The sequence below is a fragment of the Methermicoccus shengliensis DSM 18856 genome (genome assembly GCF_000711905.1).
GTDB classification, from domain to species: domain Archaea; phylum Halobacteriota; class Methanosarcinia; order DSM-18856; family Methermicoccaceae; genus Methermicoccus; species Methermicoccus shengliensis.
In genome coordinates, this window is the sequence record NZ_KL543983.1 from 142,707 (window position 1) to 198,975 (window position 56,269).

Below are 56,269 nucleotides of genomic sequence, written 5' to 3' on the forward strand. Positions count from 1 at the left end.
TAGGTGGCGTGTCCCGTGGACATCGCCTGAAACAGCGTGATGGCCTCCACCCCCCTGACCTCCCCCACCAGAATGTATTCCGGGCGCTGTCTTAAGGCTGCCTTTAAGAGGTCGAACATCGTCACCGTGCCTTCTCCCTTTATACCCTCCTTAGTAACGCTCGCTATCCAGTTGGGATGGTGGAGCCTCACCTCACGCGTATCCTCTATGGACACTATCTTGGCAGTGGGTGGGATGAAGAGCGAGACCGCGTTCAATATGGAGGTCTTTCCAGTGGCAGTTCCCCCGAGAAATATCAGGCTCTTCTTGTTCTCGATGGCGAGCCAGAGATAGACCAGTATGTCCGGGGAGACCGTCCCATATTTCATGAGATGAACGGGAGTGATGGGCTCCTCCCTGAACCGCCGGATTGTGAACGAGCTGCCCCTGCTCGTGACCACTCTGCCAAGCGTCGCCTGCAGGCGAGAGCCGTCTGGCATCGTGGCATCCACCAGCGGCTTTGCGTACGATATGTGCCTGCCAGACCGCTGGCACAGCCTCATCACGAATGCGTCCAGCTCTTCCTCCTCGAAGGAGATGTTGGTCTCTATGCTGTGGTGTACCCGATGGTAAAGGAAGATGGGGCTGTTGGGCGCGGTACACGATATGTCCTCGATGTAGTCGTCCTTCAGAAGCGCCGTGATTTTGCCCTCTCTCAGAAAGTTGCGCTTCAGATAATAGAGCAGCTTGAGCATCCCCCTCTCATCCACGTCCAGACCATACCACCTCAAGAGGTCGCGGACCTTCCTCTCAAGGAATTCCTCCCTCTCCTCAATGCTCTCCCCCACCTCCTCCTTCCCAACCAGCTCCTGGAGGTCGTTGAAAAGCCTCTCTAAGAGTGTGTACTCGAAGGGGGACATCGGAGGCTCCAGGAGGCAGTACTTCTTCACCTTTGTCCGCTCATTGAGAAGTATCTGCACCATGGAGTATGGCTCTTCTATCCAGTATCGCTCTATCTCAACAAACCCCTCTGGCACGCGGGGAGTGAGCAGCCTTATGTCCTCTTCCTTGGATGGCCCTTCATCTCCAGAAGTGCTGCGAACTTGCGTCGCTTCTCGTAGGGCTCGAAGTCGTCGCAGCGGAAGCCTCAAGGCCTGAACACCATAACAAAGGTATAAGTAACATTATAAAAAATAAGGGGATGCTCGTCGAGCCCTGCCTGAGCACTCAAAAATTTTTAACCTATCGGCGGGAAGGGGAAGGGATGAGAGCCAAATGGCTGGGGCTCATCATGCTGCTCGTGACGCCGTGTACCGACTGGTACCTCGTGTTCACGGGGGTGGCTCGGGGCGATGTGCCCTTCTGTCTCACCCTTCTGCCATGGCACTCATCGAGATTCCCGTGCTCAGCCTGATGGCACATGGTCTTGTGCTCGTGCGTCCCCACTGGCATCCCGCGTGAGCCGCTCCACAAGCTCTGCGATGTCCAGCACCTCCATGCCCCTCTCGCCCATGTTGAGCTCACAGAACGGACACGAACTTACGAGCACATCGGCACCCATCCTGCGTGCCTGCTCCACCCTCAGGCTCGCCATCGCACCAGCGAGCTCTGGGAGCGCAGACCTCACCCCACCCCCAGCACCACAGCACCCCTCCTCCATGATGTGCACCTCCACGTTGGGAATGCGGGAGAGCACCTCCTCTATCCTGCGGGCAATCCCCTCACCCTCCCTGAGATGGCACGGAGTGTGGTACGCCACCTTGAGGGGAGCGGGCGAGGAGGGTTTGAGCATTCCCTGCTCCACGAGGTCGAGCACGAGCTCGCTCGCCGAGAGCAGCTCCACGTCCAGCGTGTAATGGTCTTTGAACGTCTTCTCACACCCTGCACACGGGAACACCACCCTTTTCGCACCAGACCTCTCTATCATGCGGATGTTCTCGCTCGCAAGCTGCTCGAACGCGTGTGGGTAGCCCATCTTGAGCATGGGAGAGCCGCAGCATCTCTCGTCTGAGAGGGCACAGAAGGGCACACCCGCCCGCTCGAGCAGTGCCGAGAGAGCCTCTATCCCGCTCTGCCTGCGGGCACTGCTCAGGCACCCCACGAACAGCAGCGTCGAAGCCTCGATGTCGAGGTGCCCCCTGAGGGAGGGTATCCTCGAGGGGGAGGCATCAAAAAACGCCCTTCCCTCGCTTAAGATGCGCTCGTGTATTCGATGATGGGGAAGCAGCTCACCCACACTCCTCACAAAATCGCTTCGAAGCTGGAGCAGGTGCCCGCATGTGCCAATGGACACTGGACAGTGCTCCTCACACCTTTCGCACGTGGTGCAGTAGAACAACCTCTCGTCCATGTGCCCGGCGGCTCCCGCCTTGGCAACGCCAATGCCTCCCATGCCCCTGCAGCTGGAAAACTGCTCTCCCACGACGCCATACACCGAGCAGTGCAGAAGGCACGAGCCGCACCCCACGCACTCGAGAAGCTCGGGCGCCCTGCGTGCGATGGAGCTTCTGCCGTTGTCCACCACGATGAGCACCACCTCCCTTGGGCCATACATGCCGTAAAACAGCCGCTTTTCTATGTCCGCCGTCTTGCTGGGCCCTGATATGACGTCCACGTAGGAGGGCATCGGGCTGCCAGTGGCATAGAACGTCTGGAGCCTCGCCATGCACATCGCATCCTCGAGGCACTCGTACACCTTCTCCATTCCCGTGAGCACGATGTGCTTGTCCACGTGTGCCATGAGCTGCATCACGTTCGCCTCGTTGTGCAGTATCACGATGCAGCCCTCGCTGGCACACACCGCATTGGCACCCGTGATGCCCACCCTCGCCCTGCCCACGGCATCGAGCACCTCCTCCCTCACGAGCATGGTCATCCCCTCTGGCTCTGGCTCCACCTCGTATCCGAGGTGCTCTGAGAGCACCCTTGCCACATCGTGCCTGTCCATGTGGGCGACGGGTCCCGTGGGATGCGTGGCTGTGCTCTCCCCAGAGAGCTGGAGTATGCGGTCGCCAAGGTCGGTCTCCACCACCTCTATGCCCCTGCCAGAGAGCACATCGCCCACGCCCACCTCCCTCGACACGTTGGACTTGGACTTCACCACCAGCCTCTCATCTCCAACCTCCTCGAGCACCATCTGCTGAGCCTGCTCCCGTGTGGATGCGAACCTGACCCGAATGCCATTCTTCTCGAGCCGCTGGGTGGCTCTTTCCCACAGCTCGTCGAGATGCTCTATCACCCGCTCACGGATGCACTTTAGCCGCTCCCGCTCTGCCTCGAGGTCCAAAAGACTGGCATTTTCCATCTGGCGCTCTCGCACATTGGAAAACGTGTTCCTCAGTGCCCTGTACCGCTCCGTATCCACATTCACGCACGCAGTGGCGTGCGTGAAGCTATAAATGTGTTTAGGTGGTGGCACGGCATCACACTTTTATGCTCGCACCGCAACTGCCATTGTGTGGTGAGCGTGGACGAGATAAGAAGGTTGGCAAGGCTGTATGCCCTGCAGAACGCCGTGAGGCACGGTAAGCCCCCGATGGCGGGGGCGGTGATGGGAAAGCTCATGGGCGAGCGTCCGGAGCTCAGGGAGAGGGCAAGGGAGGTAAAGCCCGTGGTGGAAGAGGTGGTGGCAGAGGTCGCCTCCCTTACACCAGAGCGCTGGAGAAGCGAGCTTGAAGAGCTTGCCCCAGAGCTCATCGAGGAGCTCTCTGTGAAAAAGGAGCCAAAGAGGGGGCTAAAGGAGCTTCCCAATGCCACGAGGGGGGAGGTGGTTATGCGCTTTGCCCCCAACCCCAACGGTCCCCCAACGCTTGGAAGCGCCCGGGGCATCGTGGTGAACTCCGAGTATGCGAGGATGTACGAGGGCAAGTTCATCCTGAGGTTTGACGACACCGACCCAGTGCAGAAAAGACCCCTCCTCGATGCCTATCGATGGTATGTGGAGGACTGCAGGTGGCTTGGCGCACAGCCCGATGAGGTGTACTGTGCCTCAGACAGGCTGGAGCTGTACTACGAGGTGGCAGAGCGGCTTATAGAGGGTGGACACGCCTACATGTGCTTTTGCTCCAGGGAGGAGTTCAAGAGGCGTAAAGACGCGTGCCAGCCCTGCCCCCACAGGGACACCCCACCAGAGGAGAGCATGCGAGCATGGCAGGACGCTCTCGATGGTGAGCTTCCAGCTGGCTCTGCAGTCTTACGCATCAAGACCGATATCACCCACAGTGACCCGGCACTTCGCGACTTTGGGGCGTTTCGCATAGTGGACGCAGAGCATCCCCGTGTGGGGGACAAGTACAGGGTATGGCCCCTGCTCGACTTCGAGAGTGCAGTGGAGGACCACCTCCTTGGCATCACCCACATCATCAGGGGCAAGGACCTGATGGACGCAGAGCGCAGGCAGCGGTACATCTACCGCTATCTGGGATGGGAGTATCCCGTGGTGCTGCACTGGGGAAGGGTGAAAATACACGAGTTTGGGAGGCTGTCCACGAGCTCCATTGCGAGGAGCATATCAGAGGGCACGTATGAGGGGTGGGATGATGTTAGGCTTCCCACCATAAGGGCGCTAAGACGCAGGGGCATACAGGCAGAGGCGATACGAAGGCTGTTTTTAGACCTTGGCGTGGGGGAGAACGACATCAGCATCAGCCTCGAGAACCTGTATGCAGAGAACAGAAAGCTGATAGATTCAGAGGCGGCACGGCTGTTCTTTGTGAGAAGACCCGTGCTCGTGAGCGTTCATGGCGCAGTGGACGCCGTGGCACGGCCACCGCTCTATCCAGATGGCAGAGAGCGCCGACGCATACCCGTTCCTGCGAGTGGAGGGGTGGCGAGGGTGTACCTCGAGCAGGACGAGCTCGCGTCGTTCGCAGAGGGCGAGCTCGTGAGACTAAAGGACCTGTACACCGTGCGGGTAGAGGGAGGGGGGCCGGGAGGGAGGCTGGGAGGGAGGCTGCACTTCGTGAGCCATGAGATGCATGGTAAGCCAAAAATAGTGCACTGGGTCCCAGAGGACGGCATTCCGTGTGTGCTGCGCACCCCAGAGGGAGACCTTGAGGGCATTGCCGAGAGAGGTGTGAGGGAGCACGTGGGCGAGGTCGTGCAGTTCGAGAGGGTGGGCTTTGCGAGGATAGATGCCGCCAATGGCAAGGTCATCGCCTACTTCGCGCACAGGTAGTCATCGCATGCCCTCGAGCCCCTTCAGCATCGCCTCGTAGCGCTCCATCACCCTCCTGAGGGCTCCATCGCTCGCATTGGCGTGAGTGGGAATGCGCACCTGTGCATCCCCCTCATAGAGGTCGGTGGCGATTTTTATCCCTCCATCCGATACGTCCAGCCCCAGCTCCTCCACCATCTTCCTTGCCATGGGTGTCAGGGGATTCACCCGCATCCCAAGTCTCAAAGCGCGCCTCCTGTAGTACCCGAGCGCCTCCTCTATCCTGCCCTTTGCCTTCTGGATGTCCCTTCTCGTTCCGTATTCGGCGAGGGCATCCAGTGATGCCGCAAGGCTGGAGAACGTAATGCACGACACCTCTATCACCTTCTTAGCGCTCCATGGGCCCACGTGCCCCTTGAGGCACACCACCGCATCGTACTCCGACAGGTCCATCTCGCCCCGATAGAGGTCGAGCACCTCGAACTCGTGCACCCCCGCCAGCCTGAGGACTGGAGCGCTCATGGAGGTGCACGCGAGCCTTGGGATGTGGAGCATCTCGAGCATCGCCCTCCTCACCGATGCAGCGTCCGCACCCTGAAGCTGGAAGTAGCGCGCGAACAGCGGGGTGGTGGTGAGCACCTTGGTGTGGCCCTGCGGCGTGGCCTCCACGAGCCCCCTCTCCACCAGCATCCTCACATGGGCATACGCACTGTTGCCCCTGCGCTCTGCGAGGTCGCTCTGCCTTATGGGCTGGTGATACGCTATCATGGCGAGCGTGCGAAGGGCAGGGGCGGGCAGCTCAACCTCCGCGATGCCCCTGAGCTTCGGTGCGTATCTGGGGCTCACCTGCATGAGATAGCGCCCTCCCACCAGCACCACCTCTATGCCCCCCTCCCTTCGCTCGTACTCCTCCTTCAGCCTGCTCAGGGCACGCTCGCATGCCTCTGGTGCAAGCCCCACCCGCTCTGCAAGCTCCTCGGGCGAGAGAGGGGTATCGCTCACGAACAGCGCCGCCTCCACTATGCACATCTCCTCGTCCATATTATCTCCCCTCGATGTACAGCTCGCCAAAGAACTCATCCTGATGCAGCCGTATCCTGCGCTCGTTCGCAAGGAACAGCAGCGAGAGATATATGAACACCGCTGGCACGTCTGTAAGCGTGCACAGCAGCTCGCTCAGCGTGAGCCTGCGCTTGGAGCTGAGCAGACCCCTCAGGGACTCCCACACCATCCTTACGGTGTCCTCCATGTTCTCTTCGTGGGACACGTCGACCACCTCGCTCCTCTCGGCCCTCACCTCCCTGCGCTCTTTTCGCCTGCGCTCTACCCTCTCCGCCTTCTTGAGTTCCTCGATGAGCTCGTCGAGCGTTGCAGGTCTCTTCGTCCTTCTTCTCGTGGGGATGTGCAGCTCTGGGTAATTCTCCAGCAGGGCCATTTGCTCCTCTGGCTCCTCCATCGGTGGTGGCTCCTCGGCATGCTCCTCGGTGAGTGCCTCGGACTTCATCCTGAGCAGCACCGAGGCATAGAACAGCGTTCGTGCCGGCAGTGCAAGATTCATTGTCCTCATGTGCTCAATCTGGCGCAAAAAGGCGTCGGTCACCTGCACGATGTCGATGTTCCATGGGTCTATCTCACCCCTCTTGGCAAGCTCCACCAGCATCTCCACGGGGTCCACGTCCATGGCTTTCACCTACAGCAGCTTCAGGTCCCGGGTGAGCACATCTATGCGCTCTGCCTCTGCTGGCCCTATTCCGAGGGCAGTGAGCGTGTTTGGGGGAAGCTGTGTGAGTCCTGCATCGTGCACGAGGGCACAGGGAAGTCCAAGGCGCCTTGCCTCCTCATACAGCTCCAGCAGCTCTTTTTCACCTCTCACCTTCACCACTATCTTCTTCTGCCCCTCTGCGAGCCACCGCCTTCTTGCGGCTGAGGATGCCTGCTCGAATGCGGCAATCGCCGCATGGGCAGCCTGTGCCGCCATCTTTCCCTTGCCCATGTCGAGGTCAGTTCGTATCACGATGCACTGCTTGTACTCCACTCACTCGACCCTCCTGTAGTGCCTCCACTCCCCAGCCATCACCCTCGGGATGCGGGGGAGCAGGTCTGTGGCGAGCAGGCTGTATCCTCCCTCCAGCCTCGCCATGTCCCCAGCGGCCCCGTTGATGAACGCGGCGGCGCACGCAGCCTCGAAGGGCGATGTCCTGCACAGAAGCGCTCCAGTGATGCCCGCGAGCACATCCCCAGTGCCCCCCACCGCCATCGCACCATTGCCAGTGATGTTGAGCCTCGTCCTCCTCCCATCGGACACCACGTCCACCGCCCCCTTGGAGAGCACCACCACTCCAAGGGACGTGCAGAGGTCGCGTATCAGCCCGCAGCGGGCATCGAGGTCGGTGGGCATCTTCCTGCCGACGATGGCAGCCAGCTCCCCCATGTGGGGGGTGAGCACCACATCTCCCTCGAACAGCGTGTCCTCGTGCACCACCTTAAGAGCATCGGCATCGAGCACCGCCCGCCCGCACATCGGCAAGAGCTCCTCCACCGCATCGAGCGTCTCTGCATCCCTTCCGAGCCCGTTGCCCACCACCACCACATCGTGCCGCTCTATCAGCTCCTCTATCTCTGGCAGATGCTCGCAGCAGAGCACATCACCCTCGAGGGGCCGCACGATGAGGTCCGGGCTGAACGACGCTATACTCCCGCTCACAGAGGAGGGCGTGGCGACTGTCACGAGGTCTGCCCCTGCCCGAAGTGCTGCAAGCCCCACGAGTGCTGGCGCCCCCGTATACGGTCCCCCTCCTATCACCAGCACCCTGCCGTTCTGTCCCTTGTGTCCTCTCTTTGCCGAAGGAAGGGCGGCGTGCATGTCCCCGGGCCCTATGAGCTGCTCCATACTGGGAGAGATGCCTATAGGAACGACCACCACCTCTCCAGTGTAGCGCCCGGCATCGGGGTTCGAGAACCCCCTCTTGGGGGCGTGCAGGGTGAGCGTCATGTCTGCCCTCACCGCCACATCTGCCCTTCCGGTGTCGGGGTCGAGCCCGCTGGGGATGTCCACCGCCACCACGAACGCATGACAGGTGTTGATGAGCTCGATGGCACTCCTCACGGGCTCCCTTGGTGCCCCATGGGCACCCGTGCCCAGCATGGCATCCACCACCACCTCGAACTCTTCCATGGATACATCCGAGAGCTGCGAGGAGTCCGTGATGGGTACGATGCTCACCCTTCCCCTCTCTGCCTCGAGGGTGAGCAGCTCGAGGTTGCGCCTTGCGGCATCGCTCGCCATGCTCCTGCCGAGCAGGAACACCGTAATCTCGTGCTCTGTGAGGTGCCTTGCAGCAACGAGCCCGTCCCCACCGTTGTTGCCCGTCCCGGCAAACACGGCAAGCCTTCCCCTCGGAAATCGTCTGGCAATCTCCCTCGCAATACCAGCCCCAGCGTTCTCCATGAGCAGGGGCGTATCCAGCCCGAAGAACGCACAGTTCTCGTCCAGCCTTCTCACATCCTCAGAGGACATATACATGCCTGACCCCATGTGGTATCATCGCCACCTTATTATATAGGTGCACCCCCACTTACTCGGGATGAGCGCCACCAGCATAGCCAGCATGTGCCGCACCGAGCTATGTGCAATAGAGCGCAGGCTCCTCGAGGTGGTGGATGAGCTCGATGCCCCAGGGCTCGTAAAAATAGCCCGCTATGCCATCACATCTGGCGGCAAGCGGACCCGCCCCCTGATGCTCATCCTCACGGGTGAACTATTTGGATGCGAGATGGAGCGCACCCTCGATGCAGCGGTGGCAGTGGAGCTCATGCACACCGCCTCGCTGGTGCACGACGACATCGTGGATGAGGGGGTGTGGCGCAGGGGAAAGCACACCACAAACCACACCTTCGGCACCGATGCGGCGATGCTCTGTGGGGACATGATGATATGTGCGAGCATGGAGCTGTTGAGTGCATACGAGCCCGAGGTGATGCACACCTTCTCGAGGGCCGGGGTGAGCATGGCAGAGGGAGAGCTTCTCGACGTCTCGGGCATCACCTCGGAAGAGGCGTACCTTGAGTGCATACAGAGAAAGACTGCATCACTGTTCTCTGCTGCGTGCACGATGGGAGCGCTGATAGCCCGTGCATCACCACGCTGCGTGGAGGCATGCGAGCGCATGGGATGGCACGTGGGCATGGGCTACCAGATGGTGGACGACCTGAGAGAGCACATGGGTGCACACACCGACAAGCTGTCCTTGAGGCAGCACCCCACGCCGCTCGGAGAAGGAGACAACATCACGCCAGAGGTGGTGCGCTGGCATGAGCAGCGGGCGCTGATGCTGCTGGATGCTCTGGAGTGCTCGAACTCAGATGCCCGCAGCAAGCTCACCCACCTGATACACGGGCTCACCACCGAGATGATCGAAAAGAGTCAGCAGTGAGACCGAAGAAACACTCTGACAAAAAATCGAGTAAAAAAAGGACTCATTCGAGCCCTTCACTGTGGCTTCTCGTACAGCTTCATCTTGGAGAGCGTCTCTCCGCTCTTGGCATGGGGCATTCTGGAGACTTCATCCAGCGTCTTTTCAATCTCTCTGGATTCCTCGGCGAGCTTGGCTGCGATGCGCATCATCTCATGTCCTGCGGCTGCTGCGAGCACGATGTCCTCGATGTCCTTGTACACAAAGCACGCCTTGAACGTGAGGTCTGGCACCTTGGAGGCGATGTGAGCTGCTGCCATCGCCTTTGCCCTGGCATAGGGATTGGAGAAGTTCATCCTCTCGGTGCACTTCTCTGGCGTCACGAGGATGTGGGGAAGCTCGAGCTCCTTACCGCTCTTGCCGGCGTCCACCTGCGCAATTACCTTGTCCAGCTCCTCCTTCACCAGCCTGGACACCCCTGTGAGGCTGAGCACCTTGAGCACGTCCGAGTTGAACGATATCATCTCGGTGGCATCGAGGAACTGCCGCTTTGCACCAATCAGCGGGTCCATCGGGATGATGATGTACCCAAAGCCAGCCTCCTCTATCGCCTTTCGGTCGTCCTTCTTGGTGGGCCCATCGGATATCACGATTGTGGGTGTGTCGCTCCAAATCTCGCGCGCCTTGGTGGGTCCGGGAGCCATCGCATTCGGGCTTATGATGATGACGAAGTCTGGACCCCACTGCTTGAGCTCGGCAGACTCCTCTGCCTCCTTGGGCGTCATCTTGGCTCCACTTCCGAGCACCCTCACCTCTATGCCCTCTCGCTGGGCAATCTCGTCGAGCAGCAAGTCGATGCCCTGAGAGGTTCCCAGATTTCCGAGCTTTACAAACCCTACCTTGGCCATAGAATCACACACGAGAGTTATCCAGCAGGTTTATAGCTCTTTTGCATCTCCATGGGCAATGCTTATATACTGGAAGGTGCTCTATCGTTGAGTAATACGTATACTATGTTTAATAACATCTGGTGTTATTAAACCACTGTATATGTATTACGTCAGACAAGTCCGCCACTCCTCGGGCGGACACCCCTCCATTTTCAAGGCAGGCACTGGTCGTGCACCCCCGGCAAGGATAAGCTGAAGTTGATTCTTCCCTTATCGGCGGAAATCTCCATGCGAAAGCTGGGAGTGGTTCACTGATCAATAGGGAGTGGCCCAGCTTTCCCCGTCCTTGTAAACTTGTTCGTCTATAATCATTTCCCCCTCAACGAGTGGTTTCGGCTCTTTAACAGCTTCAATTCTGAGGAAGCTGGACTTGTACCAGTTGTAATCTATTCTGGCACCAAGACTTTTCACGATCGGAAGCTTGTGCTGGAATCTGAAGAAGTTCTTCTCCTCTTCGGGATATACACTGAATTTTCTTCTGATGTCCGTTATCACAAACCCCATGTCATGGACCATCCTCTGAATTTCGTACCATTTTCTGCGAGAGGCCTCGAGGGTGGTGAGGCCAAAATAGGCTGAGCAACCCACACCTCTGAGAGTTGAAACGCCCCGCGAAAGGAACAGCCTCAAACCGGGTATGGTCTCAACGGGATCTGTAACAAACACATCAAATTTCTTTTTGAGCTCTTTGGGAAAAGCCGACTGAACGTCGTAGATCATGGCCTCAACGTTGAGCGAGTGTTCATCTGCAACCTTATTTATGAAATCTATCAGCCTGTCGTCGATATCGACCACAAACACCTTTTCCGGCATTCCAGTAAGCGAGGCGGCGATGCTGAACAGGTCGTCATCTCCAACCACAAATATTCTGCCATTAAGGTCCCCCCTTTCGTAAACGAACTCGAGCCTCCTCAACACACCTTCCTGGCCTATGAACCCCTGATCGTATTTTTCCACAGCCTCAGGTCTGTTTTTTGCAATCTTCCCATATTTTTCAAGAATCTGTTTGAAAAACTCTGGAATCGCGTAACCGGTCCCCTCACAGCAACTGCATGTAAGCCCCTCAACATACCTTAACCCCCTGCTAACCTCCTTTCCCCTTTCCGTCAATCCGGCTCTACCGTCCCTGAGGTATATCAGCCCATCATTCCTCAGCCCGCTCACCACCTCAAGGAACTCGTTGAGCGACGCGTCCTGAGAGTCTATGAGCCTGTACACGCTAATCTCCCCGCCCAGAAGAGTTTGTAGAATCTGTCTTTCAATCCTGTCCATTTTTCATCATCCCCTGCTGAGAACATAATCTCTGTACGATTTTGGTTTGAACTTCTGGAGGAATAATTTAAAAGCTTTCTCTGCTTTATCTATATCACCACACGTAAAGACATCAAGGTTTACAAGTTCATATTCGGGCCAGGTGTGGATGGAAACGTGGCTTTCAGAAATTAAAACGATTCCCGTCACGCCATGAGGATTGAATTGCTTGTACACACTGCCAACTTTTGTCAATCCAGCCTCGTCGATCACCTCCTCCACGATCTGGCGTACTCCTTCTTCCTTCGCAATGAGTTCCTTGGGCACTCCATAGAGCTCGGCAATAATGTGCTTCCCCACTATCATTGTCCCCATCCTTTTCACCCCAATCTCAACTCGAATTTTAACCAGTTTTCCTGCTTTCAGATTTGATTTCATATTGTTGCTTACTATTTTTCGCAATCAATGATTTCCACTGGAGTGACTAAGCGGGGTTTTAGGCGAATTAATTTTTAAATTTCTCGCTGGATTTAAAGTTGATTCAGTTATTTAATCTATCGGCGGGAAGCCCCCTTCCGAATAAGGGTAGTTCAGGGAGTAGTTCACTATGATGAGCATCGATAGCGCTTACGCCCTCACGGCCGTGTGCACCGACGAGAGCGGAGGCACCGTGTTCAGCACACACTGATTCCGCCGGGGGTATTATGAGCACGAGGACTTTACCCTGAAGTCGAGTACTCGCCTGAGACCAGAGATGGGGACGACCCCCGTGCTGATTTTGACTCACCACCATAGAAAACCTTTTTTCCCTTGTGTGATGGAGATATATCACTGTGCGGGGAGTGCCGATATGTATCGTGCTCATGGTGGTATTTGCCTCCATGGGCTGCATCCAAGGGGATGATGGTATGAGTGGCGAGGAAAAAAAGGGCAGGGTAGTGATGGTAATCGCACCACAGGATTTTAGAGACGAAGAGCTGCTCGTGCCCAAGCGGGCACTGGAGGCTGCTGGGTTTGACACAGTCGTGGCGAGCACGCGCAAGGGGGAGGCAGTGGGGATGCTGGGTGCGAGGGTGAGCGTTGATGCCACGATAGATGAGCTCGACCCTTCCCAGTATGATGGAATAGTGGTGGTTGGGGGCTCTGGTACCAGAGAATACCTATGGGGGAATGCGCAGCTGCACGAGCTCATCAGGGCATTCTTTGCCCAGAATAAGACAGTTGGAGCGATATGCCTCGCACCCGTGGTGCTGGCAGAAGCTGGGGTGCTCGATGGAAAGAGGGCCACCGTGTTTCCAGATAGCGAGGCGATATCGGAGCTTGAGGAAGGTGGGGCGAGCTATGTGCGAAGTCCTGTGGTGTTGTCTGGGGGCGTAATTACCGCAGAGGGTCCAAAGGCTGCCGAGAGCTTTGCAGCCGAACTCATCCACGACCTCGAGGAGAGAGCATGAAGGTGGGTATCATTGGGGCCTCTGGGTACACGGGAGGAGAGCTGCTGAGACTTCTCCTGATGCATCCGAGGGTGAAGGTGGAGTGTGCCACATCGAGAAGGTTTGAGGAAAAGCCCCTTGCCAGCGTGCACTCCCATCTTTCGGGCTTCACGGATGCTGTGTTCGAAAACCTCACACCTCGGGAGGTGGCAGACAGGTGTGATTTGGTGTTCACGGCAGTGCCCCATGGAGCTGCCATGAAGGTGGTCCCAGAGCTGGTGGAGGCTGGTGTGAAAGTGATAGACCTCAGTGCAGACTATCGGCTTCCAAGGGAGACGTTCGAGAAGGTATATGGCATGGTGCACATTGCCCCCATGGAGGCGGTGTTCGGGCTGTGCGAGCTGCATCCAGAGGTGGCGAGTGCCACGCTGTGTGCCAATCCAGGCTGCTATCCCACCGGCGCGGTGCTGGCAGCGGCGCCTCTCGTGGCACAGGGCGTCGTGGAGAGGGTGGTGTTTGACTCAAAGAGTGGAATAAGCGGGGCTGGGGCAGAGCCCACGAGTGCCACTCACTATCCAAACGTGGCTCAGAATGTGGTTGCATACAGACTCACCACCCACCGCCATCTCGCTGAGATGCGGATGGAGCTTTCAAGGCTGTTCGAGGGAACGAAGGTGAGCTTCACACCGCATGTGATACCCTCGGTCAGGGGCATTCTCACCACTGCCCACGTGTTCGTGAGGGAGTCATTGAGTTCAGAGGACATCCGTGGGTATTACGAGGCTTTCTATGAGGATAAGCCATTCATACGGCTGCTGGACACCATCCCCACCCTCTCGGCTGTGAGGGGCTCCAACTTTTGCGACATTGGCTTTGAGGTCGAAAAGGGCACTGACCGCATAGTGGTGGTCTCTGCCATAGATAACCTCGTGAAGGGGGCCTCTGGTCAGGCTGTGCAGAACATGAACCTCATGAGTGGCTTCGATGAGGTGGAAGGGCTGTGGAACATTCCCGTATCTCCATAGGGAGCGTATCAGGCAGGGGTGTGGCATGAAGGTTGCCCTCGTGAACCCGCCAAGATTTGGTGGAATTCCCGTCATCAGGGAGGACAGATGTGAAATCACCGATAGGGGCTCCCTTGTCCCCCCATACAGCCTTATCCAGATAGCAGCCCAGCTCAAAGAGCACCAGCTCATCGTGATAGATGCCAATGGTATGAATATGAGCCACGAGCAGCTCAGGAAGCGTCTTGAGGCATTTTGTCCAGATGTGGTGGTGTTCAGGTTCACCCCCACCACGTTTGACAATGACATGGAGGTTGCGAAAATCGCAAAGCAGCTGAGAGAGGATACGCTCACCATAGGCATGTGCTGGACGCTCAGGCAGTTTGCAGAGCGCGTCCTCAGGGAGAGACCCGAGCTGGACATCTACGTTGTGGGTGACTATGAGGTGGTGGTCAGCAGGCTTTTGGAGGTGCTCGAGCAGGGTGGTGATGTGCGAAAGGTGGAGGGGGTGGCGTTTTTCGAGGATGGAGAGTTCGTCATCACTCCCTCGTGCCATGCCGCGTTCGATTACGATTCCCTTCCCATGCCTGCATACGAATACCTCCCTCCCCTGTCCACCTACCACATCAACACCCGCCACGGCTCGCCCTTCACCATCATGTACACCAGCAAGGGCTGCCCGTACAACTGCATATACTGTACCGTGAGAAGGACTGTGTGGAAGGGAAGGAGTGCCCAGAGCATCCTCGATGAGATTCGCTACCTGAAGGAGCATCACGGCATCCGCACCATCTCGTTCTTTGATGAGACGTTCACGTTCGACCGCGAGCGCGTGGTCGAGCTGTGCGAGGGGCTGTGTGAGGAGGGGCTGAACATCAGGTGGTACTGCAACACCCGTGTGGATCACGTGGATGCCGAGCTTTTAAGGCTGATGCGAAGGGCTGGCTGTCGGGGAATGTCCTTTGGGGCAGAGTCTGGCAGCGACGAGATTCTCAAAAGGGCGAAGAAGGGCGCCACAGCGGAGCAGACCGAGAGGGCGGTGAGGCTGGCAAGGGCAGCCGGCATCAAGACGTACCTCAGCTTCATGTTTGGGCTTCCCGGCGAGAGCTGGGATACCGTGCATGAGACGATAGAGTTCGTGGGAAGGGTGCTTCCCAATGGTGCCCAGTTCAACATCGCTGTACCCTACCCGAGCACTGAGCTGTACGAGCATGCGCTTGAGAAAGGGTACATCCCGCGGGAGCTGGACTGGAGGCAGCTCTTTCAGCACCGCTCGGTGATGAGAACTGAGCACATGAGCCAGGAGGAGCTGGAGCAGGCACGAAGGCTTGCCTACCGCTCCCTCTACTTCAACCCGAGATGGATACTCAGCAACGTGCTGTTCGTGCTGAGGGAGCCCACCGAGGCGCCGCTTGCCGTGAAGTACTATCTGAAGTCACTCAAGAACCTGCTCGTGCACAACATGGAGCATGCACACTGAGGAAAGGCAATATGAAGAGAAGAGTGCTGGCTGCGCTGGCTGGCACCGCAGTGGGATTCTGCTTGAACTGTGCCGTGGGGGTTTCCAAACTTTGCTCGTATCGTTGCCCTCACCACTCCCTACACCTACTTCACAGCCACAATCTTTATCACATCGCCGCTCTTAAGCTCGTAGCTCTCTCCAAGCCGCCTTCCAGTGCGTCCATCCACTGCATACAGAAACCCCTCTCCAAGCTCGGTGTGCACCTCATATGCGAGGTCGCGGGGCGTGGAGCCCCTTGGCATGAGGAAGGCATCTGGCAGCACCCTTCCATCCTTGTCGGTCCACTTAGCCTCATCTTCCACGGGATACACCACGATGAGCCCGAGAAGCTCGAGCACAGCCCTGTTGAGGCACTCCTGCACGCCCGTGGAGCCAAAGCGCTCCAGCAGCTCCCCTACTCTCTCGAGTGCCCTGAGCTGCTTTTCGGTGGGTGTGCCAGTGATGCGAAAATCACCATCACCCGGCACGTACTCGATGAGTCCCGCTCTCTCCGCCATCCTGAGCACGAGTTCTGCCTCTGCGCTGGTGGGCACCACCGTGTAGTGTAGCTCCTTTAGCCTCTTGAGGTTTTCCTCTGGTGCCGTGTCCATCTTGTTGGCGGCAATCAGCATGGGCTTTGATACAGAGCGCAGATAATCACACAGGTCAAGCAGCTCGTGCTCGTGCCATGCGGCAGGCTTGTCGGAAGGTAGCCCGAGTTCTGAGATGGCTGCCCTCACGTGTGCCTGACTCACCCCCACACCACTTAGCTGCTCTGCAATCACATGCTCTATCTTAGTATGCTCTGCCTGCACCCTCCTTGCGAGCCTGTCCCATCCCCTGACGAGTATCTGCATCATCCAGTACGTCAGCTCCCTCTCCAGAATGTCCACGTCCTCCAGCGGGTCGTGGGACCCCACACCCACGGGATTCCCCTCAGCGTCGGTGGAGCCGCTCGCATCCACCACGTGCACAATGGAGCTTGCCTCCCTCAGCCTGTCGAGAAATGCGTTGCCCAACCCCCTGCCCTTGTGGGCATCGTGCACAAGCCCTGCCACATCTATCAGCCCCACGGGCACGAACCTTGCACCCTCTCTGCACTGTCCGCACCTCTCGTCCAGCTCGAGGCAAGGACAGTCCACTCTCACCGAGCTGATTCCTATGTTGGCATCAATGGTGGTGAATGGGTAGTTGGCAATCTCCACATTGGCCAGCGTGGCTGCCTTGAAGAATGTGGACTTGCCGCAGTTTGGCTTTCCAGCAAGGGCAACCTCTCGTATCCTCAGCACCCCCATTCCCCTCGTGAGGGTGGGTATTTAAGGGTTTTCGAGGGAAGGTGTTGTGGAAACACTGAGGAAGCTAATCCCAGAAAAAGAGATTGAGCTTGAAGGCTCACGCCGAGAAATCATTAGGGAGCTGGAGAAATACGGTTTAGTGGAGTGATTGAACTACTCTCATACCCTCTTTTGTAATTTTAACCCTGTAAGATGCGATACCCGTGGCACTTTCTTCTCTCTCTACTTTGTTTACCTCGACAAGATTTAGCAACTCCAAGAACTTGCAGTTTTTCTTTACAGTTTCGTAATTTGTTCTGAGGGTCTTGGAGAGATTGTAGTAAGTGTAGACCTTACCATCAGAGAGGGTCTTTAGGAGTTCTATTTTCTTTTTGTCGCTGATTAATAGCTCATCCATATTGTAGTGGCTACCACAGTAAAAATCATATATAACGAACAATTAGGTGTTATGTAGTGAACACTACAATGTGGTGGTGAAGTATGAAAAGCTGGGTTGCTTGCTCAATTGCTTCATTGATAGTGTTAGCGGTTTTAGTAAGTGGCTGTGCTGAAACGCCCCAAATTGAGAAGCCAACGGTTACGGTTGACAGTGTGAGTGTGAAAAACGTCGCACCTCGGGCTTTGGATTTAGAGGTTCGTGTTATAGTGAGCAATCCGAATTCTATAGGAGCTCACCTCACAAAAGTTGTGTTCGATATTTACTACCTGAAGAATGGTGAGCAGAAGTATCTGGGTCATGGAGAGTTACGAGACGTGGATATAAGGAGTCAGGGAGACACGACGATAACTGTTCCCATAACTGTGGACAATTCCAGAGCTATCGCTGGACTACGTGAACTGGCAAAATCAGGGGCGGTTAAGATAAAGGTAAGCGGCTCTGCATACCTCGACTTGAAGGCAACTACATTGGAAATACCATTTGAAAAAACGAAAGAGGTATCATTGGCTCTCACTGCACCTGAGCAAAGCCCGACAACAGCAGCTACAAGTCCAACGGCAACTACCACTGCAACCCCCACACCTACACCCACAGGCTCCATTTATGTCTCGTCATCTCCCTCTGGAGCCAGCATATACATCGATGGCATCTATCAAGGCACCACTCCCAAGACCATATCCAACTTGAATGCTGGTATGTACACACTGAGGCTGTCCAAGGATGGATATGAGGAGCACACGGAGCGTGTGATAGTGGAGGCTGGAAGGACTGCCACTGTAAGTGTGAGCCTTTCTCCTATACCCACCCCAACGCCAACTACTACGACGACTCCTACGCCAACAGAGACAGCGACACCTACACCAACACCAGCAGAGACTACCAGAGAAAAGCTCTTCCTTCAAGTCTCGCCGAGCCCAGCCAAGGTCGGACAGACAGTTGAAATCACTGTGAGCGTCGATGGAGAGCCCGTCCCCGATGCTTACGTTGGGTATGTTGATGTGGTTAATTTAACCGTTGGGCTTACTGCGGCTTATCTAACTGAAAGCCCAGAGGTTGCTGTGAGCGCGATAAAATCGTCAGGAAAGATAGCGGGCACAACAGACGCTAACGGGAAAATTGAGATTACATTCGACAAGCGAGGGGAGTATATCATAGCAACGTGGAAGCCACCAGAAACGTGGAGGCGTCCGATTATTGAATACGTGCCCTCAGCCACGGCTTTAACAGTCAGACGGCTGTGAGTGGGACTTTTCCACCCACCCTATCTCTTTTTATACATACAGGAATTATGCCCCTCATGTATTTGCATCTTCCAAACTCTCCAATTCCACATTCTATACAGTCAGTTTGAGAGATAACTCTAAAGCCTGCCATCTGTATCTCTCTAATCCACTTTGATATGCAAGGGAGGTTTGATTTCATGGCATTATTTGTTTTGTATTTTACACTGTAGTATTTGAGTACCCACAGGAATGCATCCTTATAGTTGTTGAATTCTGCTGCTGGTAGGTGATTGCCAAGTTCATAAATCTGTATTAAAACCCCACCTTTTTCATGTTCTCGAATCTCTACAGGCATCTTACAACACCTCTATTTCTTTCACGCGATACTTGTGGCACATCGAGCATTGCCTCGGTGTCGATACTTTCTCCTTTCTTGCTACCCATTCGTGTCCGCATACGAGGCATTTAAATTTCATTGGATATAATATATACTAAACCTATATGAACATTATGTTGTAATACAAAAGTTTTTTATAGAGTATAGTGGGCGTATTATAATATGCCATGGGTGAGTAGAGTGAATCTCCGAACAGGCATATGGGACAAGGAGAGAGCCTTTCGGGAGTATCCTGAGAGGTGTCCCTACCGTTTTTAAAAATAAGTGATATTTAATAAAAAGAACACTAATTAATAAACCTTTTTAATATGATGGGGGCAAAAAAGATATGCATCATGGGTGCAGATAGAGAACCAGCGTCCCTGCTCGAGAGAGTGATAGCCCTGCTGAAGGCAGCAGGCTTTTCCACCTCGGATAGGGTAAGCACGAGGCCAAGGAGCTTTGACGTGGCTGCTCGGAGAGATGACGTGCTGCTCTTTTTAAAGTGCCTGTACAACATAGACTCCCTGAGCAGGGAGGCTGCCGCCGAGCTTCGCAGGCTCGCCCAGTATCTTCTGGGCTCTGCCCTCGTGGTGGGCGAGAGGGCGAGAAACCACCCCATCGAGAGAGATGTGGTGTACATGCGCCATGGCGTGCCCGTGGTGAACTTCGATACGCTGTACGACTACCTAATCGAGGACACACCGCCCCTGATTCAGTCAGAGCCCGGGGGGCTCTATGCGAGCGTCAGTGGCGAGAGGCTGAGAGAGCTTAGAATCAGGAGGAACATGTCCATTGGCTTTGTGGCTCAGATACTCGGGGTGTCGAGGAGGACTGTAAAGAAGTATGAGGATGAAGATATGAAGCTCTCCGTAGATGTGGCAATAAAGCTGGAGGAGCTCTTCGAGGCGCCACTGGTGGTGCCCATAGACATCCTGAGGCCCCAGAAGGCAGTTGAGGTGCCCCCACGTGAGTCAGACATGGTGGAGGGGGACGTGCCCACAAGGCTCCTCATAGACTTTCTGAGAAGGATTGGATTTGACGTGCTGCCCACGAGGCAGGCGCCCTTTTCTGCTCTCTCAAAGGAGACCCTCTTCACAGTGCTCACGGGTGTCACCCGGCGATACAGCCAGAGCCTCGTTAGACGGGCAAGGCTCATGAGCAGCATCTCGGAGGTAGCTGGCACGGAGTCCGTGTGTATGGTGGAGGGAGAGCCCAAGACACAGCACATCGAGAGGACGGCCATCATCACCACACAAGAGCTAAGGCGGGTTGATGAGCCGCTCGACCTGCTGTCTCTGATACACGAGAGGGTGGGAAAGAACTAAATCTCCTCGAGCGTGTACAGGGAGCTTCCAGCTCCAAGCCGCTCTGCGCTCTCAAGATGTATGTATGGCGAGATATCCCATATCGTGCTCAGTCTCTCCTTTTGCACATTGGCATGTGCATAGTCGTGAAGGAACGTGCTCTTGTTCACGAGGTCAATGGTTGCCCGATCGAGCGCCACGGGGTCTTGGGAGAACAGCATCCCCACATCCTCCACGAACGGGGCATCGGAGTATGCAAAGCAGTCGCATCCAGCCGTCAGCTCATATGCCCAGTTGATGTAGAATATCCTCCTCTTGAGCGCCCTTATGGGGCCCACCGCCGCCTCGCCCAGCCGAACCTGCATCCTTTCCCTCGACCCTTCTGGCTCCACAATGGCTCCAAAGGCACACGCCGACTGGCATGAGAGCTCTCCAGCACACCTCTGTGGGTCTATCACGGCCCTTTTACTCTCTGGGTGGATGGAGATGGCTCCCCATGGACACATCTGTATGCATTTCCGACAGCCCGTGCACAGGTCTTCGTCCACGCTTGGGATGCACACCTCGTGTACCTTCCTCTTACCTGCCTTTGTGAGGCACCCCATCCCAAGGTGCTTTATGGCTCCTCCATACCCGCTGGCAGGGTGCCCCTTGGCATGGGATACCACCACCATGTAGTCGCATTTGGCGCATGCACTTGCCACCTCTATCTCATCTATCTCACTTCCGCCCACGGGTATGCTGACCCCATCGTCCCCTCTGAGCCCATCTGCTACCACGAATGGTGCTCCCATGCTGGCGAGGTTGAAGCCATTGGCGGATGCCACCTCGATGAGTTCGGGCCCATTGAACCGCATACCCCCATACAGCGTGGTGCTCTCTGTGAGAAATGGCCTTGCGCCCAGCTCCTTTAGCACATCCACCACTGCCCTTATCACTATGGGTCTCACATGGGTGGTGTTGCCCCACTCACCGGGATGAAACTTCACGGCAACGACATCTCCCCTCTCGATTCCCTCCAGCATCTCGGGAAGATGCCTCCGTATCACCTCTGGCTGGCTCTCCTCTGGTGATGCCGCTCTTGCATCCTTGTACCACACCACGCTCACATCAATACCTCCAGAGCGTGTTCCCCTGTTCCCCTGTTCCCCTGTTCTCCTGTTCCCCTGCCTTGCCCCTGAGATTGCCTCTGCCTCTCATCCCCTGAGCTTTGCCACGAGGTCGCACCCCTCTATGGGCTCCAGCATCACACACAGGCTCAGTGGCTTTATCACGTTCCTTGGCGAGAGAATGTGAGCCTCCACCACCTCGAGGGTGCCGTAGTTCTCTCTGCGCAGGGAGTGCACGAAATGACTTGCCTGCATGGTGTCTTTGAAGGCATACAGGGCGAGGTGGGTGCGCTCGCTCGTGCACAGCCTGAGAGCGGAGATTAGGTTGGGACTGTCAAATAGCGAGAGTGCATCTTCCGTGTCCTCTATTCTCAGCACGAGCAGCACGATGCTCTCAAACCCCAGCTTCTCGAGGGAAAGATGGGGCACGTACCTGCGTATGAGTCTGCTGTTCTCGAGCTTCTTTCTTATCTTTCCCACACCTGTGGTGGATATGCCCGTCCTGCTGCTGACCTCTGTGTCCGTGGCTCTGGAGTTTATTATGAGCTCCTGGAGCACCTTGCGCTCGTTCTCACTCAGCATCATGCCTCTCCCTCCATATCAAGAGCAGATGCCACCAGACCCGATGTGTCGTTCTTGAGCACATCGTGAACGAGCAGGTGGCACACCTCTCTCACCTCGAGGTAGTCGCACAGCTCACTCTGCACGGCGCTTAGGTAGTCTTCGGCAGAGCGTATGTCGCTGAACACGTATGCCACCAGGTGGGTGGCATTTCCGCCATGAAGCCGTATGCACGCCACACAGTTGGGAGATGAGGCGAGGATATCATTAACGCGCTCGCCATGCTTCTGCCATGCTTTGCTCAGAACTCTGTAGCGCACCACTGTCAGCACGGCAAGTCCCAACGCCTCGATATCAAGCTCCAGTCCATATCTCTCTATGAGCCCCCTTGCCTCGAGCTTCTTCCTTATCTTTCCCACACCCGTTGTGGAAAGTCCAATCTGACGGCTGATCTCAGTGTCCGTGGCCCTTCCATTGGCTAACAACAGTTTCATGACTCTTTTTTCATTGGAAGAAAGGTTCATATTCTGAACTCATGTGTACTTATTTAAATAGGTATCGATGTGAGTTTCGACATCCTTTTATCGTTGCCCGTACAAGTTGGAGTGGTGAGGCGCATGGGGATACTGAGCAGGATGGGGCTCATCGTGAAAACAAAGGCAAGCAAGCTTTTGGATAGGTATGAGGACCCGAGGGAAGTGCTGGACTACTCCTATGAGAAGCAGCTCGAGCTGATAAGAGAGGTTAGAAAGGGCATTGCACGGGTTGCCACGTCGAAAAAGAGGCTTGAGATCCAGAAGAGAAAGCTGGAGGCTCAGATGGAAAAGCTCGATGTACAGGCAAGAAGGGCTGTGGAGATGGGTAAGGAAGAGCTTGCAAGGGTCGCCCTCGAGAGGAAGATTGCCCTGCGCTCCCAGATATCACAGCTCGATGGAGAGATAGCCACGCTCACCGCAGAGCAGCAGAGGCTGGAGCACACCCATGGCAAGCTTGCCCAGAAGATAGAGCTCTTCAGGGCAAGAAAGGAAGTGCTCAAGGCGAGGTACACTGCAGCCGAGGCGAAGAGCGAGGTGGCAGAATCCCTCTCTGGCATCTCTGAGGAGATGGCGGATGTTGGGCTCGCACTGGAGAGGGCAGAGGAAAAGACAGAGCAGATGAGTGCAAGGGCAGAGGCACTGGACGAGCTAATGGAGAGCGGCGTGCTGGATGACCTCTCCGTACGTGAGGACGACATCGATTCCAAGCTCGAGGAGCTATCGGCGAGTGCAGAGCTCGAGAGGGAGCTTGAGCGGCTAAAGTCTGAGGCTAAGGAGGATTGAGAGCATGATAGTCAGGCTGATGGGCGAGGGGCAGTATGTGCTTCCCGATGAGGACGTCGAGGTGCTAAATGAGATAGATAACGAGATCGTGAGGGCAATAGAGCGGGGGGATGAGAAGGGTTTTGAGGAAGGGCTTGCAAGGCTCATCTTTGAGGTCAGGCACAGAGGCGAACCTCTGGCAGGGGACATTCTCCGACCCTCTGATGTGGTGGTGCCACCCGAGGACCTCACCTTCGAGGAGGCAAAGGCGATATTCACAGGTGAGGGCATTATACCTGACTGAAGGGCCCGACCTGAATATGCACGGCTATTGGGTACTGCGACCTCAGGCTCATCGAGGTATGAGGTGGGAATGACATGCTGCTTGTAGATGGCATCGTGAAGGAGTATGAGGTGGACTCAAGGCGTATCAGGGCTCTTGATGGTGTCAGCTTCAAGGTGGACGATGGGGAGATACTGGGCATCATAGGAAGGAGTGGAGGAGGCAAGTCAACGCTCATGCGCATTCTCAAGGGGATAGAGCCCTTTGATGGAGGAGTGATAGACCTCGACCAGCGTCAGATAACGCCCGACTCCTCCGAGGGGGAGATGAAGTGGCTTCAGTGGGCAACGGCCATCCATCTGCAGCGCTCGTTTGGACTCTGGACTGAGTCTGCGCTGGAAAATGTGATGCGCAGGCTCTATGCAAACCGATATGGGTATGAGGCACTGCCACCAAAGGACTCTGATGAGTATGAGGAGCTTGCTCGAAGTGCAGAGAAGTATCTTGCAATGGTGGGGCTCCTCCACAAGAAGCACCACATGGCGTTTGTGCTCAGCGGCGGTGAAAAGCAGCGCGTGCTGCTCGCAAGGCAGCTTGCCAAGAACCCGAGGCTTCTGTTGCTCGATGAGCCCGCCACGATGACGTGCCCCAAGACCAAGCAGGAGGTGCTCGATACCATCCTCAAGGTGAGGGAAGAGACGCAAATCCCCATCGTGCTGGTCTCCCATCTGCCGGAGGTGATTGCCTATGTCTCGGACAGGGTGCTCTGGCTGGAAGAGGGAAAGGTGAGGGCAAAGGGAGAGCCCCTTGAGGTGCTGCGGGAGTTTCTCAGCGAGATGCCGCCCGCTGCCCCACTACCTCCCATGCGCTCAGATGAGACGCTCCTGAGGGGCAATGGGCTTGCCAAGCGCTACCGTTTGCTGAGCGCTGGCGAGGTGCTCAACATGAGGGACATCGGCATCTCTGTGAGAAGGGGTGAGATTCTTGGGATAGTGGGCAACAGCGGTGGTGGGAAGACCACGCTCATGAAGATGCTCGCTGGCGTGCTCAGCCCAGATGCGGGCAGCGTGCAGTTCAACCTCGATGGCAGGTGGGTGGAGCTCACGACGTATTCCCGCGAGAGGATGGAGGTCAGAAGAAGGCTCGGTATAATGTATCAGGAGTTTGCCCTTTCCCCTCACTCCACCCTGCTCACCCAGATTGCCTTCAGGCTTGGTGTGAAGGGGCCAAAAGCCGTGGAGGAGGCAAGAAAGAGGGCAGTGGAGATGGGGATTGGCGATATGCTGCTTGACTCCCTGTATGTGCTCATGGACATGCAGCCCGATGAGGTGCGGGAGAGGTTGAGAGAGATGGGGCTTGAGCCAGAGGTGTTTACGAGGCTCTTTCCGGCGTTTCCCGCCATCGAGGCGAGAAAGTATGCAGAGCCCGTGTTCGAGGCGCTCGGACTTTCCCTCGACATCCTCGACTGCACATCAGAGCACCTCTCTGGAGGGGAGAAGGTGAGAGCGATGCTCGCCCTTCAGATGGCATCCAACCCAGAGCTGCTCATTCTGGACGAGCCCTTTGGGGACATCGACCCCATCACCCTGCGGGAGGTTGCCAACTACATGAAGCGGCTGAATGCCGAGAGGGGAACCTCATTCATCATCGTGAGCCATCACATGGACTTCATGAAGGAGATTGCCCACAGGGTGGTATGGATAGAGTCTGGAAGGATAAAGGCAGAGGGGGACCCTAAGGAGGTGTGTAACACATTCATAAGGAGAAGCGGTGCCAAGTATCTGGAGTGGAATATCGAGCGCATCATGGAGGGTGTGCATGGCAAGACAGCTTGACGAGGACGAGATGAGGCTGCTCTCCAAGCTCATCGAGGGCTCGGTAGATGACCCAGAGGAGAAGGCAAAGAGGTATCACGCTATTCTGCCCCCTCTCGCCAACCATCACTCTGCCTCTGTACAGGACTTTGCCGAGAGGCTTTCAAGGCTGAGCGATGAGGAGCTCTCCTTTGTGGTTGGGCTGGTGCGCGAGGGCAAAGAGAGCCTGAGCAGACTCGAGCCAGAGTATGTGGAGGCGTTCCTCGACGTGGTGGATGAGAGGCTGGGAAGGGAGGCTGCGCTGGAGGTCTTCGATATATACAAGCTGGTCGAGGGACTTTAGATGGCAAGGGAACTCAGTGAGTACGACCTGAGCATACTCAGAAAGCTTGCGGGCGGTACCGATGTTCCCGTGTGTGAGCACGTCGGCTCTGGCTTTCGCTCCATTCTTCCCCCTTTGTGGGTGCACTACCGCCTGAGCCACGAGCAGGTTGCGGAGGGACTGAGGTCGCTATCCGATGAGGAACTCGAGTACCTCGTAGAGCAGGTCAGGAGGGGAGAGGAGAGCCTGCACTGTGCACACCCAGACCACGTGCAAGCCCTGCTCGATGAGGTGGACAGAAGGTTTGGACGAGATGTTGCGATGGAGCTGTTCGAATTCTATAGGCTCATGAGCGGGTAGTGCCAATGTTGATATATGAGGTATAAGTAAAGTGCAAGTGGCTCAGAGGGAAGGGGATGGATGCGAGGATAGCGGAGGAGCTTGCAAAGAAACAGCGCTCCATATCGATAGCCGAGTTCTTCGAGAAGAACCGCCACATACTGGGCTTTGACTCAGCCCCCAAGGCACTGCTCAACACCGTGAAAGAGGCAGTGGACAACGCACTGGATGCCTGCGAGGATGCGGGCGTGCTTCCCAACATTCTCGTGGAGATAAGCCAGAGGGGGGAAGGCATATACAGGGTGGTGGTGGAGGATAATGGCCCGGGCATCGTGAAGGAGCAGATACCGAGGATATTTGGAAAACTGCTGTACGGCTCGAGGTTTCATGCTCTCAGGCAGTCAAGGGGTCAGCAGGGGATTGGAATCTCTGGCGCGGTGCTGCATGCCCAGCTCTCCACTGGCACCCCCACGCGCATCATATCCAAGCCCGGGCTGAGGAGTCCAGCCCACCTCTATGAGCTGCTCATCAACACCAGCACCAACGAGCCAGAGGTGGTGAGAGATGAGGTGGTGGACTGGGACAGGCCGAGGGGAACGAGAGTGGAGCTGGAGCTTTCTGGCTCGTATGTGCGGGCAAGAAGGCAGTCGGTGTACGAGTATCTGCGCTCCACGGCAATCGTGAACCCCCATGCCAGAATTGTGCTCAGGGAGCCAGATGGCAACGAGGTGGTGTTCGAGAGGGCGACCGATGTGATGCCCAAGCCTCCAAGCGAGATTAAGATTCATCCCCATGGCATCGAGCTTGGAACGCTGCTCAAGCTCGTACGACAGTCAGAGCATCCAACACTGGAGGCATTTCTAATAGACACCTTTTCCAGCGTGGGCAGGCTCACGGCAAAGAACATATGTGAGCTTGCTGGCATCGAGGGCACGAGGGCGCCAAAGGGGCTTGAAAAGGAGGAGATAAAGAAGCTGTATGCTGCGATGCACAGCCCCTCGCTCAAGGTGAAGGCACCTCCCACCGAGTGCCTCTCACCCATCACGGAGCCCCTCATAAGGGAGGGCATAAGAAAGGAATATGAGGTGGACTTCATAGCCACATCCAGCCGTCCACCCTCTGCATACCGCGGTTTTCCCTTCCTCGTGGAGGTGGCGGTTGCCTATGGTGGCACCCTATCCTCGGATGACAGGGCCACCATCCTCAGGTTTGCCAACAGGGTGCCATTGCTGTATCAGCAAGGGGGATGTGCCCTGACGAGGGCAATCGAGGACATAAACTGGAGGCAGTACTCCCTAAGCCAGTCAGCGGGCAGTGTGCCCTCGGGTCCCGTGCTCATACTGGTGCACGTGGCAAGTGTGAACGTGCCATTCACGTCGGAGTCCAAGGAGGCGGTTGCCGAGGTGCCCGAAATCGTCTATGAGGTGAAGCAGGCGCTGAAGGATGCTGGCAGAAAGCTCAGGGCATATCTTTCAAGGCGGGAGGTGCTCGCCAAGCGCAGGCAGAAGGAGGTGATAATCAAGAAGCTGCTTCCACTGATGAGCAGAAAGGTGTCCGAGATACTGTCGAGACCAGAGCCCAGCCTTGAGCCCGTGATAGCCAAGGTGATGGGCAAGGTGCACATCGACAGGCTGGTGGAGCCCACCCTCGGTGGCTACAAGGTGGTGATGCCCATCGTCAACCATTCGGAGCTCAAGCAGAGCTTCGTGCTGAGAGAGGTGGCAGCATATAAGGTGGAGGATGCCACTCCAGCACCAAAGAGCACCTCGGTGGATGGTGTGTATGAGCATAGGTGGAAGCTCACGCTCAGGGCTGGAGAGCGCCGCGAGCTGACATATGTGGTGAGAGATGGAGACCCCAACCACTCCGAGCGATTTGTCGAGGGGCTCGATGGGGAGATGGTCATAGGAGCAAGGGCGCTGGAGGGTGAGCAATGAGCACCGATGAGAGAAACAAAACCGCAGCCGAGAGGCTGATTGCCCTTGTGGAGCGCTTCTATGACCAGCTCAGCAGGGGGGAGGTGCCGAGCCTCGAGCTTCCCACACGGGTGAAGACCAACATCGAGCTCGATGAGCACTCTGATGTGTGGGTGTATGGCAGTGATACCACCTTGCGCTCGTTCAAGACCATCAGGGGAGCAAAGAGCCTGCTAAAGCTCGCATACACAGTGCACCTGCTGCTCGAGGAGCATCTGAAGAACGGCAGGAGCTCCACGCTGCGAGAGCTTTACTACATATCAGAGGGCTGGGGGCCCGCCAAGTTCAAGGAGCAGCCAGAGAGCGACAGACTGGTGGAGGACATCGAGATACTCACTGGACTTCAGCGGGAGTTTTTCCACATGCGTCCAGAGGAGGATGGCGCCTCGATGTATGGGCCCATAAGGGTGAGGGAGGCAACGAGGCGGGGCGTAAGAGATATTCACTGTCAGGATGATGTGGGAGAGGTGGGCTATCAGATTCCCTTCGATGTCGATAGGGTGGAGTTTTTGGAGTGCGATGCCAAGTTCGTGCTCGCCATCGAGACTGGCGGCATGTATGCGAGGCTCATAGAAAATGGGTTCGATGAACAGCACGATGCACTGCTCGTGCACCTCAAGGGTCAGCCAGCCCGCAGCACCAGGAGGCTTTTGAGACGCCTCAACGATGAGCTTGGGCTGCCCATCGTGGTGTTTACCGATGGAGACCCATGGAGCTATCGGATATATGCCTCCATTGCGTATGGAGCGATAAAGAGTGCCCACCTCTCGGAGTACATGGCGACGCCTTCCGCGATGTTCCTTGGGGTGCAGCCAGAGGACATCGGTAGATATGAGCTGCCCACCGACAGGCTCACCGAGCAGGACATAAGGGCGCTCAGAAGCGAGCTCTCTGACCCGCGGTTTGATACACCGTACTGGAAAAGACAGCTCAACCTCCAGCTCGAGGAAAACAAGAAGGCTGAGCAGCAGGCATTTGCCAAGCGTGGACTCGAGTATGTGAGCACGGAGTATCTGCCAGAGCGGCTCAGCGAGCTCGGCGTGCTCTGAGTGCAATCTTTGCAGCGCTGGCATACAGTGCGTCCGAGTACCTTGTGAGCATCACCCCCATTATAGAGGTCAGCAGCACGAAGCCAGCGGTAAAGGAAGCGACGAAGTAGCTCATGCCCGATGCCACGGCGAGCTGGGAGAGCACGAGAGAGAACTCCCCCCTCGGCGTGATGCTCATACCAGTGGCGAGCGAAGCCCTGCCGCTAAGTCCACGCAGGTGCCCTGCCACCACGCCGCCCACGACCTTGGACAATAGCCCGATTGCCACCGAGAGGGCGAGCAGGGGTGCGAGTGCAATGAGCATCCTCGGGTCTATTATCAGCCCAAACGAGAAGAAGAATATGGATGCAAACACGTCCTTGATGGGCAGCAGCCTTTCCTTCACCCGCTCTGCGTGCTCCGTTTCGGAGAGCAGCAGCCCGAACAGAAACGCTCCCACTGCCTCCGAGATGCCGAACCTCGAGGCGAGCACCGAAAATAGCAGTGCGGTGCCCAGCACGGTGAGCAAGAACAGCTCCTCAGACGGGATGTCAATTGCCCTCGAGACGATGTGGCTGAACCTTCTCGAGAGGAGGGCGGTGGCTATTAGAAACAGCATTATGAGCACGATGGCAATGGCAATCCCCCCGATTCCATTGTGCTTGCTCACGAGGGCGATGAGCAGCGCCATGTACACTGCCATTACAAGGTCCTCGAACACCATTATCCCGAGAATCACCTCTGCCTCGGGGTTGGCGAGCTTTCTGAAGTCCACGAGGGCCTTGGCCACGATGCCAGAGCTGCTGATGTACACGATGCCGGCGATGAACAGCACCTCATATAGCCCGAGTCCAGCGATGTAGCCTATCAGCACTCCAGCCCCCACGTTTAACACGAGGTCTATCGTGCCAGAGGAGGTGATGTCCTTGTACGAGCCGAGAAGCTGCTTGAGCGAGAACTCCAGCCCTATGAAGAGCAACAGGAGCACGAGCCCCAGCGTGGCGAATGCATCCAGGAGTGCAGAGGGGTGCACGAGCGAGAGCCCGTGGGGCCCAAGCAGCAACCCCACGAGTATGTATGCCGGGATTACGGACTGCCTGAGCCTCGCCGCCACGAGCCCCCCCATGCCCAGCGAGAGCAGCACCAGCCCTATTGTTAAAATGCTCTCCATGTCACGCTACGCCAAACTGCCTCTTGAACGCATCGAACTGCTCTCTCGTGCCTATGCACACCAGTGTGTCCCCTGGCTGCAACATGATGTCTGGTGAGGGATTGGGTATTCGCTCCTCTCCCCTTATGATGGCGATTATGGACACGCCAGTGAGCTTTCTGATCTGAAGGTGTGCAATCGTGTTGTTGGCGAGGGGAGAGCCCTCCTCCACCTTTACCCATGTGATGGTGAGCCCCTCCATCACCAGCTCGAGGTTCTCCGTCACCAGTGGCTGGTAGTAAGCCCCCTCGAGCACTGCCCCAAGCAGCCGTGCCTCCTCATCGGACAGGGTCATGGAGGCGCTGGGCTCCTCACAGCACTTTTCGAACAGGTAGAGGTCTCGCTGCCCGGTGGAGTGAATGACCACCACTATCCTGCCGTGCTCCTTGGTCTCCATCGTGTACTTTTTTCCCACACCGGGAAGCTCTGTCTCGTGAATTTCGGCCATGATACTATGGATTCTCTCTAAGAAAGTTAATAGCTCTATCGATGTGCTCCTTTTCTATCACCAGAGGGGGCACAAACCGAAGCACCCGTCCAGCGGTGCAGTTGAACAGTAGCCCATTGGCAAGGGCGGCATCCACCACGCTGGCGCACTGTCCATCCATCTCGAGCGCCAGCATGAGCCCCATGCCCCTTGCCTCCACCACCTTGCATCCGAGCACGCTCTCAACGCCTCTCAACTGCTGGAGGAAGTACCTTCCGAGTCGCTCCGCCCTCTCTATCAGGTGCTCGCTCTCGATTGTGTGGATGGTGGCGAGCGCACACGCACACGCGAGGGGGCTTCCCGCAAAGGTAGAGCCGTGCTCACCCCTCGAGAAGCTAACGCCCTCCCTTGCCAGCACGGCGCCCATGGGAAACCCTCCAGCCATCGCCTTGGCACACGTCATTATGTCGGGCTCCACCCCAAAGTGCTCCTTCGCAAACCACCTGCCACACCTGCCAAACCCAGTCTGCACCTCATCGAGCACGAGCAGCGCCCCCGCATCATCACACGCATCTCTCACTGCCGGCAGAAAATCCCTTGGGGGGATGTTTACACCCCCCTCTCCCTGTACGGGCTCCACCACAAAGGCGGCTGTATCCTCGTCTATGGCAGCTGCTGCAGCCTCGGCATCCCCATAGGGCACAAACTCGGCATCCAGCAGGGGCATGAAGGGTAGCCTCGCCTCTGGCTTGTGGGTGATGGAGAGCGCCCCAATGGTGCGTCCATGAAATGAGTGCTCGCATGCCACGAACTTGCTTCTGCCCGTTATCCTGCGTGCGAGCTTCATTGCCCCCTCTATCGCCTCTGCTCCAGAGTTGCAGAAGAACACCCTGTCCATGTGGGAGATTGTGCACAGCCTCTCTGCGAGCTCTGCCTGCTTCTCGATGTAGTACAGGTTCGAGGTGTGCATGAGGCTTTTGGCCTGCTCGCACAGCGCCTCCACGAGCGCTGGATGGCTGTGTCCCAGCACGTTCACTGCGATGCCGGCCACAAAGTCGATGTACTCCCTCCCCTCTGTGTCGTACAGCAGTGCACCACGTCCCCGTTCGAACGCCACCTTCAGCCTTCCATAGGTTGGCATCACGTATCTTGCATCCTTCTCCACAATCTCATCGATGTGCATACGACCTCCTCATGGCGAGAGCCTTCTTCTGTCCCTCGGAAACAGCACGCACTCCCTGATGTTGTCCAGCTCGAGCATCGTCATGAGCAGCCGCTCTGCCCCCAGCCCCCAGCCGGCATGTGGGGGCATGCCATACCTGAATGCCCGAAGATAGAACTCAAAGCTCTCTGGTTCGAGCCCCTTGCTCGCTATCCTCTCCTTCAGAAGTGCATGCTGGTGTATCCGCTGTGTTCCAGAGGCAAGCTCCATCCTCGGGTGCATCAGGTCAAAGCTCTTTGATATCTCTGGTTTGTGCTCATGGGGCATGGCATAGTAGGGCTTTGCATCGGTGGGCCAGTCCACTATGAAGTAGTGCTCCCCCACCTCGGCTCCGATGGTCTTTTCCGACTGGGTGGTGAGGTCGTCTCCCCAGCACAGCTCGGGTTCCACCTTGGAGGCGATATCGAGCGCCTCGTCGTATGTTAGCCGCTGGAAGGGCACCTCTGGAACGGTGAGCTTCACCCCAAGCACATCCAGCCACCTCTGGGCATCCTGTGCCACTCTCTCATACACGTGGGAGACGAGCCTCTCCAGCACCTCCATCACGTCGTTGTGGTCAACAAAGCTCTGCTCGATGTCTATCGACGTGGCTTCGTTCAGGTGGCGGCGGGTATCGTGCTCCTCTGCCCTGAAGATGGGTCCTATCTCGAACACTTTTTCGAATCCACCAGCCATCATGAGCTGCTTGAAGAGCTGGGGGGACTGGTTGAGGAAAGCCTCCTTGTCGAAGTATGAGAGCGGAAACAGGGCTGTGCCCCCCTCGGTGGCAGATGCCACTATCTTGGGTGTGGTGATCTCTATGAAGCCCTCTTCCGAGAGAAACTCTCTCGTAGCCTGTAGCATGTGGTGTCTGATTCTGAAGATGGCCATACCTCTTCTCGTGCGGGTGTCCATGAACCTCGCATCCAGCCTCGTGTCGAGGTCTGCCCTCACCTTCTCGGTTGGGTCAAGGGGAAGGGGCGATTCGGCGATGTTGAGCACCACGATATCCTGTGGGATGACCTCGTAGCCCATGGGAGCCTTGTCTTCCTGCTTTACCTTACCTTTTACCCATATCACACTCTCCCTCGAGAGCCCCCTCACGGTGTTCATGAGCTCTTCTGACGTCTTTTTCTTCACCAGAGTGATCTGGGCTATTCCCTCACGGTCTCTTAGCAGGAGAAACAGTATTCCACCGAGGTCCCTTATCTCGTGCACCCAACCCCTAAGTGCCACTTCCTCTCCCTCGTCTGCATCCCTGATATCGGTGGTGTATAGTCTTTTCATGGACGGACGCACCTCTTCGCAAGCTTGCCCCTTTAATCATGAGGAGGGTATAAAAAGCCAATGGTATTATGAGAGACGGTGCGGGCAAAGTTTTAACAATACCCCCCAACATACGCATATGCGCACCATGGAGTTTGGGGGAAGGCTGGTGGAGCCAGATGTGAGGCTGCTTGGGGACATGGAGTCAGTGATATACGACAGAAAGTGGCTCGAGCAGGCAGACCCCAGCATGGAGCTTTACTACATGTATCGGGACCTTGCACTCTCAAGGAGGGACAGGGATACACTGCTCGAACATGGGCTGAGGTATGACATCACGGTGATTCCTCCGATGAGGCTGGGGTGTGAGTATGTGAAGACAGCTGGACACTACCATCCCCCTGTGCCCGGCACCACTCTGTCGTACCCCGAGCTGTACGAGGTGCTCTCTGGTGAGGCAGTGTACCTGCTCCAGCGACCGAAGGATTCGCACTATGATGTGGTGGAGGATGTGATAGTGGTGGAGGCAGGGGCAGGGGACAAGGTGCTCATTCCTCCCAACTATGGGCACATCACCATCAACCGCTCCCGCAAGACGTTGAGGATGGCAAACCTCGTATCTCGGGATTTCAGCTCCAACTATGAGCCCATTCGTGAGCACCATGGAGGTGCGTACTACCTTACAGAGAGGGGCTTTGTGAGAAACGAGAGCTACACCAGGGTACCCCCCATCAGGCACTGTCCCCCCACCAACACATCGCTTGCGCACCTCTCAAAGCAGAGGGAGATATATGCCCTGCTCAGAACTCCCGAGGTGCTCGGATACCTCACCCGCCCCCAGGAGTACACCGAGCTGTTTGAGAGGTTGTTTTCGGGATGTCCATGAGCTCGAGCGCACGCATGGCGTGAGGCTCAAAGCAGGGTGGCAAAGCTGCACTTTAGGGGTGTTGTATAGTGTTCTTCATGTCCTTTATTCTGCGGGCAACCTCCCTTATGAGCCTCTGCTTGGGCATCCTCTTTTCTACGAGCACCCTTCCCTCCATCATCCACCATGTGCGTGGATGGCGCGCCCCCTCCTCGGCGCGTGGTGAGAGCCCAAGCTGCTCGCATGCCCTCGAGAGTTCTTCTACACTCACCTCTTTTGTGGCAAGCCGTCTTGGCACCCTCCTTCCCATTGCCCTCGTACATCTGGCATCGAAGTAGCACGTCCAGAGCACGTGGTGGTCTCTCTCTGGCATGGTGAAGGACACGCCTGACCACAGCCTTAAGTGTTTGCTTTAACGGCGTTATTTCGACGTGCTCTTAGTAAGCAGCAGTTGCTCTGTAATCAGCTCCCATCACGTTTTTATGCTCCTCGAATGAGTATTGCATTGATGGATGAGTATGATGGGCTCGGACTATTGCTGAGGCATCGATGGAAGGTGGCTGCCGCCATCATGCTCTCACTCATCGTGGTACTCATAGGCTACATAGCAGCCCCCCTCGCAGATGGTGTGATGCTGGGCATCGTGCTGGCTTATGTGGGCCGTCCCTTGAGGCGGTGGTTTCTCAGAAAGCCCCTCATCGGAAGGTTCTCCTCTGTTATGACCACTGCATGTGTGGTACTTCCCATAGTGGTGATACTGACACTGGGCTTTATTGAGATTGTGGGGTGGGTCCGTTTCCTTGTGGAGCATCATCAGGAGGTGGGGGTGTATATCTCACGAGCGCTACTGCAGCTCGAGCTTCCAGAGTGGGCATATGTGGAGCTTTTGAGATGGTCTCAGAGCCTCATTGCCACACCCCTCGAGTCCGTGGCTCCCCTGTTGAGGAACATTCCCATCACAAGGTATGCATGGGAGATTGGGCTGCTGGTGCTCAACATGTTCATCTCGGTGTTCGTGTGCTATTTCCTCCTGGCAGATGGTGAGAGGCTGGTGTCTTCCCTCATGAGGGTCGTGCCCAGGGAGCACGCCGGGGTGCTGGAGCGCTACGTGGTGAGGCTGGACTCCATCCTCAGGGGCATATTCATGGGCACTATATATACCGCCACCATCGTAACGCTGATCTCTGTGGTGGTGTTTGCGTACTTTCGCATCCCGAGCACCCTCGCCTTCTCATCTCTGGTGTTCATAGCAGCCCTCGTTCCCCTCTTCTCTGGTGCCATGATAGTGGGGCCACTCGCGATATACAAGTACATCGAGTTTGGGCTACCAGACGCCGTGGTGTTTCTCGTGGTGTGTGTGCTGTGCATATACGCTCCAGCAGAGCTGGTGATAAGGCCATACATCGTGAGCTCAGAAACGAGCATCCATCCTCTCCTGCTGCTCATCGCCTTCATCGGAGGCGGGCTCGCAGGAGGTATCGCTGGCTTCTTCTTTGCCCCCATCCTCCTGGGTGCTCTGGTGGCTGCATACGAGCTGTACTCAGAGGGCATTGGCTCACAGGATGGCGAAGCATGAACCGACGTACGCTCGAGTTTGTGTCGAGAAGATTCAGAAGCTACTATGCAAGGGCTCACATACCAGAGCCACCCCGTGCACGGGAGAGAGAGTGGGCATTCGTGAGGTTCGAGAGCCTTCCTGCGTTTGTGGTGAGAAGGCACATGGGCTTTTCCACATTCGATGATGTGCTCCTGTTTCTCAGGAGTGAGGCTCCCATGCATGCATACTACTCCACCGCCCTGTATGCCAACCCATCGGCACAGAGCATGCAGAAAAAGGGGTGGAGGGGAGCAGAGCTCATATTCGACCTGGATGCTGACCATCTGAGGGATGCACCACAATCGTACTCTGCGATGCTCGAGCTGGTGAAAAAGGAGACGCTAAAGCTCGTCGAGCTCATCGTGGATGACTTCGGGTTCGAGGATGTACACGTGGTGTTTTCTGGGGGAAGGGGATACCATGTGCACGTGCGTGATGAGGCTGTGCTCTCCCTTGGAAGCTCAGAGCGAAGGGAGATAGTGGACTATGTGAGGGCGACGGGCATCGAGCTTGGATATGTGATGGACAGGTGGAGCCAGCGGAAGGTGGGGCATGGATGGTCGGCAAGACTTGCGAGGTGTGTTGGACGGCACATTGCCCAGTATGCTGCCATGGAGCCAAAGGATGCGCTAAGGGCACTTCAAAAGTTCCCCGGGGTGGGGAAGAAAAGGGCAGAGAGGTTGCTCGCACTCGCCCGCAGGATAGCAAGGGGAGAACCTCCCGAGGGATGGGTGGGGGAGCTTGCGTTGTGGGACACGAGGAAGTTCACCATCCCCCTTTTGGAGAGGTGCGTGCGCACCCTCTTGTGTGAGGTGGACGAGCCCGTGAGCACAGACATCAAGAGACTCATAAGGCTGGAGGGCTCACTTCACGGAAAGACTGGACTTAGGGTGGTGCCCATAGGAGGGGTGGAGGATTTGCGCACGTTTGAGCCTCTCTCGGACGCCATTGCCTTTTCGGATGCCCCCGTGAGGGTGAGAATGCTCAAGCCCAGCACGATGGAGTTTTGTGGTGAGCGGGAGCATGTGGAGCAGGGGGAATGCGAGCTTCCAGAGTATGCAGCCATCTACTTCATGTGCAGGGGGATGGCCGAACTCGCTTAGCCCCCAGTCTCAATATTCTCGTGGTCGGCTTCTATCTCCCTCATCTTCTCAGCCCGCTGCTCCTGAAGCCTTATGATCTCCTCCAGCGTGTAGGTAATCTCCTCCTCATGCCTTTTCTTCACTTCTTCCTCATACACGAGGTATTCTGGCTTGTAGAGTAGCTCGGTGGTGTCCAGCATCACCCACACGCCCTCTGAGTCTTTCAGGATGTCCTTCACCTTTCCAGTGGTGCCCGTCCCAACGTATTTCACTGCGTCCCCCTTCTTTATGGGTCTTCCATAGAGGTCGAGCGCCGCCTCTGCTGCCTGCTCCATGTGTTCTCATCTTTGCTTCAATGATATTATACTATCGCATACGACCCAACTACGCATACAGCCCAGCCACGGAGAGCAGGGCGCCCACGAGCATGTGTGCATAACCAGCCTTCCGCTCACGAACTCGAGCAGCAGGTATGAGGCAAACAGCAGGGTGAAGAGAGGGTATATGCTGCTCGCGAGCTGCTATGGGAGTGTGCACATGAGTTCGGATGGAGCATCACACTTGAGCAGCGTTCCTCCATAGTGTGTTCTCGATGCCCTGTATCCCATTGCCCGCAACCTTTCGAGCAGTGCATCCATCCGTGGAGGCGATGTGGACCTTCGCCTTGCCATCACGTGGTAGTCATAGCACGTGGGGACGTGAAGCTCTTCCTTGAGCAGCCTCATCATCTCAGCACCCTCACTGCACTTCATATGCTCCAGCTCTCCTATCATCTGTTCACAAAGAGAATCGTCCTTGTATGCTCCAAGCCACAGCGGTCCGCAGTAGTGTAGCCCAGCACCACACACTGGACATACATCGGCAGGGGAGCAGAATCCCTCCTGCCATCTCCTGTATCCACATGTGTGGCAGTGATGGATGTGGCCCACATGGCGCATGCTCTCATATGCCTTTTTTCTTCCTCTCTCCACTCTCACCAGTGTTCTGTAGTAGTGCATCGTGGAAAAGCTCAGGAGAGGGGTCATGCCCTTCTGGTATCTGGCGAGGGCACATGCTACCGCATAGAGCAGCGTTCTCAGCCCCACCTCTGCATGGTACTCGGTGTTGAGGGGGTGGGCGGCATACTTTCTGAGCGCTGCCTTTGGGTGTGCTCCACACAGAGGAGCCTTGTCAGTGGCAGTAATCCACAGAAACCTGCGGGCGCATTTTGCCGCACAGTCGAGAAAGGGTGCAGGAGACCCGAAGGGGTCTATGTCCACCACATCAAAGCTCCTCTCCCTCATCAGCACTGTGGCATCTGCGTGCACCACCTCCACCTCTCTCCCCACTCGCCGTGCGTTCCTTCTCATGAGCTCCACTGCCCTACGGTTCCAGTCGCACAGTGTTACCTCGAGGCCCTCTACCTCGTTTGCGAGCCTGAGCCCCCTGATGCCTGTGGCGGCAAGGGCGTCGAGATAGCTCATGCCCTCGCCGAGCACGTGCATTGCAGCCACCGTGATATCCCTGCTCACCCTCTGGGAGGGGTTGAAGAACACCTCTGCTGAGGAGGGAGGATAGTCTGCATCCTCGTCGAGCAGGGGCACCTCGATGGTGGTGCTGCCCTCTGTGGTGAGTGTTGTGCGCATCTACTTACGCTCTAACACCGTTATCTCGCCCCTCATCGCAGCGCCATACCCTCTCACATAGTAGTGATATACGCCGGGCTGATCGAACGTGTACGTGAACACATCCCCATATGTCATCGTCTTGTTCTCCCAGAGTCCCTCTTCACTCACGAGCACGAACGTGGGATAGCCCTGCGATTGGTAGTGCACAAAGCTGACACTGGTGCCCACATACACTGTGAGGTTTCTTGGAGAGAGGGAGTAGCTCATCAGGTACACCGAGCGGTTTTCGGTGGGCGTCTCGCTGACGTTCTCGGCTGGTGAGGGCGTCTCTACAGTCGTCTCATTTGGCATGGGGCTCTCGGTGGCGGCGGGCGTGGCGGCGGGCGTGGCGTTTATCGTCTCATTGGCGGGAGGGGTGACATTGGTACTCTCGCTGGGAGGAGCTGCACATCCAGCCCCGAAAAGGGCGAGCATGCACACCACGGCAAGCAATCTGTTGGCACTCATACCTGTAATGTGGGGCGTGAATGCTCATTAATCTTACGAATGCGCTCAGTCCCAGAAGCGCCGAGTTCTGGCATACGTTCTCTCTGCCCTCAGAATTGCTCGGTACATGTCGAGCTCACCCCTCATGGGGTGAGAGAGTATTCTCGCAGCGGTCTCTGGACCCACCCCTCTTGCTGCGAGCACCACCACCGCTCTTTTCCCATAGGAGCGCACGAGGCTTGAGTTTCTGTGAGCCCTTTTGACCTTTGCCACCTCGTCCTCTCTGAGCCTTGTGCGCTTCGATTTTGCGAGCAGCTCTCGCACCTCTCCCTCCCATGGCTTCAGGGCAGCCACGAACGTTGAGCCGCACACGGGGCACTTGATGTCTTCTGGCACACGGGCTACCTGAACCCTCTGGTGGTATGTGCAGCAGTCCACACACACGAGCAGCACGTGGTCATTGAGGATGCGCTCCTTGAGCGCCTCGAGCACCACCGCATCCGCCTTTGTGCTTGCCACGAGGTCATAGCGGGCTCCGAACCCACATGCCCCCATGGGAGAGGCCCGCTGCCTTATGAGTTTGAGCTCTCCTGTCCGTATGGCATCGATTGCCCGCTCTGCCCCTTTTATGTCCAGCCTGTCCCACATCACCTCGGACAGAGCCTCCCTGTATGCAACTGTGCCCCTGTATGCCTCGATGAGCCTGCCGATGCCGATGCTCTGCCACCGCACATCCTTGCCCAAAATTCCGAACCTCTTGGCAACGGCAACGAACTTCCACTTAAAGAGGTTGGTACCCTTGAGGGCTAACTCGAGCACGGGACGCACGTGCTCGGGCTTGGCATCTCTCAGCTGTGCCATCACCTCCTCGGCATGCACACCTCTTGGCGTCTTGAGCCGTATCCTGTATGGGTCCACCTCCACGCCGATGCTCTCCCCGTGTCTTGCTGAGAGCATGGTGGCAATATACCTTCCCAGCGTCTCGTTGATTCTGTGCCCAAGGCACGCATTCACCACGATGTAGTGCCCCTCCTCGTCGGTGTGCTCCTCCACCGTGAGGGTGGTGTGGTCTGGTATGACGAGGTGGTCTTTCAGCTGGGAGGATATCACCCTTGCCACCTCGTCGAGGGTGTGCTCGTCCGTGAAAAGCTCGGATGCGATTTCCAAGAGCCCCTTGCCCTGCTGGAGGGTGTCCGCTATCCTTCTTCTGAGCTTTCCAACTTCTTGGGCCACTGCATAGGGCACGGGAATCTCCTCGCCCACCCAGTCTGGCACGTCCCCCTCACCAGAGACGGGCTCCACCCTCACCTCCATGTGCTCGTGGTCGATATCGGCAATCCTCCACATCTCGCCCTTTGAGATGAACACCGCATGTGGCTGCTCGATGCTGGCCACGAACACCTCGTCGAGGGTGCCTATGGCACGCCTGCTCACCACGTCGTGCACGGTGTAGCGTCGCTCGTCGGGTATCATGGAGAGGTTGTCGTAGAAGTAGTGCATGCATCGTCTTCGCCTTTTGACCACGTCCCCCTCGAGCCAGATGAGCCCGTGCTCTGCAAGCTCTGCCGCCACCCGTTCCACATCCTCATATGTGAGTTCTCTGTAGAGATATGCCCTTCTGAACAGTGCATGCAGCTCCTTCAAACTCATCTCTTTGAACAGGGCGGTAGCGCATATCTGGTTGGCGAGCACGTCCATGGGCATGGGGGGCGGGGTGAGATGCTCGAGCATGCCCTCTCTCGCCATCTTCACGATGACACACGACTCGAGCACGTCATCGGGGCAGGTGCATATGATGGTGCCCTCGGACGTTTTGTCCAGCGAGTGTCCAGAGCGTCCCACACGCTGGACAAGCCTCGATACTTCCCTTGGGGAGCTGTACTGCACCACGTGGTCCACAGCGCCTATGTCCACCCCCAGCTCCATCGAGGAGGTGCATATCAGCCCTTTGAGCCTTCCCTGCTTGAAGTCCTCCTCTGCCGCCACCCTGACATCTCTGGAGAGCGAGCCATGGTGCACCCCTATGGGAAGTCCCATTCTGGTGAACCTCGAGCCCAGCACCTCGGCAGAGGAGCGGGTGTTCACGAATATGAGGGTGGACGTCTTGTGCTCCACTATCTCGGAGATTGCCCTCACATGGGAGGCGAGCTGCGGGCTGCACGACAGCTTGGATGCCAGCTTGACATCCTCCTTCTTCAGTGCTGGAATGCTGACCCTTATGCTTGGATGGGTGGTGAAGCTGACATCGAGCACCTCGATGTGTCTGTCCACGCCTGCAAGAAAGCGAGCTACCTCTTGGGGGTTTCCCACCGTGGCAGAGAGCCCCACTCTCGTGAACTCCCCGCACAGCAGCGTGAGCCTCTCGAGGGCAAGGGAGAGCTGAGCTCCTCGCTTTGAGGACGCCAGCTCGTGCACCTCGTCCACCACCACGTATCGCACACCCTCAAGGTGCCCTCTGAGCCGCTTTCCTGTGAGCACTATCTGGAGCGTCTCGGGTGTGGTGATGAGAATGTCCGGGGGCTTTAGTGCCTGCCTTCTTCGCTGCGATGTGGTCGTGTCGCCATGCCTTACCTGTATGTCTATGTCCAGCATCTGTGCCCACTGCCGCATGCGCCTGAGCATGTCCCTGTTCAGGGCACGCAGGGGGGTGATGTACAGCGCATATATTCCAGCACGCTCTTTCTCCCTCACAAGCTCGCTCATTATGGGAAGCATGGCGCTCTCGGTCTTTCCGCTGCCCGTTGGTGCAATGACGAGCACATGCTGGTGGGCGAGCACCTTGGGTATGGCAACCTCTTGAGGAGGGGTTGGCACCCTAAAGCCAAGGGCTTCAAGGCAGGCACGCACCCTCGGCTCAAGCATATCGAAGGCACGCTTTTCTCTGGCAGTTGCCCTCTGGGCTCCCATGCCCACCTCCATGGACCATTGAACTTTGCTGAGCACCATTATGTAGCTTTCCCATGAGGCATCTGCCATGTTTGCATCCAAAAGCCTTTTATATGATGTATGTACTTGTTCTTCAAAGAACACATGTGTACATTAACGGAGGCATTTGATGAAGGAGTATCTGCTCAGGCTCGTGGAGGGGGAGCATCTAACGAAGGAGGAGGCGTGTGAGCTCATGCTCAGCCTCCTGGATGGAGCGAGCAATGCCCAGATTGCAGCTCTGCTCACCACTCTGAGACTCAGGGGCGTGAGCCCAGCGGAGCTTGCAGGGCTTGCGCTTGGTATGAGGCAGGCAGCCCTCACGATACATCCCGATGTCGATATGCTGGTGGATACGTGCGGCACAGGAGGGGATGGACTCTCCACGTTCAACATCAGCACTGCATGTGCCCTGGTGGTTGCGGCGTGCGGCGTGCCCGTGGCAAAGCACGGCAACCGCGCCTTTACATCGAGATGTGGAAGCGCCGATGTGCTCGAGGCGCTCGGGATGAGGACGGACATGTCCGCGGGGGAAGTGAAGAGCATGATAGAGAATGTGGGCTTTGGTTTTCTTCTCGCATCGGTGTTTCACCCCTCGATGCGAAAGGTGGCGCCAGTGCGCAGCGAGCTTGGGTTCAGGACGGTGTTCAACGTGCTCGGCCCCCTCACAAACCCAGCGGGCGCCACCGCACAGCTCGTGGGTGTGTACGACGAGGAGCTCGTACCCCTGGTGGCACATGCACTTCTTGAGCTTGGCACGCGGCGGGCGATGGTAGTGCATGGTGGGGGCATGGACGAAATATCGAGCTACAGCACCACGAGCGTGTGCGAGATCAGGGGCAACAGTGTGGAGCACTACACGCTCTCGCCAGAGGACTTCTCTCTTCCCACCACCAAGCTCTCCGACATACTGGGAGGATGCCCCGCGGAGAACGCCCAGTATGTGCGGAGCGTGCTCGAGGGCAGGAGAGGACCAAGGCGCGATGTGGTGCTCATGAACGCGGGCGCAGTGCTGTACATCGCGGGTGCAGCCTCCTCTCTCCTCGATGGGGCAGAGATGGCGGCGTGTGCCATCGACTCTGGAGAAGCCCTTGCCAAGCTGGAGCACGTCGTGCACTTTTGTGCACCCAAGGAGGCTCAGTGATGAGGGTGAGGGTGAAGGTGTGTGGTATCACGAGAGAGGCTGATGTGAAGGCTGCCGTGGATGCCGGCGTGGATGCCCTCGGCTTTGTGGTGGGCACCAACAGGCGCACGGCAAGAAACCTCACACCGGAGAGGGCATCTTGTCTCATGGATGTTGTGAGCCCTTTTGTGAGCAGGGTGTTGGTGTGTACCCCCAGCACCCTTTCGGATGTCATGGAGATGCTCGATGTGCTCTCACCAGACCTCGTGCAGGTGCACTCCTCCCTTTCGGTGGAGGAGCTGGACAGGCTCTCCTCCCGCATTCCCGTCATCAAGGCGGTGATGGTAGGAGAGCGGCCCCTCGGGCACGTGCTCTCCGAGGCTGAACGGTATGCAGGAGTGTGCGATTGCATCCTCCTGGACACGGCGGCTGGTAGCGGAAGGGTGCATGATTGGAAGATTAGCGCGAGGGTGAGGGAGGTGCTGGACGTGCCAGTGGTGCTCGCGGGCGGGCTCACACCCCATAACGTGGCAAGGGCAGCCCAGCTGGTAAGGCCCTTTGCAGTGGACGTATCCACTGGGGTGGAGAGTGCGGAGGGTCTCAAGGATGCACGCCTGATGGAGCAGTTTGTCTCGGAGGTGAGGCGGGTTGAATGAGCTTTCCATGCTCGAAAGGGCGTGCAGCACCCACGAGGAGAGCTTTCTCTTTCCATTCCACACGAGTGTGCACGTGGGAGTTGAGCCCATCGAGGCATATTGCGCTCTGCCCTCCACTGAGTGCGCTTACCTGCTCGAGTCTGCCGATGGAGAGGGAAGGGGAAGGTTCTCTTTCGTGGGCTCGCACCCCCTGGCACTCATCACCATGAGGGCAAGACATCTGATATTTGAGCCCATGGAGAAAAATGAGCTCACTGAGAGGATAGAGCGCACGCTCGAACATACCCTAACCCACGATGGGAAGGGATACCTCTTGGAGGACATGGACGTGCTGGATGCCCTCAGACTCGTGCATCCTGTAAGCTGCATACCCGTTGTGAGCTGCGACACAAAGAGGCAGCTGCTCGATGGCGGGCTCGTGGGAGCACTGGGATACGAGGCAGCATACTCATGCTGGCTAAAAGAGCTCGTGAGGGACGATGTGCTCTGCGGAGCCTTCATGCTCACCACCTCCAACATGGTGTTTGACCATAGGAAGGGCTGTGTTCATCTTCTGGCATGCGAGGTGGTACATCCACAATCGCCAGATGAGGCACGGCTCAGGGCAGAAAGGAGGCTTTGCGAGATGAAGGACATCCTCAGAAGAGCAAGGCGTCCATCCTGCAGGGGGGCACAAGTGGGAGATGTTGATTACCGGGTCAACAGTTTACGAAGTAAGCAACAGCCCCAAGAGCACACATCAAAGGAGCAGTTCGAGCGCATGGTTGCAAGGGCAAAGCAGCACGTATTCGATGGCGATGTGTTTCAGGTGGTGCTCTCAAGGAAGTGCACCATCCCCACAGATGCCACTCCAGTCGAGCTGTACACTGCCCTGCGCTCCATCAATCCCAGCCCATACATGTACCTGTTGCACTTTCCGAAGTTTGCCATCATAGGTGCCAGCCCAGAGCGCATGCTCTCGGTGTATGATGGCGTGCTTACGGTAAATCCCATAGCTGGCACGTATCCGAGGGGCACGCCAGAGCAGGAGGAGAGGCTTGCGGCAGGATTGCTTGGGGACGAGAAGGAGAGGGCGGAGCACGTGATGCTCGTTGACCTTGCGAGAAATGACGTCAGGATGGTGTGCAGGCCGGGCAGCGTGAGGGTCTCAGAGTTCATGAGGGTCAAAAGGTATTCCCATGTGCAGCACATCGAGAGCACTGTGGAGGGAAGGCTGAGGGATGGTATGGATGTGTTTGATGCCATCAGGGCTGTGTTTCCAGCTGGCACACTCTCAGGGGCACCAAAGCTCAGGGCAATGGAGATCATCCATGAGCTGGAGGGCAGGCCAAGAGGCTTTTATGGAGGCGGGGTGGGCTACATAAGCCTCAGTGGCAGTGCAGATTTTGCCATAACGATACGCACTATCGTGCTCGAGGATGGTGTGGCAAGCGTGCAGGCTGGGGCTGGCATAGTGGCGGACTCCGTTCCCTCTCGGGAGTACGAGGAGACGTGCTCGAAGATGGGTGCCATGCTGGAGGCAATACGCTCCCTTGCCATCCAGAGGGAGGTGGGCACGTGATCGTGTTCATAAACAACCGCGACTCGTTTGTGTGGAATCTCGTGGACTACGTGTCCCAGATAGAGGACGATACACTCGTGGTGCCCAACACCACGCCCCTTCGAGAGCTGATGAGGCTCAAGCCCAATGGCATCGTGCTCTCCCCAGGGCCTGGGACACCCTACAGCAAGAGGGATGTGGGTGTATGCATCGATGTGGTGAGGGAGATGGGCATCGCACAGAACATCCCCCTGCTCGGCGTGTGCCTTGGGATGCAGGCGATTGCCGTGGCGCTTGGGGGCTCGGTGAGCCATGCGCCCGCACCCATGCACGGTAAGACATCCACAATAGTGCACGACGGTGAGGGGGTGTTCAAGGGAGTGGACAGCCCCATGAGGGTGGGAAGATACCACTCCCTCATGGTTGCCAGCATCCCAGAGGACGCAGAGCCCTCTGCTGTGTGCATCGATGAGGGCTCTGAGGGGCTGGTGATGGGCATCAGGGTCAAAGAGCATCCCGTGGAGGGCGTGCAGTTTCATCCCGAGAGTATCCTCACGCCCATGGGCATGCGAATCATAGAGAACTTCGTGGAGATGTGCAGGTGATTATTATGCAGGAGAGCATGGAGCCATCGGACGTGGTCTCCCCCATGGACAATCCCATTATCCGCGCCATAGTGGAGCACACGCGCCACAGGATAGGTGTGCTGAGGGCGGAGGCCATGCTCTACGAGCCCCTGCCCTATGTGCTCGCTCCAAGGGGTCTTGTGGAGAGCGTGCGCAGGGCAAGACGGAAGAGGGGATTTGGGCTCATAGCCGAGATAAAGCCAGCATCGCCAGCGGGCACGCTTGCGCACATCACCCCCCATGAAGCGGCACACCTCGCCCACACGATGCAGGAGGCTGGTGCATGTGCCATCTCGGTGCTAACTGAGCCAGAGGTGTTTTGCGGCTCGCTTGCCAGCCTGAAGCTCGTGAGGGGGAGGGTGGACGTGCCAGTGCTCAGAAAGGACTTCATTCTCTCAGCACTGCAGCTCACGGAGGGCTATCAGGATGGCGTGCTGCTCATTGCCTCGCTGGTGGGAGGGAAGCTGCCTCAGCTGGTGGAGCAGTGCCACAGGCTTAAGATAGAGCCACTCGTGGAGGTCAGGACCGTGGATGAGGCAGGGGCTGCCCTCGATGCTGGAGCCAGGATGCTGGGAATCAACAACAGGGACCTTGCCACACTGAGTGTGGACCTCTCCACCACACTCTCACTCGCTCCGCTTATAAGAGACATGGACGAGGATGTGGTGCTCATCTCGGAGAGTGGCATCCGCTCTGTGGCAGATGTGCGCACCGTCGTGGAGGCAGGCGTGGATGGGGTGCTCGTGGGCACTGCCCTCATGCAGGACCTTCCCAGCCTGTATGAGAGCACCCACAGGCTCGTGCATGCGATGGAGGCAGTGTAGGCGATGGAGGTGGAGAATTGAAGGGACGGTTTGGAAAGTACGGTGGAATGTTCGTGCCAGAGACGCTCATGCCAGCTCTTTTGGAGCTTGAGAGAGAGTATGAGCGGCTAAAGGTGGACGAGCACTTTCAGAGAGAGCTATCACAGCTCCTCTCGGAGTTTGCTGGAAGGCCCACACCCCTGTATGCGTGCAGAAGGCTGGGCAGGGATGTGGGCTGCAGGGTGTATCTCAAGCGGGAGGACCTCGTGCATGGTGGAGCCCACAAGCTGAACAACACCCTCGGGCAGGCGCTGCTCGCCAAGCACATGGGAAAGCACAGGCTAATCGCCGAGACTGGGGCTGGACAGCATGGGTGTGCCACTGCAATGGCAGGGGCAGTGCTCGGAATGCAGGTGGATGTGTACATGGGTGAGAAGGACATGGAAAGGCAGAGGGTGAACGTGTACAGGATGGAGCTGCTTGGAGCGAGGGTGATACCCGTGAGGAACGGCTCCCGCACACTCAAGGATGCAATCAACGAAGCCCTCAGGGACTGGGTGAGCAATGTGGAGGACACCCACTACGTGCTCGGCTCGGTGGTGGGACCACACCCATACCCCACCATTGTGAGGGACTTTCAGCGGGTGATTGGACGCGAGACGAAAGAACAGATACTCGAGAGGGAGGGCAGGCTTCCCGACAGCATCGTGGCGTGCACTGGAGGGGGGAGCAATGCGATGGGCATGTTTCACCCATTCCTGGAGGACGATGTGCAGCTGTACTCGGTGGAGGCGGCTGGAGAGGGGCTCAGATGTGATGAGCACACCGCATATCACTCGGCATCGCTGTGCGTGGGGGAAGATGGGGTGCTTCATGGCACAAAGACGAGGCTTTTGCAGGACGAGTACGGGCAAATTCTCGAATCGAGGTCTGTTGCCGCAGGGCTGGACTATCCTGGTGTGGGTCCAGAGCTTGCCCACCTGTGTGATATGGGGAGGGTGAATGCGGTGAGCATCACCGATGACGAGGCCCTCGATGCCTTTCACACGCTCAGCAGGCTGGAGGGCATAATACCCGCCCTCGAGTCGGCACATGCGGTTGCCTTCGTGCTCAACAATGTCGAGAGGCTTGGGGAGGTGGTGGTAATCAACCTCTCGGGAAGAGGGGACAAGGATGTAGAGAGCGTGCTTGGGAGGAAGGCGCATGGGGCTTGAGAAAGGGTTTTCCGATGGGGCTGCCCTCGTGGCATATGTGTGTGCGGGGGACCCCTCCTTAGAGGCAACACCTCATGTCGTGAAGAGGCTCGAGAGGGGCGGAGCAGATATAATCGAGCTGGGTCTTCCCTTCTCGGACCCGATAGCCGATGGCAAGGTGATACAGGAGGCCTCCCAGCGGGCTCTTGCGAGGGGGATGAATCCAGATGTGTTCTTTGAGATGGTATCCAGCCTCGATGTGGACGTACCCCTCGTGGTGATGACGTACTACAACCTCTTGCTTAGAGGAGGTGTTCATGCGTTTGTGGAGCGCTGTGCTCTCTCTGGCATCAGTGCCATCGTGGTTCCAGACCTGCCCATAGAGGAGGCGGATGAGCTGAGAAGGGCGTGTGCACAGAATGGTGTGGGCTATGTGGGCTTTGCCGCACCCACCACACCTCACGAGAGGCTCAGGAGGATTCTCGACGCCTGCACAGCGTTTTTGTACATCGTCTCGAGGCTTGGCACCACTGGCGTGGGTGGGGGGGTGTCTGAGAGGGTGGAGCGCATGCTCAAGGGCGTGAGCGGCACATCGGTGCCCAAGGTAGTGGGCTTTGGCATATCCACCCCAGAGGAGGCTGAAAGGCTGGTTGCCCTTGGGGCAGATGGGGTGGTGGTGGGCTCCCATTTTGTGAGGCTTGCAGCCCAGGGTAGGCTGGATGATATCGAGCGCGAGGCAAGGGCCATAAAGCAGGGGTGTCTTGCTGGAAAGCGAGGACGGGCGCACGATTAATGGGCTCTGCTCGCTCGCCAGAGCCTGAGGGCAGCCCTTACCACGTCCTCCTCATTGCGTCTCAGAAGGGTGCTCGCCCCCATCCCCTCGTCCACCACCACGTCTGACATGCCCCTGATGACCACCATGGGGGTCATGCCATTGGCCTCGCCCATGAGCACGTTGGCGAGGGCAGCGAGTTCATCGGCTATTGCTTCCTCGGTAATCTCGAGGGGGCGTCCATGCATATCTGGCACGCCTATCCAGCTTTTGATGGGCACGAGCCCAGCACATCCGAGAGCCACACCACACTGCCCCACCCTAAAGGGCCGCCCACTGGTGTCCGTGATGATTACGCCCACACGCCTTCCCGTCAGCCTCTCAATGGCCTGCCTTATCCTCTCAGCACTCTTGTCAGGCTCATCGGGAAGCAGCAGCACTTTTCCCTCCTCCACATTGCTCGCATCTATTCCTGCGTTCACACACACGTGTCCCTTTCTGACCACGAGCAAAAATGGGTGCTCCACGAGCACCTCCTCGCTCTCATCGAGCACAGCCTGCACGAACGCAGGGGGCTTTTTGCATCTTTCTGCAATTCTTCTCGCCCTCTCCGTGGGCACGATGCTCGAAAGCTCCAGCACCCTCCCCTCTGACTTGGACACCACTGTGGAGGCAATGGCGAGGACATCCCCGTCCTCGAAGCCAAACAGGCTGGAGGCGATGTTAGCGAGGTCATCTCCCTTTTTGATGGGGGGTACTCCCTCTATTGGCACCGCTACAATGCCCCTCCCACCGATGGAAGCCCCATCACTCCAGCGCATACCTCTTCACGTTGTCGTCCGCAATCTGCTGGATACGGCGGAGCGCCTCTTTGCCCTCTTCCTTTTTGAACAGGTGCTTGAACCTTCCCTGTGCCTTGAGATACTCCTCCACGGGCTTTCTCTTGTGAATCTTGCGCACGTTGGTGAGCACGCCATTTTCAAACTCCACCAGTGGATACAGGCCAGTCTCCACTGCCAGCCTTGCAATCTCTGCGGTGAGCGAGGGGTCATAGTACCATCCAGTGCAGCACGGAGAGTGCACCTGCACGTATGTGGGTCCCTCAGTGTGCACCGCCTTTCTCACCTTGGTTATAACGTCCTTGGGATAGCCGATGGATGTCGTGGCCACATATGGACAGCCGTGGGCAACCGCGATCTCTGGCATGTTCTTCTTGTTCTGGGGCTTTCCAAGGGATACCCTTCCAGCTGGTGAGGTGGTGGTGGCTGCACACAGGGGGGTGGAGCCACTTCGCTGTATTCCCGTGTTCATGTATGCCTCGTTGTCGTAGCACACGTACGTCACATCGTGCCCCCTCTCCCACATACCAGAGATGGCACCAAAGCCGATGTCGAACGTGGAACCATCGCCAGCTATCACCATCACCTTGGTGTGGTCATTGCCCATAGCCCTGAGTGCCCTCTCAATGCCGGAGGCAACGGCTGCAGCGTTCTCGAACAGCGAGTGAATCCATGGCACCTGCCATGCATTGTCTGGGAAGGGCGTGGTGAACACCTCCAGACACCCCGTTGGGCTGCACACGATGATATCGTCTCCAGCTCCCTCGAGAACGAGCTTTGCGGCCAGTGCGGCTCCACAGCCAGCACAGCCCCTGTGCCCTGGAGCCAGCTTTGAGATTAGAGGGGTGCCCTTTCTTGCCATCATATCGCCTCCTCGTTCACATCTATGTAGGTGCTCTCCTGCTTTATACCCTCCTCCATCACCCGCTCGGCATCTGCCACAATCTGCCTAATACGGGCTGCTGGAATGTCTCTGCCACCGAGTCCAAGGATGTAGCCCACCACAGGCACCCTCGTGGGTGTGTTGTACAGCGCTGCCTTGATCTCGCTAAACAGCGCCCCCTCTCTGGTGCCAATGGATACATCCTTGTCCAGCACGGCGACCACCTTAGCCCTCTTTATGGCTTCTCTTATCTCTTGCTTGGGGAAGGGCCTAAATGCTCTCACCTTGAGAAGCCCCACGCTCACACCTTCCTCTCTCAGCTCGTCTATTACGTCCTTTATGGTGCCCACCACAGAGCCCATGGCTATCAGCAGCACGTCGGCATCTGCATGGTACTCGTCCACCACGTCTCCTCTCCACCTGCCGTATATCTTCTTGAACAGTGCGGCCGCCTCCTTGATTTTGGGCAGGGCGGCATCCATTGCCAGCTCCTGCATGTAGCGAAATTCGGTGTACATCTCTGGACCCATAAACATCCCGAAGGCCTTGGGGTTGGCGGGGTCGAGCTTGTGCAGCGGCTCGTATGGTGGAAGGAACTCCCTCGTCTTTTCCTCCTCCAGCAGCACCACGGGCTCATAGGTGTGGGAGAGTATGAAGCCGTCCATGCACACCATGGTGGGGAGCAGCACGTCGTGGTTTTCCGCCACCCAGTATGCCTGGGCTATGGCATCGCCAGCCTCCTGTGCATCCTCCACATACAGCTGAATCCATCCCGCATCTCTTGCCGAGATGGAGTCCTGATGGTCGTTCCATATGTTTATCGGGGCAGAGAGCGACCTGTTCACGATGGTCATCACGATGGGCAGTCTCATACCAGAGGCGTTGAACAGCACCTCATTCATGAGCGCGAGCCCCTGAGAGGTGGTGGCAGAGTACGTGCGTGCACCAGCGGCGCTCGCACCCACCAGCGCCGAGAGGGCGGAGAACTCGCTCTCCACATTGATGTACTCACTGTTTAGCTCCCCATCTGCCACGAACTGGCTGAGGTACTCCACGATGTGCGTTTGCGGCGTGATGGGATATGCCGAAATCACATCTGGCCTGCACGTCTTTACCGCGTGGGCAACGGCATACGAGCCCTCCACCACGCTCATCCTTTCCATCTCTGGGCTCTTGTGCATCATCTCACCTCCAGCACCATCTCAATCGCATTTTTGGGGCACTCCCTTGCACACAGCCCACACCCCTTGCAGTACTCGTAGTCTGGCTCGAAGATGTCCTTCTCCTCGTTGTAGTGTATTATTCCCTCGGGGCAGTATATCTCGCACATCCCACACCTCACACACTTCTCGTGGTCGTACACGGGTCTGAACGTCCTCCATGCCCCAGTCTTGTTCCTCCTCGATGTGCCAGGCTCGCACGTGGCACCCACCGTCGCTTTGATGGTCATCTACTCACCCCCCATCAGCTCATATGCCCTGTCGATTGCCTTGGCGTTCATCTCACCCACCTTTCCGCTGAACCTTCTGAGCACCGCCCTCTTTATCGAGTCCACGCTCACGAGCCCAGTGGCTCCGGCAAACGCCCCCAAGAGGAGGGTGTTCACTATGGGCCTTCCCAGCTCCTCAACGGCTATCTGGGTGGCATTCACTGTGCGCACCTGTGCCTTCGTGCCGAGAGCCATCTCCTCAGGGCTCTTGGCAGAGTTTATGAGTATTAGCCCATCGTCCTTCAGCCCCTCCAACACGTTCTCGGTGGCAACCAGCGTGGGGTCCTGTATTATCACGTAATCAGGGGTGTATATCTGGCCTCTGAGCCTTATGGGCTTCTCATCCAGCCTCACAAACGCCGTCACCGGAGCCCCTCTTCGCTCAACCCCAAACGAGGGGAACGCCTGTGAGTACCAGCCATCCTCAAACGCAGCCTGAGCCAGAAGCTCCGCAGCAGTCACCGACCCCTGCCCGCCTCTTCCATGAATTCTTATCTCCTTCATGGGTCATCCATCCTTAGGTGTAAAATCCCGAACGAGTGAGCGTGCTCCTAACTTTTGCTGATGCTATAAAAGATTTTCCAAATCAATCGTTAAGAAATTTTGCTATTTCTCGGGGGCACATGGACGGCCACATGGGCGTACCAAGGCAAATACGGCAAGCTCTGAGTCTCGGCTTCTGTCGAATCTTGAGGTGTTGCATTTGTGTTGCAATTAGGGTGGTAAAGAAAGAAACTAAAAAAGAGGTTACTGGTGTTATTGTATGTAAGGGTGTGATGCCCGCAAGAGACTTTAGCATGGATGGCAACTAAAAGTTTATTAGTGGAGAGAAATGATAAATATTGTGGCAAAGGAGGTGAATTTAATGAGAGGTTTAAATGATGAGGATTGGCTACTCTGCGATTTTCATATTCATACAAGTCTTAGTGATGGTAAGATTCCTCTCAGGGAGGTGGTTGATTTATACGGGGAGCATGGTTTTGATGCCATTTCAATAACTGACCACATACTTGATAGATATACTCTTGAAGAGAGGATAAAAAATGGGGAACCGATTAATGTGATAAAGGAAGAAGATTTCAAAGATTACTTGAAATTACTATGGGATGAGGCTAAAAGAGCGTGGGAGAAATACAATATGCTCTTGATACCCGGAGTGGAAGTCACAAATAACCACGACTTTTATCATATCCTCGTGATAGATGTAAAGGAATATATTGATCCCACGTTACCCGTCGAAGAAATTGTTAAGAGGGCTAAAGAACAGAACGCATTGGTCATTGCTGCCCATCCAGATAAAAAGAAACAAGACCAAGTGCATCATTCATGGCATTTGTGGAAGAACCAAGAGAAATTCAGAGATCTATTTGATGCTTGGGAAGTTGCTAATCGAGATGATTTGTTTAATTCTATAGGGGTGAAGAAGTACAACTACATTGCAAATTCGGATTTCCATGAGCCACGGCACATATACTCATGGAAAACGCTTATTAAAGCAGAAAAAAATACCGAAGCACTGAAAGAGGCCATAAGGAATAACGAATATGTTGCGATTTATCTAATGAGAGGTAAATTAAATGATAACTGACCTCCTCTCCCCGCTAAAGCGGGGAGGTTCCCCATAGGGGAGCCGGCTCGCATCTGCCTCACAGCAGGGTCATTGCCTTCGGTTGGTGTCATCGGGCTGAGTCAGAGCAACCCTCTTAAGGGGTGCTTAGATGGGTGAAAATAAAAATGTTCGGAAAGCGGGCTTTCCTCCCCTTAGAGGCTTCCAGCCCGCAAAAGGAGGTGAAAAACCCATTTTTCACTTTGCACAACAGCAGGTATGCAGTTCGCTTACGCTCACCCAAACCCTTATGGGCTTCGCATACCTGCTTATGTCTAATTGCTCGGCAGCGCTTAAGAAAACGAAAATGATTTAAAGAAAGTTAATTCCAGTATAATTATGTTGCATCTCTTCATCTGGTTAATAATTTTTATAGTAAGCTTAATTGTTCTAATCAAAGCTTCTGATTATTTTACTGATTCTGCTGAAAAAATAGGATTATATTTTGGCCTTCCTGCTTTTATTGTTGGAGTTACTATTGTAGCAATAGGGACTTCTTTACCTGAGCTTGTTTCATCCATTTTTGCCGTTTTAAAAGGCTCCTCAGAGATAGTGGTTGGAAATGTTGTTGGCTCAAATATAACAAACATTTTTCTTATTTTAGGTATTGCTGCCATTATTGGTAAGAAAATTAAAGTTACTTACGAACTCGTTCATGTTGATTTACCGTTGTTAATAGGTTCAGCATTTTTACTAGCGGTAACTATTTGGGATGGTATTTTTACTTTACCTGAAGCCTTATTGTGTATTGGGGGTATTATTCTTTATTTACTTTATACTATACATACACAAAAAGAGTATGAAGATGTTGAAATTAAAAAAGAAATGAAGGAAGAACTTAAAAAAAGAAGAAAATTAGATTGGAAAACTTTAACTATTCTTATTGTTAGCGCTTTTTTTATTTATCTTGGTGCAGAGTACACTATTGAATCTGTTATTAAATTGTCAAAAATATTGAATATAGGAAAGGAGATAATAGCAATTAGTGCAGTAGCCTTAGGCACCTCACTACCTGAACTGATGGTAACTGTTTCAGCGGCAAGAAAAGGAAAACCAGAAATAGCTGTGGGGAATGTATTAGGTTCAAACATATTTAATGCTCTTGCAGTGATGGGAATGCCTGCCTTCTTTGGAACTTTAATTATTCCACATAGCATACTTACATTTGGTTTGCCTATGATGTTGGTAGCAACATTATTATACTTTTTCATGACACAAGATAAAGAAATTACAAAATGGGAAGGGTGGATGCTTATAATCTTTTATGTTTTCTTTATTGGAAAAGTATTTAATTTGCTCTGAAAATCGTGCCGCCTCGCCCTTTAGTGTGGGGAGGGAGTTGGATACACAGGATGTTAAGTGAAATTCCTTCATTCCATTTGTGAGCTACTCCACGGCTGAAGGCGGGAGCTTCACGTAGTTGCTTACAGAGGGCGAAGCATGTGTTCGATGAGCAGGGCAGGGCTGAAGATGCCAAACGGGAGGGGGATGTGATGTGTGCTGGAGAATATGAGGGATGGGCAGTGAGACTCCTTCCTCGAACTCCTCCAGCCTTCTCTGAACCTTGGCTGTCCTCTGAGGCTGTCCTCTGAAAGTGCACCAGCGCCCGCTCCAGTCCCTCCTTCAGGGGCATCTTGTTCTCCTTGCAGAACTGCTTGAACGTGCTACTATGTAAGCAGCAGTTGATTAAGTAATCAGCTCATCGTAAACTTCGGCGTTCACCTGCCTTGGTCTTCGCAAGCGCTCACTCACCGTATCACCTGAAGTTCAAAAAGGTGGTCTTGAGGCTGGAAAGCTCGACCACGGGCACTCTCGCTGGCGTTGGGGTGATGTTGCGCATCTTCTGGTAATCCGTCTGGGCCTGCCATGCCCCGGAGTTTATGAGCCTTACTCCCCTGTACACGCCATGGCCCGCGATGTGCACGTGTCCGCAGTGCAGGATATCTGGCACGTGCTCTATCACCATCCTGTCCTCTGGCTCTGCCACGAGGGGCACGCTTCCCCCATACACAGGGGAAAGGTGCCTTTTGATGAGCATGTGCTTCATTGGGGTGATGGGGTCGTTGAGGTCCAGCCCGTCTATCGAGGATATGAAGTCTGGGATGGAGCGCCCGTGGTACATGAGCACCCTCACGCCATTGAGCTCAACGACGCATGGATTGCCCACGAATATAATCCCATCATCGAACAGAGCCCTCACCTGCTCCCCGAGGGCGGGCTGGGGCTCACCCTGCCTTACAGCATCGTGATTTCCCGGGGAGAGCACTATCTGTATGTGATGCGGAATCCCGGCGAGCAGCGAGGCGAGAACCTCGTACTGCTCGAGCACATCATCTATCGAAAGGTCCCTCTCCTGGTTGGGGTATATCCCCACTCCCTCAACGAGGTCTCCTGCCACGAGCAGGTATCTGACGTCCTCAGCAATTGCCCTCGCCCTCTCATTTCCCACATCTCCATTCAACCAGTCCACGAACTTGTGCCACGAATCCTCGAGAAAGCTCTTGCTGCCCACGTGGATGTCCGAGGTTAGCACTGCGTACCCCGCATTCTCGTCGTCGCTCCCTCCACCCAGCCGCATCTGTGCCCTTTCGAGAGAGATGTCGGGGAAGATTATCTCACTTGCTATGAGCAGCCTGCCATCGCTGCTCAGCGTACCCTTTACACCTATCACCTCGTCGAGCACCACCGAGCTTGCCCACTTCATCACCTCGCCGTCCTTTGGGGCGAGCACTGTAAAGCTCCCCGACTCGTCCTCGATTTCGATGAGTATATGGCCGTTGCGCGTGATGCGAACATCGGCCACCAGCCCGGCGATGGATACCTCCTCCCTGCCTTCCGAGGTTTGTCTGCGCCTTGTCAGCGAGGATATTGGCCGCGGTGAGAACGTTCTATGCATCAGTATACTCCGAAGCTTTTTACACCTGCTCCTGAAGTACTGCACAAAGCTATCGCACGAACTGGCGTTCGAGTACACCCTCTTGACATCCCATAGCACGGACACACCATTTTCTGGGCGCTCTC

At 56.3% G+C, this 56,269-nt stretch carries 57 protein-coding genes (2 of these 57 only partly in view); 27 read left to right on the forward strand and 30 right to left on the reverse strand.

The genetic code is table 11. From position 1 onward, the window contains the following. Positions 1-1,130, reverse strand: partial view of a type II/IV secretion system ATPase subunit gene (locus tag BP07_RS07275; RefSeq protein ID WP_042687438.1) — the 5' portion only. 508 nt of this gene lie to the left of the window's left edge; the window shows 1,130 of its 1,638 coding nt (coding positions 1-1,130); it begins with the start codon at positions 1,128-1,130; the stop codon falls past the left edge of the window. A 113-nt stretch (positions 1,131-1,243) separates the two neighbouring features. On the opposite strand from BP07_RS07275, the gene BP07_RS08895 reads away from it, so the two are divergent. After that, positions 1,244-1,393, forward strand: coding sequence for a hypothetical protein (locus tag BP07_RS08895; protein WP_157203151.1), 150 nt, complete (start codon positions 1,244-1,246; stop codon positions 1,391-1,393). Here BP07_RS08895 and BP07_RS08470 read toward each other — a convergent pair. Next, a complete protein-coding gene (locus tag BP07_RS08470; protein WP_157203152.1) occupies positions 1,385-3,349 on the reverse strand; it encodes an LUD domain-containing protein in 1,965 nt (654 codons plus the stop codon). The two genes, BP07_RS08895 and BP07_RS08470, sit on opposite strands and share 9 nt — an antisense overlap. Positions 3,350-3,436: 87 nt before the next feature. On the opposite strand from BP07_RS08470, the gene BP07_RS07285 reads away from it, so the two are divergent. Further along, positions 3,437-5,155 carry a glutamate--tRNA ligase gene (locus tag BP07_RS07285; RefSeq protein WP_042687441.1) on the forward strand — a complete coding sequence of 573 codons (1,719 nt, stop codon included), beginning with the start codon at positions 3,437-3,439 and terminating at the stop codon, positions 5,153-5,155. Here BP07_RS07285 and scpB read toward each other — a convergent pair whose 3' ends face one another. Genes scpB through BP07_RS07305 form a run of 4 tightly spaced genes read right to left on the reverse strand, consistent with a single transcriptional unit; the run spans position 5,156 to position 8,669 of the window. Further along, the gene (gene scpB / locus BP07_RS07290) at positions 5,156-6,175 is read right to left on the reverse strand and encodes an SMC-Scp complex subunit ScpB (protein WP_042687444.1); all 1,020 of its coding nucleotides are present in this window, start codon (positions 6,173-6,175) and stop codon (positions 5,156-5,158) included. 1 nt (position 6,176) lies between these two features. Then, positions 6,177-6,815, reverse strand: coding sequence for a segregation and condensation protein A (locus tag BP07_RS07295; protein ID WP_042687447.1), 639 nt, complete (start codon positions 6,813-6,815; stop codon positions 6,177-6,179). Between the two features lie 9 nt (positions 6,816-6,824). Beyond that, positions 6,825-7,169 carry a peptidyl-tRNA hydrolase Pth2 gene (gene pth2 / locus BP07_RS08900; protein WP_042687451.1) on the reverse strand — a complete coding sequence of 115 codons (345 nt, stop codon included), beginning with the start codon at positions 7,167-7,169 and terminating at the stop codon, positions 6,825-6,827. Beyond that, complete coding sequence (locus BP07_RS07305; RefSeq protein ID WP_245597080.1) at positions 7,170-8,669, reverse strand: NAD(P)H-hydrate dehydratase; 1,500 nt, start codon at positions 8,667-8,669, stop codon at positions 7,170-7,172. A 49-nt stretch (positions 8,670-8,718) separates the two neighbouring features. Here BP07_RS07305 and BP07_RS07310 point away from each other — a divergent pair, with 49 nt between their 5' ends. Further along, positions 8,719-9,567 (forward strand): polyprenyl synthetase family protein, encoded by an 849-nt coding sequence (locus BP07_RS07310; RefSeq protein ID WP_052353341.1) that lies wholly within the window; start codon positions 8,719-8,721, stop codon positions 9,565-9,567. 56 nt (positions 9,568-9,623) lie between these two features. On the opposite strand, the gene BP07_RS07315 is transcribed toward BP07_RS07310, so the two are convergent. The 3 genes from BP07_RS07315 to speD all read right to left on the reverse strand — a co-directional run bounded on the left by BP07_RS07315 (position 9,624) and on the right by speD (position 12,185). Then, a complete protein-coding gene (locus BP07_RS07315; RefSeq protein WP_042687454.1) occupies positions 9,624-10,454 on the reverse strand; it encodes a F420-dependent methylenetetrahydromethanopterin dehydrogenase in 831 nt (276 codons plus the stop codon). Positions 10,455-10,751: 297 nt separating this feature from the next. Continuing rightward, a complete protein-coding gene (locus tag BP07_RS07320; protein ID WP_042687456.1) occupies positions 10,752-11,768 on the reverse strand; it encodes a bis-aminopropyl spermidine synthase family protein in 1,017 nt (338 codons plus the stop codon). A 6-nt stretch (positions 11,769-11,774) separates the two neighbouring features. Next, entirely contained in the window at positions 11,775-12,185 is a 411-nt protein-coding gene (gene speD / locus BP07_RS07325; RefSeq protein WP_277352333.1) for an adenosylmethionine decarboxylase, read from the reverse strand. Between the two features lie 395 nt (positions 12,186-12,580). Between speD and BP07_RS07330 the strand changes: the two genes are divergently transcribed. The 3 genes from BP07_RS07330 to BP07_RS07340 are packed head-to-tail and all read left to right on the forward strand — an operon-like array spanning position 12,581 to position 15,661. Beyond that, the gene (locus BP07_RS07330) at positions 12,581-13,198 is read left to right on the forward strand and encodes a DJ-1/PfpI/YhbO family deglycase/protease (protein ID WP_211247081.1); all 618 of its coding nucleotides are present in this window, start codon (positions 12,581-12,583) and stop codon (positions 13,196-13,198) included. Continuing rightward, a complete protein-coding gene (gene argC / locus BP07_RS07335; protein WP_042687458.1) occupies positions 13,195-14,202 on the forward strand; it encodes an N-acetyl-gamma-glutamyl-phosphate reductase in 1,008 nt (335 codons plus the stop codon). The genes BP07_RS07330 and argC overlap by 4 nt, the downstream gene beginning before the upstream one ends. Positions 14,203-14,227: 25 nt before the next feature. Then, on the forward strand, positions 14,228-15,661 hold the full coding sequence (locus BP07_RS07340) for a B12-binding domain-containing radical SAM protein (RefSeq protein WP_042687460.1): 1,434 nt from the start codon (positions 14,228-14,230) through the stop codon (positions 15,659-15,661). Positions 15,662-15,786: 125 nt separating this feature from the next. On the opposite strand, the gene BP07_RS07345 is transcribed toward BP07_RS07340, so the two are convergent. Together BP07_RS07345 and BP07_RS07350 are read right to left on the reverse strand one after the other, a co-directional pair. After that, positions 15,787-16,977 (reverse strand): redox-regulated ATPase YchF, encoded by a 1,191-nt coding sequence (locus BP07_RS07345; RefSeq protein ID WP_042687461.1) that lies wholly within the window; start codon positions 16,975-16,977, stop codon positions 15,787-15,789. 136 nt (positions 16,978-17,113) lie between these two features. Continuing rightward, complete coding sequence (locus BP07_RS07350) at positions 17,114-17,374, reverse strand: hypothetical protein (protein WP_042687463.1); 261 nt, start codon at positions 17,372-17,374, stop codon at positions 17,114-17,116. Between the two features lie 83 nt (positions 17,375-17,457). Between BP07_RS07350 and BP07_RS07355 the strand changes: the two genes are divergently transcribed. Continuing rightward, complete coding sequence (locus BP07_RS07355; RefSeq protein ID WP_042687467.1) at positions 17,458-18,657, forward strand: PEGA domain-containing protein; 1,200 nt, start codon at positions 17,458-17,460, stop codon at positions 18,655-18,657. Here the strand turns inward: BP07_RS07355 and BP07_RS07360 are convergent. Next, positions 18,644-18,994, reverse strand: coding sequence for a hypothetical protein (locus BP07_RS07360; RefSeq protein ID WP_042687471.1), 351 nt, complete (start codon positions 18,992-18,994; stop codon positions 18,644-18,646). The two genes, BP07_RS07355 and BP07_RS07360, sit on opposite strands and share 14 nt — an antisense overlap. Before the next feature lie 377 nt (positions 18,995-19,371). On the opposite strand from BP07_RS07360, the gene BP07_RS07365 reads away from it, so the two are divergent. After that, the gene (locus BP07_RS07365) at positions 19,372-20,343 is read left to right on the forward strand and encodes a transcriptional regulator (RefSeq protein ID WP_042687867.1); all 972 of its coding nucleotides are present in this window, start codon (positions 19,372-19,374) and stop codon (positions 20,341-20,343) included. On the opposite strand, the gene BP07_RS07370 is transcribed toward BP07_RS07365, so the two are convergent. From BP07_RS07370 to BP07_RS07380, 3 genes are all read right to left on the reverse strand, one after another. After that, positions 20,340-21,431, reverse strand: a complete 1,092-nt coding sequence (locus BP07_RS07370; protein ID WP_042687473.1) for a DUF362 domain-containing protein — start codon at positions 21,429-21,431, stop codon at positions 20,340-20,342. The two genes, BP07_RS07365 and BP07_RS07370, sit on opposite strands and share 4 nt — an antisense overlap. A gap of 87 nt (positions 21,432-21,518) precedes the next feature. Then, positions 21,519-22,016, reverse strand: a complete 498-nt coding sequence (locus BP07_RS07375; RefSeq protein WP_042687477.1) for an Lrp/AsnC family transcriptional regulator — start codon at positions 22,014-22,016, stop codon at positions 21,519-21,521. Beyond that, positions 22,013-22,516, reverse strand: a complete 504-nt coding sequence (locus tag BP07_RS07380) for an Lrp/AsnC family transcriptional regulator (RefSeq protein WP_084174170.1) — start codon at positions 22,514-22,516, stop codon at positions 22,013-22,015. The genes BP07_RS07375 and BP07_RS07380 overlap by 4 nt, the downstream gene beginning before the upstream one ends. Positions 22,517-22,579: 63 nt before the next feature. Between BP07_RS07380 and BP07_RS07385 the strand changes: the two genes are divergently transcribed. The 7 genes from BP07_RS07385 to BP07_RS07415 all read left to right on the forward strand — a co-directional run bounded on the left by BP07_RS07385 (position 22,580) and on the right by BP07_RS07415 (position 29,073). Beyond that, entirely contained in the window at positions 22,580-23,311 is a 732-nt protein-coding gene (locus tag BP07_RS07385; RefSeq protein ID WP_245597081.1) for a PspA/IM30 family protein, read from the forward strand. 4 nt (positions 23,312-23,315) lie between these two features. After that, the gene (gene pspAA / locus BP07_RS07390; RefSeq protein ID WP_042687484.1) at positions 23,316-23,594 is read left to right on the forward strand and encodes a PspA-associated protein PspAA; all 279 of its coding nucleotides are present in this window, start codon (positions 23,316-23,318) and stop codon (positions 23,592-23,594) included. A 74-nt stretch (positions 23,595-23,668) separates the two neighbouring features. Beyond that, positions 23,669-25,408 (forward strand): ATP-binding cassette domain-containing protein, encoded by a 1,740-nt coding sequence (locus BP07_RS07395; protein ID WP_042687486.1) that lies wholly within the window; start codon positions 23,669-23,671, stop codon positions 25,406-25,408. Continuing rightward, complete coding sequence (locus tag BP07_RS07400; RefSeq protein WP_042687488.1) at positions 25,392-25,730, forward strand: hypothetical protein; 339 nt, start codon at positions 25,392-25,394, stop codon at positions 25,728-25,730. Before BP07_RS07395 ends, BP07_RS07400 begins: the two co-directional genes overlap by 17 nt. Continuing rightward, entirely contained in the window at positions 25,731-26,069 is a 339-nt protein-coding gene (locus BP07_RS07405; protein WP_042687490.1) for a hypothetical protein, read from the forward strand. 56 nt (positions 26,070-26,125) lie between these two features. After that, positions 26,126-27,985 carry a DNA topoisomerase VI subunit B gene (locus tag BP07_RS07410; RefSeq protein ID WP_042687492.1) on the forward strand — a complete coding sequence of 620 codons (1,860 nt, stop codon included), beginning with the start codon at positions 26,126-26,128 and terminating at the stop codon, positions 27,983-27,985. Continuing rightward, complete coding sequence (locus BP07_RS07415) at positions 27,982-29,073, forward strand: DNA topoisomerase IV subunit A (protein ID WP_042687495.1); 1,092 nt, start codon at positions 27,982-27,984, stop codon at positions 29,071-29,073. The genes BP07_RS07410 and BP07_RS07415 overlap by 4 nt, the downstream gene beginning before the upstream one ends. On the opposite strand, the gene BP07_RS07420 is transcribed toward BP07_RS07415, so the two are convergent. The 4 genes from BP07_RS07420 to aspS are packed head-to-tail and all read right to left on the reverse strand — an operon-like array spanning position 29,051 to position 33,177. Continuing rightward, positions 29,051-30,223 (reverse strand): cation:proton antiporter, encoded by a 1,173-nt coding sequence (locus BP07_RS07420; protein ID WP_052353342.1) that lies wholly within the window; start codon positions 30,221-30,223, stop codon positions 29,051-29,053. The genes BP07_RS07415 and BP07_RS07420 overlap by 23 nt on opposite strands. Position 30,224: 1 nt before the next feature. Next, on the reverse strand, positions 30,225-30,710 hold the full coding sequence (locus BP07_RS07425; RefSeq protein WP_042687497.1) for a cation:proton antiporter regulatory subunit: 486 nt from the start codon (positions 30,708-30,710) through the stop codon (positions 30,225-30,227). A 4-nt stretch (positions 30,711-30,714) separates the two neighbouring features. After that, positions 30,715-31,872 (reverse strand): acetylornithine transaminase, encoded by a 1,158-nt coding sequence (locus BP07_RS07430; RefSeq protein ID WP_042687501.1) that lies wholly within the window; start codon positions 31,870-31,872, stop codon positions 30,715-30,717. 9 nt (positions 31,873-31,881) lie between these two features. Beyond that, the gene (gene aspS / locus BP07_RS07435) at positions 31,882-33,177 is read right to left on the reverse strand and encodes an aspartate--tRNA(Asn) ligase (RefSeq protein ID WP_042687504.1); all 1,296 of its coding nucleotides are present in this window, start codon (positions 33,175-33,177) and stop codon (positions 31,882-31,884) included. Between the two features lie 118 nt (positions 33,178-33,295). On the opposite strand from aspS, the gene BP07_RS07440 reads away from it, so the two are divergent. Beyond that, entirely contained in the window at positions 33,296-34,042 is a 747-nt protein-coding gene (locus BP07_RS07440) for a glucose-6-phosphate isomerase family protein (RefSeq protein ID WP_042687507.1), read from the forward strand. 52 nt (positions 34,043-34,094) lie between these two features. On the opposite strand, the gene BP07_RS07445 is transcribed toward BP07_RS07440, so the two are convergent. After that, entirely contained in the window at positions 34,095-34,394 is a 300-nt protein-coding gene (locus BP07_RS07445; protein ID WP_042687874.1) for a signal recognition particle subunit SRP19/SEC65 family protein, read from the reverse strand. A gap of 135 nt (positions 34,395-34,529) precedes the next feature. Between BP07_RS07445 and BP07_RS07450 the strand changes: the two genes are divergently transcribed. Both BP07_RS07450 and priS read left to right on the forward strand, forming a co-directional pair. Then, a complete protein-coding gene (locus BP07_RS07450) occupies positions 34,530-35,597 on the forward strand; it encodes an AI-2E family transporter (RefSeq protein ID WP_052353343.1) in 1,068 nt (355 codons plus the stop codon). Further along, positions 35,594-36,721, forward strand: a complete 1,128-nt coding sequence (gene priS, locus BP07_RS07455; RefSeq protein WP_052353344.1) for a DNA primase catalytic subunit PriS — start codon at positions 35,594-35,596, stop codon at positions 36,719-36,721. Before BP07_RS07450 ends, priS begins: the two co-directional genes overlap by 4 nt. Here priS and BP07_RS07460 read toward each other — a convergent pair. The 4 genes from BP07_RS07460 to BP07_RS07475 all read right to left on the reverse strand — a co-directional run bounded on the left by BP07_RS07460 (position 36,718) and on the right by BP07_RS07475 (position 41,712). Beyond that, positions 36,718-37,035: a DUF2098 domain-containing protein gene (locus BP07_RS07460; RefSeq protein ID WP_042687511.1), complete on the reverse strand. Its 318-nt coding sequence runs from the start codon at positions 37,033-37,035 to the stop codon at positions 36,718-36,720. The genes priS and BP07_RS07460 overlap by 4 nt on opposite strands. 186 nt (positions 37,036-37,221) lie before the next feature. Next, positions 37,222-38,325 carry a tRNA (guanine(10)-N(2))-dimethyltransferase gene (locus BP07_RS07465; RefSeq protein WP_042687513.1) on the reverse strand — a complete coding sequence of 368 codons (1,104 nt, stop codon included), beginning with the start codon at positions 38,323-38,325 and terminating at the stop codon, positions 37,222-37,224. Beyond that, on the reverse strand, positions 38,326-38,814 hold the full coding sequence (locus BP07_RS07470) for a cupredoxin domain-containing protein (RefSeq protein WP_157203153.1): 489 nt from the start codon (positions 38,812-38,814) through the stop codon (positions 38,326-38,328). It lies immediately after the preceding gene. Positions 38,815-38,859: 45 nt separating this feature from the next. Further along, the gene (locus tag BP07_RS07475; protein ID WP_245597082.1) at positions 38,860-41,712 is read right to left on the reverse strand and encodes a DEAD/DEAH box helicase; all 2,853 of its coding nucleotides are present in this window, start codon (positions 41,710-41,712) and stop codon (positions 38,860-38,862) included. 136 nt (positions 41,713-41,848) lie between these two features. On the opposite strand from BP07_RS07475, the gene trpD reads away from it, so the two are divergent. From trpD to trpA, 7 genes are read left to right on the forward strand one after another with little or no spacing between them, the layout of a single operon-like run. Further along, positions 41,849-42,862: an anthranilate phosphoribosyltransferase gene (trpD, locus tag BP07_RS07480; RefSeq protein ID WP_042687519.1), complete on the forward strand. Its 1,014-nt coding sequence runs from the start codon at positions 41,849-41,851 to the stop codon at positions 42,860-42,862. Continuing rightward, positions 42,862-43,497: a phosphoribosylanthranilate isomerase gene (locus tag BP07_RS07485; protein WP_042687522.1), complete on the forward strand. Its 636-nt coding sequence runs from the start codon at positions 42,862-42,864 to the stop codon at positions 43,495-43,497. The genes trpD and BP07_RS07485 overlap by 1 nt, the downstream gene beginning before the upstream one ends. Continuing rightward, on the forward strand, positions 43,490-45,058 hold the full coding sequence (gene trpE / locus BP07_RS07490; protein ID WP_052353346.1) for an anthranilate synthase component I: 1,569 nt from the start codon (positions 43,490-43,492) through the stop codon (positions 45,056-45,058). Before BP07_RS07485 ends, trpE begins: the two co-directional genes overlap by 8 nt. Further along, entirely contained in the window at positions 45,055-45,642 is a 588-nt protein-coding gene (locus tag BP07_RS07495; RefSeq protein WP_042687525.1) for an anthranilate synthase component II, read from the forward strand. Before trpE ends, BP07_RS07495 begins: the two co-directional genes overlap by 4 nt. A gap of 5 nt (positions 45,643-45,647) precedes the next feature. Further along, complete coding sequence (locus tag BP07_RS07500) at positions 45,648-46,487, forward strand: indole-3-glycerol-phosphate synthase (protein WP_084174172.1); 840 nt, start codon at positions 45,648-45,650, stop codon at positions 46,485-46,487. A 17-nt stretch (positions 46,488-46,504) separates the two neighbouring features. Further along, positions 46,505-47,680 (forward strand): tryptophan synthase subunit beta, encoded by a 1,176-nt coding sequence (trpB, locus tag BP07_RS07505; protein ID WP_042687528.1) that lies wholly within the window; start codon positions 46,505-46,507, stop codon positions 47,678-47,680. After that, a complete protein-coding gene (gene trpA / locus BP07_RS07510) occupies positions 47,670-48,452 on the forward strand; it encodes a tryptophan synthase subunit alpha (protein ID WP_042687531.1) in 783 nt (260 codons plus the stop codon). Before trpB ends, trpA begins: the two co-directional genes overlap by 11 nt. On the opposite strand, the gene BP07_RS07515 is transcribed toward trpA, so the two are convergent. From BP07_RS07515 to BP07_RS07535, 5 genes are read right to left on the reverse strand one after another with little or no spacing between them, the layout of a single operon-like run. Then, a complete protein-coding gene (locus BP07_RS07515; protein WP_052353347.1) occupies positions 48,449-49,252 on the reverse strand; it encodes a coenzyme F420-0:L-glutamate ligase in 804 nt (267 codons plus the stop codon). The genes trpA and BP07_RS07515 overlap by 4 nt on opposite strands. Beyond that, positions 49,239-50,135, reverse strand: a complete 897-nt coding sequence (locus tag BP07_RS07520; RefSeq protein ID WP_245597083.1) for a thiamine pyrophosphate-dependent enzyme — start codon at positions 50,133-50,135, stop codon at positions 49,239-49,241. The genes BP07_RS07515 and BP07_RS07520 overlap by 14 nt, the downstream gene beginning before the upstream one ends. Further along, positions 50,132-51,337, reverse strand: coding sequence for a pyruvate synthase subunit PorA (gene porA / locus BP07_RS07525; protein ID WP_084174173.1), 1,206 nt, complete (start codon positions 51,335-51,337; stop codon positions 50,132-50,134). Before porA ends, BP07_RS07520 begins: the two co-directional genes overlap by 4 nt. Next, the gene (gene porD / locus BP07_RS07530; RefSeq protein ID WP_052353348.1) at positions 51,334-51,603 is read right to left on the reverse strand and encodes a pyruvate synthase subunit PorD; all 270 of its coding nucleotides are present in this window, start codon (positions 51,601-51,603) and stop codon (positions 51,334-51,336) included. The genes porA and porD overlap by 4 nt, the downstream gene beginning before the upstream one ends. Then, on the reverse strand, positions 51,604-52,146 hold the full coding sequence (locus BP07_RS07535; RefSeq protein ID WP_042687534.1) for a pyruvate ferredoxin oxidoreductase subunit gamma: 543 nt from the start codon (positions 52,144-52,146) through the stop codon (positions 51,604-51,606). 340 nt (positions 52,147-52,486) lie between these two features. Here BP07_RS07535 and BP07_RS07540 point away from each other — a divergent pair, with 340 nt between their 5' ends. Both BP07_RS07540 and BP07_RS07550 read left to right on the forward strand, forming a co-directional pair. Then, complete coding sequence (locus BP07_RS07540; protein ID WP_211247082.1) at positions 52,487-53,230, forward strand: PHP domain-containing protein; 744 nt, start codon at positions 52,487-52,489, stop codon at positions 53,228-53,230. Between the two features lie 357 nt (positions 53,231-53,587). After that, complete coding sequence (locus BP07_RS07550; protein ID WP_042687540.1) at positions 53,588-54,550, forward strand: calcium/sodium antiporter; 963 nt, start codon at positions 53,588-53,590, stop codon at positions 54,548-54,550. Between the two features lie 454 nt (positions 54,551-55,004). On the opposite strand, the gene BP07_RS07555 is transcribed toward BP07_RS07550, so the two are convergent. Further along, on the reverse strand, positions 55,005-56,269 hold the 3' portion of the coding sequence (locus tag BP07_RS07555; RefSeq protein ID WP_052353349.1) for a DNA-directed DNA polymerase II small subunit. Its footprint extends 238 nt past the window's final position; 1,265 of the gene's 1,503 nt are visible here — the last part of the coding sequence; its start codon lies beyond the right edge, outside the window; it ends in the stop codon at positions 55,005-55,007.

Excerpts from the sequence above, each read along its gene's own strand:
- BP07_RS08895 (WP_157203151.1), top strand. The coding sequence starts at position 1,244 with ATGAGAGCCAAATGGCTGGGGCTCATCATGCTGCTCGTGACGCCGTGT.
- scpB (WP_042687444.1), bottom strand. The coding sequence starts at position 6,175 with ATGGACGAGGAGATGTGCATAGTGGAGGCGGCGCTGTTCGTGAGCGAT.
- BP07_RS07295 (WP_042687447.1), bottom strand. The coding sequence starts at position 6,815 with ATGGACGTGGACCCCGTGGAGATGCTGGTGGAGCTTGCCAAGAGGGGT.
- BP07_RS07305 (WP_245597080.1), bottom strand. The coding sequence starts at position 8,669 with ATGGGGTCAGGCATGTATATGTCCTCTGAGGATGTGAGAAGGCTGGAC.
- BP07_RS07310 (WP_052353341.1), top strand. The coding sequence starts at position 8,719 with ATGAGCGCCACCAGCATAGCCAGCATGTGCCGCACCGAGCTATGTGCA.
- BP07_RS07315 (WP_042687454.1), bottom strand. The coding sequence starts at position 10,454 with ATGGCCAAGGTAGGGTTTGTAAAGCTCGGAAATCTGGGAACCTCTCAG.
- BP07_RS07320 (WP_042687456.1), bottom strand. The coding sequence starts at position 11,768 with ATGGACAGGATTGAAAGACAGATTCTACAAACTCTTCTGGGCGGGGAG.
- speD (WP_277352333.1), bottom strand. The coding sequence starts at position 12,185 with ATGAAATCAAATCTGAAAGCAGGAAAACTGGTTAAAATTCGAGTTGAG.
- argC (WP_042687458.1), top strand. The coding sequence starts at position 13,195 with ATGAAGGTGGGTATCATTGGGGCCTCTGGGTACACGGGAGGAGAGCTG.
- BP07_RS07340 (WP_042687460.1), top strand. The coding sequence starts at position 14,228 with ATGAAGGTTGCCCTCGTGAACCCGCCAAGATTTGGTGGAATTCCCGTC.
- BP07_RS07345 (WP_042687461.1), bottom strand. The coding sequence starts at position 16,977 with ATGGGGGTGCTGAGGATACGAGAGGTTGCCCTTGCTGGAAAGCCAAAC.
- BP07_RS07350 (WP_042687463.1), bottom strand. The coding sequence starts at position 17,374 with ATGGATGAGCTATTAATCAGCGACAAAAAGAAAATAGAACTCCTAAAG.
- BP07_RS07355 (WP_042687467.1), top strand. The coding sequence starts at position 17,458 with ATGAAAAGCTGGGTTGCTTGCTCAATTGCTTCATTGATAGTGTTAGCG.
- BP07_RS07360 (WP_042687471.1), bottom strand. The coding sequence starts at position 18,994 with ATGCCTGTAGAGATTCGAGAACATGAAAAAGGTGGGGTTTTAATACAG.
- BP07_RS07365 (WP_042687867.1), top strand. The coding sequence starts at position 19,372 with ATGGGTGCAGATAGAGAACCAGCGTCCCTGCTCGAGAGAGTGATAGCC.
- BP07_RS07375 (WP_042687477.1), bottom strand. The coding sequence starts at position 22,016 with ATGATGCTGAGTGAGAACGAGCGCAAGGTGCTCCAGGAGCTCATAATA.
- BP07_RS07380 (WP_084174170.1), bottom strand. The coding sequence starts at position 22,516 with ATGAACCTTTCTTCCAATGAAAAAAGAGTCATGAAACTGTTGTTAGCC.
- pspAA (WP_042687484.1), top strand. The coding sequence starts at position 23,316 with ATGATAGTCAGGCTGATGGGCGAGGGGCAGTATGTGCTTCCCGATGAG.
- BP07_RS07395 (WP_042687486.1), top strand. The coding sequence starts at position 23,669 with ATGCTGCTTGTAGATGGCATCGTGAAGGAGTATGAGGTGGACTCAAGG.
- BP07_RS07400 (WP_042687488.1), top strand. The coding sequence starts at position 25,392 with ATGGCAAGACAGCTTGACGAGGACGAGATGAGGCTGCTCTCCAAGCTC.
- BP07_RS07405 (WP_042687490.1), top strand. The coding sequence starts at position 25,731 with ATGGCAAGGGAACTCAGTGAGTACGACCTGAGCATACTCAGAAAGCTT.
- BP07_RS07410 (WP_042687492.1), top strand. The coding sequence starts at position 26,126 with ATGGATGCGAGGATAGCGGAGGAGCTTGCAAAGAAACAGCGCTCCATA.
- BP07_RS07415 (WP_042687495.1), top strand. The coding sequence starts at position 27,982 with ATGAGCACCGATGAGAGAAACAAAACCGCAGCCGAGAGGCTGATTGCC.
- BP07_RS07420 (WP_052353342.1), bottom strand. The coding sequence starts at position 30,223 with ATGGAGAGCATTTTAACAATAGGGCTGGTGCTGCTCTCGCTGGGCATG.
- BP07_RS07425 (WP_042687497.1), bottom strand. The coding sequence starts at position 30,710 with ATGGCCGAAATTCACGAGACAGAGCTTCCCGGTGTGGGAAAAAAGTAC.
- BP07_RS07430 (WP_042687501.1), bottom strand. The coding sequence starts at position 31,872 with ATGCACATCGATGAGATTGTGGAGAAGGATGCAAGATACGTGATGCCA.
- aspS (WP_042687504.1), bottom strand. The coding sequence starts at position 33,177 with ATGAAAAGACTATACACCACCGATATCAGGGATGCAGACGAGGGAGAG.
- BP07_RS07440 (WP_042687507.1), top strand. The coding sequence starts at position 33,296 with ATGCGCACCATGGAGTTTGGGGGAAGGCTGGTGGAGCCAGATGTGAGG.
- BP07_RS07445 (WP_042687874.1), bottom strand. The coding sequence starts at position 34,394 with ATGCCAGAGAGAGACCACCACGTGCTCTGGACGTGCTACTTCGATGCC.
- BP07_RS07450 (WP_052353343.1), top strand. The coding sequence starts at position 34,530 with ATGGATGAGTATGATGGGCTCGGACTATTGCTGAGGCATCGATGGAAG.
- priS (WP_052353344.1), top strand. The coding sequence starts at position 35,594 with ATGAACCGACGTACGCTCGAGTTTGTGTCGAGAAGATTCAGAAGCTAC.
- BP07_RS07460 (WP_042687511.1), bottom strand. The coding sequence starts at position 37,035 with ATGGAGCAGGCAGCAGAGGCGGCGCTCGACCTCTATGGAAGACCCATA.
- BP07_RS07465 (WP_042687513.1), bottom strand. The coding sequence starts at position 38,325 with ATGCGCACAACACTCACCACAGAGGGCAGCACCACCATCGAGGTGCCC.
- BP07_RS07470 (WP_157203153.1), bottom strand. The coding sequence starts at position 38,814 with ATGAGTGCCAACAGATTGCTTGCCGTGGTGTGCATGCTCGCCCTTTTC.
- BP07_RS07475 (WP_245597082.1), bottom strand. The coding sequence starts at position 41,712 with ATGGAGGTGGGCATGGGAGCCCAGAGGGCAACTGCCAGAGAAAAGCGT.
- trpD (WP_042687519.1), top strand. The coding sequence starts at position 41,849 with ATGAAGGAGTATCTGCTCAGGCTCGTGGAGGGGGAGCATCTAACGAAG.
- BP07_RS07485 (WP_042687522.1), top strand. The coding sequence starts at position 42,862 with ATGAGGGTGAGGGTGAAGGTGTGTGGTATCACGAGAGAGGCTGATGTG.
- BP07_RS07500 (WP_084174172.1), top strand. The coding sequence starts at position 45,648 with ATGCAGGAGAGCATGGAGCCATCGGACGTGGTCTCCCCCATGGACAAT.
- trpA (WP_042687531.1), top strand. The coding sequence starts at position 47,670 with ATGGGGCTTGAGAAAGGGTTTTCCGATGGGGCTGCCCTCGTGGCATAT.
- BP07_RS07515 (WP_052353347.1), bottom strand. The coding sequence starts at position 49,252 with ATGCGCTGGAGTGATGGGGCTTCCATCGGTGGGAGGGGCATTGTAGCG.
- BP07_RS07520 (WP_245597083.1), bottom strand. The coding sequence starts at position 50,135 with ATGATGGCAAGAAAGGGCACCCCTCTAATCTCAAAGCTGGCTCCAGGG.
- porA (WP_084174173.1), bottom strand. The coding sequence starts at position 51,337 with ATGATGCACAAGAGCCCAGAGATGGAAAGGATGAGCGTGGTGGAGGGC.
- porD (WP_052353348.1), bottom strand. The coding sequence starts at position 51,603 with ATGACCATCAAAGCGACGGTGGGTGCCACGTGCGAGCCTGGCACATCG.
- BP07_RS07535 (WP_042687534.1), bottom strand. The coding sequence starts at position 52,146 with ATGAAGGAGATAAGAATTCATGGAAGAGGCGGGCAGGGGTCGGTGACT.
- BP07_RS07550 (WP_042687540.1), top strand. The coding sequence starts at position 53,588 with ATGTTGCATCTCTTCATCTGGTTAATAATTTTTATAGTAAGCTTAATT.